Origin of the sequence: Paraburkholderia sp. EB58 (assembly GCF_050436665.1) — a bacterium.
Classification (GTDB): domain Bacteria; phylum Pseudomonadota; class Gammaproteobacteria; order Burkholderiales; family Burkholderiaceae; genus Paraburkholderia.
Genome location: NZ_JBNDMQ010000025.1, coordinates 1 through 57,671, shown reverse-complemented (window position 1 = coordinate 57,671; position 57,671 = coordinate 1). Strand labels below are relative to the sequence as shown.

Below are 57,671 nucleotides of genomic sequence, written 5' to 3'. Positions count from 1 at the left end.
CACGCGCGCCATCCGGCCGGTTGCAGAAAGGCAAGCGCCCCACTTCTGCGCTGCGAAAAGCAATATTCGCGCAAAACTCGCCAAACGTTTGCGCGCTTGATCTGAAGTTTCTGCCGCACGTACGCCACGTTCTTCGTTGGTTGTCAATCTCGCGCCCGCCATTGGCGGCATCTCACATATTGCGCGTCAACGCACTAAAGAGATCGGCGAACGAGTCGTTATCCAGTGGTAAGAGGCAGCAGCGACTGCCACCAGAGAGCGAGTCCAAAGAAGACCGCTTGAGCAGGGCCACACACTCGCAGGGGAATACATTGAATCAGCAACAATCGTCAAGGTCGCGGACCGCCGCTCCGGGCGAAGTCATCTACTCCGAGGGGTACGTTGGAACTTCAGCCATCTATGTGATCGCGGACGGCAAAGTCGAAATCTCCACGCAATGTGACGAAAAACGGGTCGTTCTCGCGACCCTCGGCAAAGGCGAAATCTTCGGTGAGTCGGCCTTGCTGCCGTCCGAGCCGCGCGGTTCCACCGCCAAGGCACTGACCTTCTGCCGCCTGACCATCATCGACACCAGCATCGTCGAACAGGAACTGGAGCGCGTCTCGCCGCTGCTTCGCCATCTAGTGCGCACTATCATTCGCCGCGCCAAGCGCAAGGACGATCTGCTCGCGACCTATACGCATGCCGACTTCCTGCCGGGCGTGCTTTCCTATGCTCACGTGCTCGCGCTGATGGCCGGCGCCGAGAACCGCGACGGCCGCGCACGCCGCTCGCCAACCGAAGAAGTGTCGGTACCCTTGTCCGAAGTCATCAAGAAGTGCCGCGCGATTGCGGGCCATTCGCGCCTGCATGTGATGGCCATGTTGAAGCGCATGGAAAAGCTCAATCTGGTGAGCTTCGACGCGGGACGGCCGGAGTTCGCCGGCAAGGGCTCCACCGGTGACGAGGGCGCAGCGGGCCGCCACATGGTCAGCTTCGACCCGGTCCGGATCACCGATCGCGCCCAGCAGGTGGCCGATCACGATCTGGATATCGCAATCACCGGCGAGCTGGAATTGATCGAACTGTCGGACCTGGAAGCGCTGATCGGCGTTGAACGTCAGTTGATTCTCAAGAAGCTTTCCCACTCGGAAATCGCCGAGGATATTTTTGCGTTCCGCAAGACCAAGGTGTTGAACTACATCGAAGAAAACGGCACCGCGTATTTCTCGAAACGGAAAATCCGCGCTGCCAGCGAGCTCGAATCGCTCGCCGACCTGGAATTCATCGACCAGCGAACCCTGTTCGACGCCGTCAGCGCCTTCGACACCTACGACCTCGCCAAGCTGCTCACCGCGATGGCCGATCATTCGATCGCCGACCGGCTGCTGTCGGTCATGACCCGGGCCCGCCAAAACGAAATCTCCTGGATCATGCGGCGCGACGTCAAGATCGATCCGCTGGAAATTCCGGAAATCGAGCAGCGCTTTATCGATCTGGTGAAAAGCGTCAAATCGCCTTCGATGAGTGCCTCGGTGCCCCTCAGTTCGACCCTCTAGGCTCTGTCGAGGTCTTTTATGGATTTCCTGACGCTGGGCGGTGCCGTTCTTGGCATCGCCGCCATTGTGCTGGGCTTTTCGCTCGAGGGCGGAAGGTTTGCCTCACTGTTCCAGCTCGAAGCCCTTGTGATCGTGCTCGGCGGGACGATCGGCGCCGTGATGGTTCAGAACACCTGGGGACGGTTTTCCGACGGCGTCAGGCAACTCAAGCTCGCCATCACGACAGCCAAACCGGTCGATCAGGACAACCTCTCCGTGCTGCTGGAATGGGGACACAAAGCGAAGCTGAACGGCATGCTCGCCTTCGAGTCGATCGACCCGGCCGGCATTCATCCGTTCGCCAAACGCGGCCTCGAGCTGATCGCCAATGGTGTTGCCACCGCCGTGATTGAAGACGCGTTGCAACGCGAACTGGACGCCTACGAACGCAATCACATGGCCGCGGCGCGCATCTGGCTGCAAGCGGGCGGTTACGCGCCAACCTTCGGGATTCTGGGTGCAGTGCTGGGTCTGATCCAGGTGACGGGCCATATTATGGAGCCGGCCCAACTCGGCCAGGGCGTCGCGGTTGCGTTCGTGACGACGCTCTACGGCCTCGCGCTCGCCAACGTGCTGTTTCTGCCGATCTACGGCAAGATCAAGGCGCAGGTGGATAGCGAATTGCGCTACCGCAAACTGTACTTCGACGGCTTGCTGGCCATCTCGCGCAGGGAATCGCCGCAAACCATCGAGACGCGTCTGACGGGCGACGTGCGCGAGCGATCCAACGCATTGCTGGCGTAGGACACCATGGCGACCGCATCTGAAAAGCGCAATCCGAAGATAGACGACGCGGAGGCCAGTCCTGAGCGCTGGCTTCTTTCGTACTCGGATCTCGTCACCACGCTCATGGTGCTGTTTCTGGCGCTGTACGCGATTCAACTGGCTAAAAACCGGGAGATGGAAATCAAGCTCCTCGAATCCAGTCACAGCGTCAAGGCAGATCAAGCGGCTGCCTCCACTGCTGCTCGCAACCCTGCAAGCGGCCCTCAGCAAGCCTCGAAGACGGAGTTGCTGTCGCTCTTGCGAGCACTGCGCGACAAAGGTCAGATCAATATCGACGAAGAGCCGGGCAGCGTGGAAATCGGCATCAACGCGAAAATCCTGTTTCACTCCGGAGATGCCCATTTACTGCCGGATTCGACCAGCGTGCTCGACCAGGTGGCCGTGGCGCTAAAGGACTATTCGACCCACAATATTCTGGTGGAGGGGCACACCGACAGCACGCCGATCTCAACGGCGAAATACGAATCCAACTGGGAACTGTCGTCCGCTCGCGCCGGCGCCGTGGTGCGATTCTTCGTGGACAAAGGCATCGAACCGCACAGGCTGGCCGCGATCGGCCGCTCCGACAATATCCCCTTGATGATCGGCGACGATGCAGTTGCGCGCGCAGCCAATCGCCGCGTGACGATACTCGTGCAGTATTGAGCGTAGCGTGGGGCCTCACCCCGGCTCTGAAGCAACGGGAACACATCACGCGCGGCCGCGCCAGCCCCACATCAAACATCAGACGATAGCCATTGCTGCTACGCTATACGCGCAGACATGAGTAGCTCGCCCGACAAGACAGGCCCCGCCACCCGAACGGAGCTCCAATGAGACATCATCGCCCGCGCCCTCCGAACTTCCCTGGCGAGCATTCCCATGCCGATCTGCGCGATCTGACCTTGACGTTCGCGCCGATCGCGATCTTCGTGGTGGTCGTCATCACGCTGGTGATCTGGCTAGTGGACCCGGCGCCGCCGCATACGATTACGATGAGCGCGGGGCCGCACGACAGCTCGTTTCTGCTCGCCGCCAATGAGTACAAAAAGATCCTCGCGCGCAACGGCATCACGCTAAAGGTGCTGGAATCGGACGGTTCGCTGCAGAACCTGCAGCGCCTGCTGGACCCCAAACAGCATGTGGATATCGCGCTGGTGCAAGGCGGCGTCGCCGATGGCCTTGCCGTGTCCACGTTGATGTCGCTCGGCAGCGTGTTTTATGACCCTGTGGTGGTGTTCTATCGCGGCACCGGCATCACACGCCTCGCGCAGCTCGAAGGCAAACGGATCGCCATTGGCCGCGAAGGCAGCGGCACACGCGAGCTGGCGCTTAAACTGCTGGAGGCGAACGGCATCGCGCCGGGCGGCGACACGCCGCTCTTGCCCGACGACGGCTTGCAAGCTGCCACGAAACTGGTCTCGGGCGAGGTCGACGCAGCCATCCTGAACGGCGATTCGGCCACGCGCGCCTTGATGCAGCGGCTCTTGCGCGTGCCCGGCATCTCGGTGATGAACTTCGAGGAAGCCAGCGCCTATACGCGTCTCTTCCCGTATCTGGATGAAATCGACCTGCCGCCCGGCGTACTCGATCTGCGGCACCGCATCCCCGCCGATACCGTCCATCTGATCAGCCCGACCGTGGAAATCGTGGCCCGTACCAACCTGCACCCCGCCATCTCCGATCTGCTGATAGAAGCCGCCCAGGAGATTCACGGCATGCCCGGCCTCCTGCAACACGCGGGAGAATTCCCCAATGCGGTTGAGCATGAATACCCGATCAGCGAAGACGCGCAGCGCTACTACAAGACCGGCAAGAGCTTTCTCTACCGTAACTTACCGTTCTGGCTCGCAAGCGTCGGCGACCGCACGCTGGTTCTTCTGCTGCCGATCGCAGTGCTGCTGTTTCCGGCCTTGCGTCTGATTCCCGCCCTGTATCGCTGGCGCGTCAGGTCGCGCATCTATCGCTATTACGGCTCGCTGATCGCGATTGAACGGGAAGCGTTGAAGGAGCCCTCACAGGAGCAACGCGACGCTCTGTTCCACGAACTCGATCAGATCGAGGAGTCGCTCAACAGCCTGCGCATGCCACTCGCCTACGCGGACACGTTTTACGTTTTGCGTGAGCACGTCGGCTTCGTGCGCTCCCGCCTCGTTCAAGGAAATTCGTAAGGTCTAACCTCACGGCTCCTGTCACATCGCCGACAGCGAGCGAACGCAGATTAAGGGCACCGCTTCAAAAAAGCGTGTATGTTGCCTAGGTGCATCGGGGGTCGCTCCGTCAACCCAGCCAGCCCTCGTCTTCGGGAGCCCGCAATGATGAACCTCAGCGCGTTGGATCTTTCGCGCCTGCAGTTTGCTTTCACGGTGTCGTTTCACATCATTTTCCCTGCGATGAGCATCGGCCTTGCCAGCTTCATCGCGGTGCTCGAAGCGGCGTGGCTGAAAACCGGCAAACTGCACTACAAGGAACTGTGCCTGTTCTGGTCGAAGGTCTTCGCGATCGGCTTCGGCATGGGGGTGGTGTCGGGCGTCGTGATGGCCTATCAGTTCGGCACGAACTGGGCCGGCTTTGCGAAGTTCGCCGGCCCCATTACGGGTCCGCTGCTCACTTACGAGGTGATGACAGCCTTCTTTCTCGAAGCGGGCTTTCTCGGCATCATGCTGTTCGGCTGGGATCGTGTGGGGCGCAGCGCGCACTTCGGCGCCACCCTGCTGGTGGCCATCGGCACGCTGATCTCGACCTTCTGGATTCTCGCCTCGAATAGCTGGATGCAGACGCCGCAGGGCTTCACGGTCGAGAACGGCCACGTGGTTCCGCTCGACTGGTTCAAGATCATCTTCAACCCCTCGTTTCCGTACCGGCTCGCGCATATGGCGATGGCCGCCTTCATCGTTGGCGCATTGCTGGTCGCCGCCGCCGGGGCATGGCATCTGCTGCGCGGGCGGCGCGACCCGGCGGTCAAGACCATGTTTTCGATGGCCCTGTGGCTGTTGCTGGTGCTGGCTCCGATCCAGGCACTGGTGGGCGACCAGCACGGCCTGAACACGCGCAAATACCAACCGGCGAAGATCGCCGCCATCGAAGGCCTGTGGGAAACGGAACATGGCGGCACGGCGCTCAATCTGATCGGCTTTCCGGACATGCAGGCCGAAGAGACCCGCTACGCGATCCAGATTCCGCATCTGGGCAGCCTCATCCTGACGCACTCTTGGGACGGCGAAATTCGTGGCCTCAAGGAGTTTCCGCCGGAAGACCGGCCGAATTCGTCGGTTATCTTCTGGACGTTTCGCATCATGGCGGGCCTCGGCATGTTGATGATCCTGCTGGCCGTGATCGGCCTCATCCTGCGACGTGGCGGCCGGATCTACGAAAACCGGCTGTTCCAGCGTTGCATGCTGGCGATGGGGCCGGCCGGCTTCATCACGCTGATCGCCGGCTGGATCACGACCGAAATGGGCCGGCAACCGTGGGTGGTGTACGGCGTGTTGCGTACGGCGCAAGCGGTGTCGCCCGTGACCCAACAGGACGTGAGCGTGTCGCTGATGATTTTCGTGATCGTCTACTTTCTGGTGTTTTGCACGGGCATCTTCTACATCTTCAAGCTGCTGCGACTCGGGCCGCCGTACGACGATGGAGCGCCGCGCCCGGTGCCAGGCACCGATGCGAACAGCAGTGGCCGCCGTCCGCTCGCCGCGGTCGAGTGACGCGTCCACAGATGCAACCAACGGCAACCAGCGACAACCGCCGGGCAGCAGCAGCCCTCACTTATCTGAAGCGGAGCACAGCATGGACGTGACGACTATCTGGGCCGCGATCATCGCCCTGGGGCTCTTCATGTATGTCGCCCTTGATGGCTTCGATCTCGGCATCGGTCTGATCTTTCCGTTCTTTCCGGACGACGGCGAGCGCGACCTGATGATCAGCACGATCGCGCCGGTCTGGGACGGTAACGAAACCTGGCTGGTGCTCGGCGGCGCCGCGCTATTCGCGGCGTTTCCCGCGGTGTATTCGATCGTGCTGTCGGCGCTGTATCTGCCCATCGTCACCATGCTGGTGTGCCTGATTTTTCGCGGCGTTTCCTTCGAGATCCGCGAGAAAGCGACCCGCACCAAGAACCTCTGGAACCTCGCGTTCATCGCTGGATCGGGCGGCGCTTCGTTCTTTCAGGGTGTCATTCTGGGCGCCTATCTGCAGGGCATTCCGGTGACAGACGGCGTGTTCGCTGGACCTTCGTTCTTCTGGCTCACACCGTTTAGTTTGCTTACCGGTTTCGGCCTGATGGCTACCTATTCGCTGCTCGGTGCGTGCTGGCTTATCATGAAAACGGAGGGTGACCTGCAGCACCGTCTGCATGAGGTGGTGCGTCCGCTCACCATCGTGCTGCTCGCGTTTATGGTGGTCGTCTCCATCTGGACGCCGCTCACCGACGCAAAAATCGCGCAGCGCTGGTTCGATTCGGGTCTGCTGTACCGCTTGCTGCCCGTGCCGTTTCTCGTCGTGATTACCGCACTATTCATGTTCCGGGCGCTACGGCGCCATCACGACAACACGCCGTTTCTGCTGGCGCTGCTGCTGATTCTGCTCGGGTATATTGGCCTGCTTGTCAGTATCCGGCCGTATGCGATACCCAACGTCCTCACGCTCCAGGATGCGGCTGCGCCACGCTCGAGCCAGCTCTTCACGCTGGTGGGCGCGGTGATCATCCTACCGGTGATCATCATCTACACGACGCTCGGATACCACGTGTTCCGCGGCAAATCCGCACCGGGTGCGAAGTACCACTAAGCTCGACGAGGTGCGTTGCAATGCGACTCTCCTGGCTCCCGACACCGCGTAATTCTGCCGCGTCGTCTACCCAACCGGAAGCGGCGAATCAGCCCCCTCATGGGCGGCTCAAGCGCGTGTTCTGGTTCGTCGCCCTGTGGTGCGTGGGTGTGGCGGGCGCGATGCTGCTTGCGCTGCCGTTCCGCTTGCTGATGCAGGCGGCAATGCACTGAGGCCTACCGCCTGTACGGAAGCAGACAGCGTGTTCAACCGCTCACGCCTCCGGGAGCGGTTGAACGCGCTCCTGCAGAAACTGCACGAAGGTGCGCACCTTGCTCGAATGACGGCGATTCGGCAGGTAAGCCGCATAGATCACCGACCGGCCGGCGTGCGGATTGACCTCAGTATTGGCAAAGAGGCGCAGGAGGCGTCCCGCGCGGATCTCCGAGGCCACCAGCCATTCCGGCAGCAAAGCAATGCCGCGGCCCGCCAGAACCGCATCGAGCAGAACGTCAGGGTTATTGGCGATCAGGTGGCCGCCTACTTCGACGCGCTGCTCCGTCTCGCCTTGAAGGAAAGTCCACACCTGACGCGCCGGCCGATGCGTTCCGCCATACCCAAAGCGCAGGCATTCATGGGCGGCAAGCGCTTGAGGTTCGGACGGCATGCCGCAGCGCTCGAAATACGCGTGACTCGCGACCACAAAGCGCGCGTTGTCGGCGAGCTTCCTGATCACCAGGTTTTCATCGCGTGACGGCAAGCCGATGCGAACTGCGACATCGATCCGCTCGGCGGCGAGATCCAAGTAGTAGTCGCCAACCACCACGTCGAGCACCACGCGCGGATAGTCGGCGAGGAAGTTCGTCAGATGGGGCGCCAGTTGCAGCCGGCTATAGGCGGTCGGCACGGAGATGCGCAACACGCCGACGGGCGACGCACCGCTATCGAAGATGCTGTCGTCGGCGACCGCCAGATCGTCCAGCACCTTGCTGATCTGCTCGACGTAGGCCGTGCCGGCGTCGGTCAGGCTAACGCGCCGCGTTGTGCGGGTCAGCAAGGCGGTGCCGAGCGAGGCTTCGAGCGCGTCCATCAGCCGGGTCACGGACGAGGTCGCGACACCAAGGCGCTGCGCCGCCTTGGAAAAGCCACCGGCCTCCGCGACTTCCAGCAGGGTATTCAAGGCAAGCAGCTTGTCCACTTGTCGACCTCCTTGATGACTACATCGGCGAGCGCTAGCGGTGATCTCAGGCCGTGCTTGCGTTGCGCTGCACGCAACGTGAATTTGCTCTTTGAGGCTATTCTACTCATTAATCGCAACCGATATCCTATGCGTAATTTGCCCCTCAGGGATTCACCATGACGTCCAACGCATCTGCCGCCGCCTCGAACGGCGGCGCCGTCCAGCTAACCCGCAGCCTGACCGCGCTGTTCGCATTCTGTTGCGGCGCGATCGTCGCCAACCTCTACTACGCGCAGCCGATTACCGAACTGATCGCGCCGGACATCCACATGACGGGCGGCACGGCCAGTCTGATCGTCTCGCTCACGCAGATCGGCTACGCCTTCGGATTGTTTTTTCTGGTGCCGCTCGGCGATCTGTTAGAAAACCGCCGGTTGATGATCACCACGGCGCTAGTCTCGATCATCAGTCTCGCGCTGGCCGCGGTGACGCGCCAGCCGAGCGCGTTTCTGGCCGTTTCGTTGCTGGTGGGCTTTAGCTCGGTTGCCGTGCAGATCCTGATTCCGCTCGCCGCGCATCTCGCGCCAGATGAATCGCGTGGCCGTGTGGTCGGCAACATCATGAGTGGCCTCTTGCTCGGCATCCTGCTGTCGCGGCCGATTTCAAGCGTGGTGGCCGGGCATTTTGGCTGGCGCGCGGTGTTCGGTTCGGCAGCGGTGCTGATGGCCATCGTCACGACCGTGCTCGCGCTGACCATTCCGCGCCGTCAACCCTCGCATCAGGCCACCTACTTCCAGTTGATCCGTTCGCTCGAGCATCTGGTCGTGACCATGCCGGTGCTGCGCCATCGCTCGCTATACCAAGGGCTGATGTTCGCCACCTTCAGTCTCTTCTGGACCGCCGTGCCAATCGAGTTGACGCGTCACTATGGGCTGTCGCAGAACGCTATCGCGCTGTTCGCGCTCGTCGGCGCGGTGGGCGCAACCTCCGCGCCGCTGTCAGGACGGCTTGCCGATGCGGGTCACTCGGTGCGCGCAACGCTCATTGCGCTGGTGATCGCAGCACTCGCTTATACGCCTGCGCTGATTCATCCGGCCTGGGGCGTGGGTGGCCTGGTCGTCACGGCCGTCGTGCTCGATTTCGCCGTGCAGATGAACATGGTGCTCGGTCAGCGTGAGATTTACGCGTTGCATGCGGCGAGCCGCAACCGTCTGAATGCGCTGTATATGACCAGCATTTTCATTGGCGGCGCGATCGGCTCGGCGTTGGCGAGCAGCCTGTATGAGCACGGTGGCTGGACCTTGATCGCCATCGTCGCGAGCGCGTTCCCTCTCATCGCGCTGCTTCATTACCTCGCGATCGGCAAACCGCTTGCAGTCGCAACGGCCTGACTGGCGGGCGCAACGATCGTCGGACCGTTCGGCTGGGCCGACGGTCCAGCGTCTGCCGTACATTTCTGTCCTGTTGACGCCTCCCGACCCCGCGGTCAGAATGCGGCCTGTTACGACTCCAGGCCAGGCATCCGCATGTCGCACACACACGAAGCAGCACACGAACTGCCCGCCACATGCCCTAACTGCGATGCCCCTGTCCACGGGCCGTTCTGTGCGCAATGCGGCCAGGAGACGGTCCACGAAATGCCCACCTTGCGCGAATTCGCGCACCAGTACCTGCATCACTACGTCGCCGCGGAAGGCAAGCTGCTGCCCACCGTCAAACTGTTGCTGCTCAAACCGGGGCAACTCACGCTCGAGTATCTGGAAGGCAGGCGGCGGCGCTACGTGATGCCGCTGCCGCTTTACGTCACGTTCAGCTTTCTGTTTTTCCTGCTGCTGAGCTGGTCCGGCGCGGTGACCCACCCTCATCTCGTGTACATCGACAATCAGCCGGTGGCGCATCCCACCCAGGCACTCAGCGCCCTCGCCGCCTCCGAGTCCGACGCGGACGACAAGCAGGTGCTGAGCTTCGCCTCCAGCGTGATGAGCGTGCTGGACCAGCCCGACAAGCTTGCCGAATTCAGCGAACACCTGCTGCATCGCTTACCCTATGCGGTGTTCGTGCTGATGCCGGTGTTTGCGGCAATGTGCGCGCTGGTCTATCGGCGCAGACGCCAGCACTACGGCATGCATCTGCTCTTCACCGTGCATCTGCATGCGTTCATTTTCGCGGTATTTCTGGTGTGTCTGATACCCGGCGTCAGCGCCTATGCGGCCTGGTCGGCGTTGGTGATCCTTGCCTACCTGATCGTCGCCCTCAAGCGCGTGTATGGCGGAAGCTGGTGGCCGCAAGTGGCGCGTGGGGTGCTGCTAGGGGCTTGCTATGCCGTGATCAGCAGTCTTGCGCTCGCGGTTGTCACCTTTCTTTCGAGCGGCGTTCATTTGCGCCTGTCCTGAGGCGGCGGTTTCGCAGGCCTGCAAAGGCATTGATGTCGCTCTGGCACCCCACCCGATCGTCCTTCCTGTTGCGAAGCACTTACGCTTATTACCATCCGTTGCGGCGGCGCGGTCTGCGCGTGCGGCAGCGCCAGGCAGCACGCGCCAGAGCGCCTGCCGGCGGTAAAAAACAAAAATTTCAACCGTCAACTTTGTTGCACTTGCGTAACTCAAGACGCGCGCCGGCGGACTACAGTGAAGCTGTCTTCTCCCCTGATTTGGAGGTCAACATGAAAAGCAAACTGTTAGTCAGCCTCGGACTCGGGGCACTCATCCTCGGGGCATCGCAAATGGCCAACGCGGGTGTTTCGGTCGGACTCAACTTCGCCGTCCCGGCGCCGGTTTACGTCGCACCTGCCCCTGTCTACGTCGCGCCTCAACCGGTCTACGCACCGCCGCCAGCCGTGGTCGCCTATCAGCCAGTGGGCATGCCGGTGATCGCACCGAGTGTTGTGATCGGCTGGCACGGCGGTAACTACTGGGACGGGCGTCGCTGGTGGTCCCGTCATGACTGGTACGCACATCGTCGTTGGTAGAGCCACGGGGCGTTAGCTCCTCAGTTCAACACCCTCTCCCTTGCGCCGGACGAGCCCACTCAAATGGGTTCGGTGCTCGCCCGGCCACCCTCTCCCCTCGCTCCAGATCGCCGCGCACTCCAGCGTGTCACGCCTTTCACATCGCGCCCCGAACCGCACCTTGCTGAAAGGAAGAATCGGTAATCCGTAGGTAACCTTGAGCGGCACCCGCGAGCCTAGACTCGCTCTCCAATGTTGTTCGGGAGCGCTCTTATGTCACAGCCGGTTGCCCTGGCGATCCATTCCCTGCATTCCTTCGAACTGACTGGCGACGGTCAGTACCTGATGCTCAAAGGCAATCAGCCTGACAGCATTGCCTTGCACTACTCGGTCATGCACGAGCTGCTGGCGGCCATCTCGAACGCCATCGGCTGGTCCGAGCGGGTGCGCCAGAAGAAGGACGACGTGAAGTTCACCATGCCGTGCGAAGCATGGGCCGTCGGCAAGGACAAAGGCGAGACCACGCACCTCGTGCTGACGTTTCGCCTGCCGGGCGGCGCAGAACTGTCGTTCCGGATGCACCGCGCCGACGCGCGCCATATGACCGAGGTGCTCTCGCTCGTGACCGGCCTTGCCAAGGTGGACGAAGCATCCGCCGCACGGTTGCAATAGCGCCGCCGTGCTCCCTGACACCTCGAAAACAAGCCGTCAAAAACCACCGTCGCACATCAGACATTGGCGAAAGATGCGTCTGCGATCCTCATATTGTGTGTCTCTCCTGTCAGCCTGTATGAACTTTGAAACACTATCGGCCCGTTGCGCGCGTGCGCTGACATTGGTCGGCCTGAGCGTCACCACGGTCTCAGCTTTCGCCACCACGCCGTTCGTGGTGCGGGACATCCGGCTCGAAGGCTTGCAACGCGTCGAACCGAACACTGTTTTCTCGTATCTGTCCATCAAGCAGGGCGACACCTTCACCGACGACAAGGCGTCCGACGCCATCCGCGCTCTCTACGCAACCGGATTCTTCAACGACGTCAAGATTTCGACCGATGGCGATGTCGTCATCGTGCAGGTGCAGGAGCGTCCGGCGATCGGTACGATCGACTTCTCGGGTCTCCACGAATTCGACAAGGACAACCTGACCAAGGCGCTGAACTCGGTCGGGCTGTCGCTAGGGCGCTATTACGACAAGTCGCTGGTGGACCGCGCCCAGCAGGAACTGAAACGTCAGTACCTGACGCACGGCTACTACGCCGCCGAAGTCACGACCACCGTCACGCCGATCGACCGCGACCGCGTCGGCCTGCTGTTCTCGGTAATCGAAGGTCCGAGCGCGAAGATCCGCCAGGTCAATTTCATCGGCAACAAGGTGTTCAGCGACGGCACGCTGCGCGATGAAATGCAGCAGTCCACGCCGAACTGGTTCTCGTGGTACACGAAGAACGACCTGTACTCGAAAGACAAGCTGACCACCGACCTCGAGAACATACGCTCGTACTATCTGGATCGCGGCTACCTCGAGTTCAACATCGATTCAACCCAGGTGTCGCTGTCGCCGGACAAGAAGGATATGTACCTGACGCTCACGCTGCACGAGGGTGAGCCGTACACGATTTCCGGCATCCATCTGGCGGGCAACCTGCTGGACCGGCAGGCGGAGCTGCAGAAGCTGGTCAAGATCAAGGCGGGCGACCGCTTCTCGGCGGCCAAACTGAAAGCCGCCACCAAGGCGATGGTCGACAAGCTCGGCGAATACGGTTATGCATTTGCCACGGTGAACGCGCAGCCGCAGATCGACCAGAAAAACCACACGGTCGACCTGACGCTGCAGGTCGACCCGAGCCGCCGGGTGTACGTGCGAACCATCAACATCGTCGGCAACACCCGCACGCGCGACGAAGTGATCCGCCGCGAAATGCGCCAGCTCGAAAGCTCGTGGTTTGACTCCAGCCGCCTTGCGCTGTCGAAAGACCGCATCAACCGTCTCGGCTATTTCACCGACGTTGATGTCACCACCGTGCCGGTCGAAGGCACCGCCGACGAAGTCGACATCAACGTCAAGGTGACAGAAAAGCCGACCGGTTCAGTGACTCTGGGTCTCGGCTACGGTTCCGGCGAAGGCCCGATCATTTCGGCGGGCGTGTCGCAGGACAACGTGTTCGGTTCGGGCACAAGCCTCGCGGTCAACGTGAACACGGCAACGACGTTCCGCACGCTGACGGTGACCCAGGTGGACCCGTATTTCACCGTGGACGGCATCAAGCGCATTACCGACGTCTACTACCGCACCAGCGAACCGCTGTACTACTCGAACGTAACCGATACCAGCTTCCGCATCATCACGCTCGGCGCGGACCTCAAGTTCGGCGTGCCGTTCTCCGAATCGGACATGGTCTACTTCGGCACGGGCATTGAACAGAACCGCCTCGACGTCGACTCGACCACACCGCAAAGCTATATCGACTATGTGAACTCGTTCGGCCGCGTCTCGAACAACGTGCCGCTGACGGTAGGCTGGTCGCGCGACAATCGCGACAGCGCCCTGGTGCCGAGCCGCGGGTACTTCACGCAGTTCAACGCCGAGTACGGTACGCCGCTCGCCCGCACCAACTACTACAAGGCCGACCTGCAGGCGCAGTATTACTACTCATTTGCCAAAGGCTTCGTGCTGGGCCTGAACTTCCAGGGCGGTTACGGTAATGGTCTCGGCGGCGAGCCCTACCCGATCTTCAAGAACTACTACGCGGGCGGTATCGGATCGGTGCGCGGCTATGAGCCGAGTTCGCTGGGTCCACGCGACGCGACGACGGGCGACCCGATCGGCGGTTCGAAGATGCTGGTGGGCAACATCGAACTGACGTTCCCATTGCCGGGCACCGGCTACGACCGCACGCTGCGCGTGTTCACCTTCGTCGACGGCGGCAACGTCTGGGGCACAGAAGGCAACAGCGTGGGCGCCAACGGCTTGCGCTACAGCTATGGCGCCGGTCTCGAATGGATTTCCCCAATTGGTCCGCTCAAGCTCGACTTCGGCTTACCGATCGTCAAGCACGCCGGCGACCAGTACCAGAAATTCCAGTTCCAGATTGGCACGTCTTTCTGACACCGCTGCCAGCTTGCTGCCACGCCGCTGCCAGCTTGGCGCAGGCCGCGTTTCTTCGATGAGCGGCCTGTCGCAATCCTGACTAAATACTTTCATCGCATTACGTTTTTAAAACTTCGCGGCGTCGTGTCTTTCAGAACGGTTGGAACCATTACAGCCGATTACACAGCGCCCTCGTAGTAACTCCTCGCAATCCTTTCAAGGCCCTCGATAGTCGGTGAGACCGCCCTGGCACATTAAACTCGCACGCATGGCTATCCAAATTCTGGTTGTCGACGACGACGCTGATCTGCGCGATCTGCTGCGCAACTATCTGGGCGGTGCGGGCTTCGAGGTTTCCGTGCTGCACGATGCCGCCTCGCTCGAGCGCCGGCTTGAACGCGAACGTCCGGATCTGATCGTGCTCGACCTCATGATGTCGGATATCGATGGCCTGACCGCGCTGCGCAAGCTGCGCGCCACCGGCGACGACCTGCCGGTTATCATCCTTACCGCCAAGGCCGACGAGGTCGACCGGATCATCGGCCTCGAACTGGGCGCGGACGACTTTCTCGCCAAGCCCTTCAATCCGCGCGAACTGCTCGCCCGTATCCAGGCGGTGCTGCGGCGCCGCACGACGCCGTCCGCCGCCGCGCCGGAACACCGCGAGCCGTTCAACTTCGGCAGCTTCATGCTCGACTTCCAGTCGCGCACGCTAAGCCAGCGCGGCCGGCCGATCATGCTGCCGGACGGCGTGTTTGCCCTGCTGCGCATCCTGGTAGACCATCCGCACCATGCCCTCAACCGCGAGCGTCTGCTCGAACTGCTGCACGGTCCGGAATACGACGGCACCGACCGCGGCATCGACGTGCAGGTGTGGCGCCTGCGCCGCATCCTCGAAGCTGATCCGTCCGCGCCGCGCTTCATCCAGACCGTGCGCGGCCGCGGCTATATGTTCGTGCCCGAGGGCAAGCCGCAGGAGGAGTCGTCATGAGGCCTCTGCAACTCCAGGTCAACGCAATGCGCATAGCACAGCCCGGGTCGAACATTTGTCAAAGAGCGGCTCAATGGTGACAACACGCAGTAAACGTGGCACTTTGCGCAGTTGCGGCAAATCCGGCCTTCCCGCCGCGGCCTGCTACCCCGAACCGGGCAGATGAACCGGTTGCGAAAGCAGTGCCAGTAGTTCTTGCCGGTCCGGCCGGGTTGTGCCGGGTCAAACCAATAATCGTCAATAGCAATAAAAGTTTTCCGGAGAAAGATATGAGCGAAGCCGTGTCCACGCAGCCGAAGCGCTCACGCCGCGGGTTAATCTTGTTCGCGGTCATAGTGCTGGTGCTGATTGCGGTCGTGGTTGTGCACGTGCTGCGCCAGAAGAAGCCGGTCCGCGCCGCGGCGGCGCAAGTGGTGACGACGGCCACCGCCACACTCGGCTCCATGCCGGAGACCCTCAGCGAACTCGGCACGGTGACACCCGTCGCGACCGTCACGGTGCTGCCGCAACTGAGCGGCTATCTGACCGCCGTCGGTTATCACGAAGGCCAGGACGTGCAGAAGGGCCAGTTCCTCGCCCAGATCGATCCGCGCCAGTATGAGATCGACAAGCAGCAGGCCGAGGCACAGCTCGCCAAGGACCGCGCCGCGCTCGCCCAGGCCCGCTCCGACCTCGCCCGCTTCACCCAGTTGAACGAGCATAAGTCGATCGCCGAACAGACCTTCGTCGACCAGCAGTTCCTCGTCCAGCAGGACGAGGCCGCGGTCAAGTCGGATCTCGCGAACATCGCGCAGTTCGACCTCGATCTGGCCTATTGCCATATCACCGCGCCGGTTTCCGGGCGCGTCGGCCTGCGCCTCGTCGACCCGGGTAACTATGTGACCGCTTCGTCCTCGCCGGGCATCGTGGTCATCACCACCATGAAGCCGACCACGGTGCAATTCACCGTGCCGCAGGACTCGCTCGCGAGCGTGCTGCAACGCATGGGCACGGGCGCGAACCTGCCGGTCACGGCCTACAGCAGCGACAACTCCAGGCAGATCGCCACCGGCATGCTGTACGCGGTGAGCAACCAGATGGCGACGGCGACGGGCACGGTGACCTTGCGGGCCACCTTTGCCAACGACGACGAGGCGCTGTTCCCGAACGAGTTCGTCAACATCAAGCTGCTGGTCGACACGCTGCAAAACGCCGTGCTGGTGCCGACCCCGGCGGTGCAGACCGGCGCGCCGGGCGACTATGTCTACCTCGTGAACGCCAACAACACGGTCTCCGTGCATAAGGTCACCCTCGGACCGAGCGACGGCAAGAACACCGTCATCGCGTCGGGGCTCTCGGCCGGCAACATCGTGGTGACGGACGGCACCGACCGCCTGAGCGACGGCGCGCCGATCAAGGCAGCCCCCGCGCGTGCGGCCTCGGGAGCGTCGGGAGCGTCGGCCGCCTCGGGCTCTGAGGCAGGATCGGAAGCCTCCGAAGCGGGTGCCGCGAGCGGCGCCCATGCCCATCACAAGCGGGCCCAGGACGGCGCCTCGGGGGCCTCCGCGACCTCCGCCGATGCAGCTTCGTAGACGCGGACCCACTCGCCGATGAATATCTCCCGTCTGTTTATTCTTAGACCCGTAGCGACGCTGCTGCTGATGGTCGCCCTCGTGCTGGTGGGCCTCGTCGCGGTACGCGTGCTGCCGGTCTCTTCGCTGCCGAACGTAGACTATCCGACCATCCAGGTGCAGACCTTCTATCCGGGCGCGAGCCCGGACGTGATGGCCACTACGGTTACCGCGCCGCTCGAGGTGCAACTGGGCGAGATCCCCGGTTTGCAGCAGATGACCTCGTATAGTTCGGACGGCGCTTCGGTCATCACGCTGCAGTTCGACCTGTCGCTGAACCTCGACGTCGCCGAGCAAAACGTCCAGCAGGCCATCAACGCGGCCAACAGCTTCCTGCCGGCCGGCCTGCCCGCGCCGCCAACCTACGCCAAGGTCAATCCGGCCGACCAGCCGATCCTGACACTCGCCGTCACCTCCAACTCGATGTCGCTCACGCAGCTCGAGGACGCCGCCAACAACCGCCTCGGCACCAAGATTTCGGAAGTCTCGGGCGTGGGTGTCGTGACCACCAGCGGCGGCAACGTGCCGGCCATCCGGGTCGAAGCCGACCCGCAAAAGCTGGCCGCCTACGGCCTGAATATCGACGATCTGCGCACCCTCCTCAGCTTCGTCAACGTCAGTCAGCCGAAGGGCAACTTCGACGGTCCGGACCTCGACTACACGATCAACGGCAACGACCAGATCTCCGATCCGAAGGACTACCTGAACACGGTGATCGCCTACCAGAACGGCGCGCCGGTGTTCATGCGCGACGTTGCCCGCGTGACCTCGGCCGCCCAGGACGTCGAACGCGGCGCCTGGTATAACGGCACGCCCGCGATCGTGCTGAACGTGCAGCGCCAGCCGGGCGCGAACGTGATCGCCACCGTCAACCAGATCATGAAGCAGTTGCCGCAGCTCGAATCGACGCTGCCGGCCGGCATGAAGGTCACGGTGGTGCAGGACAGTACCGGCGTGATCCGCTCTTCAGTGTCCGACGCTGCGCTGGAACTGGTGCTCGCCATCATCCTGGTGGTGGCGGTGATCTTCGTGTTCCTGCGCAACGTGCCGGCCACGATCATCCCGAGCGTGTCGGTGCCGGTTTCGCTGATCGGCACGCTGGCCGTGATGTACCAGTTGAACTACTCGATCGACAACCTCTCGCTGATGGCGTTGATCATTGCCACTGGCTTCGTGGTCGACGACTCGATCGTGATGATCGAGAACATCGTGCGCTATCTCGAGGAGGGTAAAACCCCACTCGAGGCCGCGCTCGAAGGCGCCGGGCAGATCGGCTTCACGATTCTGTCGCTGACCATTTCGCTGATCGCCGTGCTGATTCCGCTGCTCTTCATGGGCGGTGTGATCGGGCGTCTTTTCAGCGAATTCGCGGTGACGCTCGCGGTGACCATCGTGCTGTCGGCGGTGGTCTCGCTGACGGTGGTGCCGATGCTATGCGCGCGCCTCTTGCGTGCCCAGGCCGAACGCCATCCGAGCCGCTTCGAGCGGATCAGCGAAGGCCTCTTCGACAAGACGCTCAACGCCTACGAAAAGGGCCTGCGCTGGGTGCTCGATCACCAGGTGCTCACGCTCGTGGTGTTCGTCATCACCCTCGTGCTGACCGCCGTTCTGTACATCGTGATCCCGAAGGGCCTGTTCCCGGTGCAGGACGTCGGCGTGATCGAAGGTATCAGCGTGGCCGACAACTCGGTGTCCTATAAGGCGATGGTGACGCGCCAGCGGGCGCTCGCCGATCAGCTCCTGAAGGATCCCGATGTGGTATCGCTCACCTCCTATGTGGGGATCGACGGCACCAACTCCACGCTCAACAACGGCCGCTTCCTGATCAATCTGCGCGACCACGACAAGCGTTCGGACACTGCTCAGGAGATTGCGCGGCGTCTGCAGACGGAAGTCGCCAACGTGCCCGGCATCAAGCTCTTTATGCAGCCGGAGCAGGATCTGACGCTCGACACCACCGTCTCGCCGAACCAGTACAGCTTCGTGCTGCGCGGACCGAGCCAGCAGGCATTCCAGAAGTACGTGCCTGAACTGATTGCGCGCCTGCAGAAGATTCCGTCGCTCGCCGATGTGCAAAGCGATATGAATACCGACGGCCTGAGCGTGAACGTCGAAGTCAACCGGCAACTGGCCGCGCGCTTCGGCATCACCCCGGCGACCATCGACAACGCCCTCTACGACGCACTGGGCCAACGGATTGTCTCGACCATCTTCCAGCAGTCCGACCAGTACCGGGTGATCCTCGTTGCGAAGCCGGAATCGCTGCCTAATGTGGGCTCGCTCGGCAACCTGTACCTGCCGAGCCAGACCAGCAGCAGCGGCCAGGTGCCGTTGTCGGCGATCGCCAAGATCCAGATCGTCAAGTCGCCGCTCGTGATCAGCCATCTGGCGCAGTTCCCGTCCGTCACCATCTCGTTCAACCTCGCGAAGGATGCGTCGTTGAGCACGGCGGTGAAGCAGATCCACGAGGCCGAACAGGCGGTGAATCTGCCGCCTTCGATCACCTCGTCGCTGCAGGGTGCGGCCCAGGCGTTCCAGGACTCGCTCTCGAGCGAGGTGTACCTGCTGATCGCCGCGCTGGTGGCCGTGTATATCGTGCTGGGCGTGCTGTATGAGAGCTTCATCCATCCGGTGACGATTCTCTCTACCCTGCCCTCGGCGGGTATCGGGGCGCTGCTCGCCCTGATGATCGCCGGCAGCGATCTCGACGTAATCGGCATCATCGGGATCGTGCTGCTGATCGGTATCGTCAAGAAGAACGCCATCATGATGGTCGACTTCGCGCTCGATGCCGAGCGCACTCACCACAAGCCGGCGCGAGAGGCGATCTTCGAGGCATCGCTGCTGCGCTTCCGGCCAATCCTGATGACGACGCTCGCCGCCATGCTCGGCGCGCTGCCGATGCTGGTCGGCACCGGCACGGGTTCCGAACTGCGCCGCCCGCTGGGTCTGGCGATTATCGGCGGCCTGGCCTTGAGCCAGATCCTCACGCTCTTCACCACGCCCGTCATCTATCTGTTCTTCGACCGGATGGCCGAGCGCACGAACCGCTGGCGCAACCGCAACAAACCGCAGGATCCGTCTGAAGGCACGTCTGCAGGTACGGCGGAGGACACGCCTTGAACATCTCGGCGTTATTCATCCGGCGCCCGGTCGCGACCACCCTTCTGGCGGTCGCGATCCTGATCGCAGGGGCGCTCGCCTATTTCCGGCTACCGGTCGCGCCGCTGCCGAACATCGCCTTCCCGGTGATCGTGGTGCAGGCGCAAATGGCAGGCGCGAGCCCGGAAAACATGGCTTCTACCGTGGCCGAACCGCTCGAGCGGCGCCTGGGCACGATTGCCGACGTGGAAGAGCTGACCTCGATCAGCTATGTCGGCTCGTCGATGATCGTGGTCGAGTTTGGACTCAACCGCGACATCAACGGCGCCGCGCGCGACGTGGAGGCGGCCATCCAGGCGGCGCGTGCCGACTTGCCGACCACCTTGCGCAGCAACCCGACCTATCGCCAGTACAACCCGGCGGATTCGCCGATCATGGTGCTCGCGCTGACCTCGAACACGCTCACCAAGGCCCAGCTCTACGACTCCGCGGATTCGGTGATCCAGCAGCAGCTCTCGCAGGTCAACGGCGTGGGTCAGATCACGCTGGGCGGCGGCGCCCTGCCATCGGTGCGGGTCGAGTTGCAGCCGGGCAAGCTGAATAGCTACGGCATTGGCCTCGAAGACGTGCGCGCGGCGATTTCCGCAGCGAACGCCGATAGCGCCAAAGGCCACCTCGACCAGGGCGACCAGCGCTACGTGGTGTTGTCCAACGACCAGATCACCAAAGCGGCGCCCTACCGCGACCTTGTGGTCGCCTACCGCAATGGTTCGCCGGTGCTGCTGCGCGACGTCGCCCAGGTGAGGGACTCCAACGAAAATATCCGCAACGCCGGGCTCTACAACGGCAAGTCGGCGGTGCTGGTGATCGTCTATCCGATGCCCGGCAGCAACGTCGTGAGCACAGTCGCCCAGATCAGAAACGTCCTGCCGGCGATCGAGGCAACCCTGCCGCACAGCGTCCATGTCAACGTCGCGGTCGACCGTTCGGAGTCGGTCCGGGCCTCGGTGGCCGATACCGAGCGCACGCTGTTTATCGCCGTGCTGCTGGTGGTCGGCGTGGTGTTCATCTTTCTGCAGTCGCCACGCGCCACGCTGGTGCCGGCGGTGGCGCTGCCGCTGTCGATCGTCGGCACCTTCGGACCGATGTACCTGCTCGGCTACAGCATCGACAACCTGTCGCTGATGGCGCTCACCATCGGCACCGGCTTCGTAGTCGACGATGCGGTGGTGGTGCTGGAAAACATCACGCGCCACCTCGAAATGGGGCTGAGTCCGAAAGAAGCCGCCCTGAAAGGCAGCGGCGAAGTGGGCTTCACCGTGATCTCGATGAGCCTCTCGCTGATCGCGGTGTTCCTGCCGATCCTGCTGATGCCGGGCATCGTCGGCCTGCTGTTCCATGAGTTCGCGGTGACGCTGTCCATCGCCATCCTGATCTCGCTCGTGATCTCGCTGACGGTCACGCCGGCCATGTGTGCGTACGTGCTGAGCCGCGAACACGCCGGCCACTCACGGGCGCGCTGGGCGATGTGGATCGAGCGGCAATTCGACCGCTTCAAGGATGCCTACTCGCGTTCGCTCACTGCCGTGCTGGACCACGCGCTGCTGGTCATCCTGCTGCTGATCGGCCTGATGGTGGCCAACGTGTTCCTGCTCAAGCTGCTGCCGGGCACTTTCTTCCCGGAACAGGACACCGGCATTCTGATCGGGCAGATCATCGCCGACCAGAGCATCTCGTTCACGGCGATGGAGAAGAAGCTCGCCCAGTTGCAGGAGATCGTGCAGAAGGACCCGGCGGTCCAGTCGGTGGCCGGCTTTACCGGCGGTCGTGCTCTGAACACCGCTAACGTGTTCGTCGAACTCAAGCCGCTGGCGCAGCGCCATGCGACCGCCACGGAGGTGGTGAACCGCCTGCGGCCCAAGCTAAACGCGGTCTCGGGCGCACGGCTCTTCATGCAGGCCCAGCAGGATCTGCGGATCGGCGGACGGCAGTCGGCCGCGGAGTACCAGTACACGCTGACGAGCGAAGACTCCACCGCGCTGTTCGCCTGGACCCCCAAGCTCGTGACCGCACTCAGCAAGATGCGCGGCGAGGTGCTGGACGTGAACTCGGACCTGCAGCAAAACGGTCTGCAGACCTACATCAATTTCAACCGCCCCACGGCATCGCGTTACGGTTTTGCGCCGAACCAGATCGACAATGTGCTGTATGACGCGTTTGGCCAACGAACCGTCTCGACCATCTACAACGCGCTCAATCAGTACTTCGTGGTGATGGAGGTGGCGCCGGAGTACTGGCAATATCCGCAGACGCTCAACCAGATTTACCTGAGCACGGCAGCGGGTAATGCGACCGGCACCGCGCAAACGCAAATGCCGGGCGGCACCGTTACGGGTGTGACGCAGGCGAGCGCGATCAGCGCCGCGTCGAGCACGTCGAGCACCAACTCGCTGAACTCGAACGCGGAGGCCAATGCGACCACCAACAGCATCTCGAACAGCAAGGGCGGCAGTTCGAGCGGCAGCGCGGACAGCACCGCGGCCGAAACGATGGTGCCGCTGCCCACCATGGTGACCTTCGTCAACAACCATACGTCGACCCAGGTGAACCATCAGAGCGGGCTGGTAGCCGCGACGATCTCGTTCAACCTGCCGCCCGACGGGTCGTTGAGCACGGCGCAGAAGGCGATTGACGACGCGTCACGCGAGATCGGCATGCCGGCCAGCATTCACGGTGCGTTCGCGGGCGCGGCGCAGGCCTACGCGCAGTCGACGGGCACCATCCCGTTGCTGATCGTGGCCGCGCTCGGGGTGGTCTACATTGTGCTCGGCGTGCTGTACGAGAGCTCGATTCACCCGCTCACGATCCTCTCGACGCTGCCCTCGGCCGGCATCGGCGCCACCCTCGCCCTGCTGATTTTCGGCACACCGTTCTCGGTGATCGCGCTGATCGGCATCATTCTTCTGATCGGTATTGTGAAGAAAAACGGCATCATGATGGTGGACGTGGCGATCCAGCTGCAGCGCAACGAGGGCAAGTCCGCCAAGGAGGCGATTCATGGCGCCGCCGTCGTGCGTCTGCGGCCAATCATGATGACCACCTTCGCCGCGGTGCTCGGCGCGGTGCCGCTTGCCATCGGCATCGGCCAGGGCGCGTCGCTGCGCCAGCCGCTCGGTATCACGGTGATGGGCGGCCTGATCCTGAGCCAGGTGTTTACGCTGTACACGACGCCGGTGATTTACCTGTACCTGGACCGCTTGCGCTCCAAGCTGGTCAGGTGGTCCTCCGGACTGCCGTGGAACCGCCAGGCGGAACAGATGGGACCGCCGCGGCAATCGGGGCAAACGGATACGAAGGCATGAAGATGAAGATTGACTGCAAACCGCTGGCCAAACCCCTGGCCGCTTCGATCGCCCTGCTGCTGAGTGGCTGTATGGTCGGCCCGGACTACCACCGGCCGCAGGTCAGCGTGCCCGCGACCTACCGTGAGCTGCCGGGATGGACCCAGGCCGAGCCGGCCGCCGACGGACCCAAGGGCCAGTGGTGGACCGCCTTCAACGATCCACTGCTCAACGAGCTCGAACCGCAGGTGGAGGTCTCCAACCAGACCGTGCGCCAGGACTACGCGAACTATCAGGAGGCGCTCGCCGAGGTGAAGGTGGCGCGCTCCGGCCTGTTCCCGACGATTGGCGTGACCGGTTCGGCCACCCGCGCGCGCAGCGCCACCAACTCCACGAGTCTCGCCGCGAGCCGCGGTTTCAGCACCAACATCCAGCCGGTGAGCAACTCGGCATCGCTCGAAGGCAATGTGGACTGGGCGCCGGACCTGTGGGGCTCGGTGCGCCGCACGATCGAAGAGAATTCCGCCACCGCGCAGGCGAGCGAAGCGACGCTCGCGAATGCCACGCTCTCCGAACAGGTGACGCTTGCGACCACGGTGATCCAGCTGCGCACCAGCGACGCCAACATCGCGCTGTTGCAGGACACCGTCAAAGCGTATCAGCACTTTCTCGAGGTGGTCTCGAATCAGGACAAGTACGGCACCATCGCGCCGTCCGATGTGGTGACCGCACGCACCCAGCTAGAAACGGCGCAGTCCAACCTGATCGCGCTAGGTGTGGCGCGCGCCCAATTCGCGCACGCGATTGCCGTGCTGGTGGGCAAGAACCCGGAAGACCTGGACATTCCGTATAACCCGACGCTACCCACCTTGCCGTCCATTCCAGCTGGCGTGCCGTCGACGCTGCTGCAGCGCCGGCCCGATATCGCCACGGCCGAACGGCAGATGGCCGCGCAGAATGCGGCGATCGGCGTGGAAGTCGCCGCGTATTACCCGACGGTGTCGATCTCGGCACTGGACGGCTTCACGCAGTCGCCGTTGGGCGGCTTGCTGCATATCGCCAATTACGTCTGGTCGCTGGGCGGCAGCGCCACCGAAACGATCTTCGACGGCGGCGAGCGCAGCGGCAGAGTGGCAGCCGCCAAAGCCGCCTACGACGCGGCTGTTGCGAACTACCGCGGCACGGTGCTGACCGCGTTCGAAGATGTCGAAAACGATCTGTCCGGCTTGCGGATCCTCGCCGAGCAGGGCAATTCGCTCGATGCCGCCGTGCGCGACGCGACCCACGGCACCGAAATCGCCTTCAACGAGTACCAGGCGGGCACCGTCGACTACACCACCGTGGCGACCGCCCAGGCGACCCAGTTGACCAATCAGCAAACGGCATTGAACGTGCAGGAATCGCGTCTCCTCGATGCGGCTTCGCTGTTCGGCGACCTGGGCGGCGGCTGGTCGGACAGCGAGTTGCACGATCCGCGCAATCCGGACAAGGCGCCGGTGGCGTCAGGTGCGTCAGCGCCGGCTGCGCAGAGTAGCAGTGCAGCAAGCGGCCAGAGCGCTCGGGCTTCGGTTCAATAATCTACCCGGATCGGGGCTATGCGGCCGCGGGCGTCATCTGTTAGCGAATGACGCCCGCGCACTCGCATAACTACGCGCCGCTGCCTCCGACCGTCTTGATGCTCTTCCACTGCCCCTGCTCGACCTGGAACAGCGTGTACGGCGGCTTGATCAGGTCTCCATATGGATCAAATGTGATCTTGCCCGTCACGCCCGTGACCGTGACTTTCGACAGACTGTCGACGATCTTGGCGCGATCGAGCGAATCGGCGCTGTGAATCGCCTTGATCAGCGCGAGCGCGGCGTCATAGGCAAACGGCGCGTACAGCTCGACATCCTGGTTAAAGCGCGCCTTGTACCGCCTGCCGAAGTCCTGCGCGGCGGGCAGCTTGTCGAGGGCCGGCCCAGGTTCCAGATCCTGCGTGCCATCGCCCGCCGCGCCGGCGATCTGCAGGAACGCGTTGCTCTTCAACGCACCCGCCCCGAATAGCTGTGCGTTCATGCCCAGCGAGCGCATCTGCTTGACTAGCATCGCGCCCTGTTCATCCAGTCCGCCGAAGAAAATCAGATCGACGTTCTTGCTCTTGAGGGTGGTCAGGATAGAGCGGAAATCGACGGCCTTGTCGTTGGTGAACTCCCGATCGACCACGTTGCCATTCGCTTCCTTGACGCCTTTTTCGAAGGCGTTGGCGAGGCCTTCCCCGAACGCAGTGCGATCGTCGATGATGGCAATACGCTTCGCCTTCATCTGCTCAACCACGAAGTGGCCCGCCACCACGCCGCCGATGCCGTCGTGGCCCATCGTCCGAAATACGTTCTTGAAGCCCTGTTTGGTCAGATCCGGATTGGTCGAACCCGGCGTGATCATCGCGACGTCGGCCTGATGGTAAACCGCGGAGGCCGGGATGCTGCAGCCCGAGTTGTAGTGGCCAATCACGCCCACCACGCCGTCGTCGACCAGTTTCTGCGCGACCTGCACCGCCACGTGCGGGTCCGCCTGATCATCCTGTACGTCGAGCACGAAGGTGACCGGCTTGCCGCCGACGGTCGGATGCCTGGCGTTCTCTTCGTCGAGCGCCAGTTGCGCGCCGTACTGCAAATCTTTACCGACACGGGCCACCGGACCGGTCAACGGTCCGACAAAACCGATCTTGACGACTTCCGGATCGGCGGCCCACGACGGCGCCATTTGCGTGCCTAGCGCGCAGACGGCCAAACTCAACAGCCAATAGCGGCGATTCATGATGCGCTCCTTGCGAGATGTGACGTCGCGCGTGGTATCGGTGAATCGGTTCGATGCGCGACGCGTCGAGACCGTCCTCTGGTGCTTGCAGTAAATCGTTCTAGAAGCGCGTAGCCGCGTAGGGCGCAAGATCGAGCGGCGGCGCGCGTCGCGCGATCAGGTCGGCAACGATCCGTCCGCTGATACCCGCTAACGTGAGTCCAAGGTGCTGATGCCCGAAGGCATAGATCACGCGCTCGCTGGCACTCGAGCGGCCAAGCACCGGCACACCGTCCGGCAACGTTGGGCGAAAGCCGAGCCAGCTGCTGTCGGGCGTACCGAGCGCGGGCAACGCGCGTTTCGACGAAAACGTCAGCAAATCGAGCAGCGAACAATTGCGCTTCTCGTTGAAACCAGCCAGTTCGACGGTGCCGGCGACGCGAATGCCATCGCTCATCGGCGTCATATAAAAGCCTCGCTCGGCCCAGCCGACCGGCCGCGAAATCAGTTGCTGCGCGCCTGGATAGCGCACGTGATAGCCGCGCTCGGTATCGAGCGGCACAGCATCGTCGCATTGGCTGGCGAACTGTGCGGAGCGCGCACCGGTGGCAATCACCACGTGGCTGAAACGTCTTGCGGCGCCGTCGACCGTCAAGGCGGCGCCGTCTGCCGAGGGTTGTACGGCGCTAACGGTTGAACGTTCCAGCTTCAACCCTTGCGTTGCGAGCCGTTCATAAAGCGTCTGCAAAAAGCCCCGCGGATCGGAAAAATGCCAACTGTCCTTGAACAGCACGCCACGCTCGAAAATCGGCGCGAGCGACGGTTCCAGTGCGCGGATATCATTGGCGGCAAGCACGTCGAAGGCAACGCCGAGCTTGCCACGCAGATCGAGCGCGGAGCGCGCGGCGTCGAACGAGGACGCGTTGGAATACAGATAGAGGCATTCGCGCGGCCGAACGAAGCGCGCCAGTTCCGGCTGCGCCAACAGCGGCGCGTAACCGTCCTGCGCACGTCGGAGCAAAGCGGCAAGCGCGCCCGCGCTCGCCTCATAACGACGAGGCAGCGAACTGATCAGGAAGCGCATGAGCCATGGCGCAAGGTGCGGCAGGTATCCCCACCGCAAGCGAAACGCACTGTCGTTCGAGAGCAGAAAGCGCGGTAAATCGTGGAACACCGAAGGGTTGTTCACCGGGATGCATGCGTAAGGCGCAAAGGTCCCGGCATTACCGAACGACGCACCCTGCCCGACTCCCGACGGATCGAATAGCGTCACCCGATGACCGTCGCGCATCAGCGCCTCCGCGCTCGCGAGGCCGATGAATCCCGCTCCCACGATAGCGATCTCCGACATCACTTACGTCCTTGGTACGGCGTGGCTCCTGACTCGGAGGACGGTGAAAAGCTCATGCGAAAACTCCTGCTGACAGAATCCTGGACATCTTCCGTGGCGTCTCGATACATCCGCCACCAGACAAACCATGACGCCTAGAATCACACAATAATTTTTTGTGTGCAATTAAAACGTGCATTGTGTGGCCCTGGCATTTTCCCTGGATGGCCGAACGTGGGGCCCGAAGCGGAGCTGCTGAAACGAATGGCAGCGTGGTCTCGGGGGAAAGGTTACAACCGCGCATACGTGGTATAGAATCGCCAAAACTCCGCACAATCGCGGAAAAAGCTCGTTTTGTATGGAGACATCCGTTCTTATGGCTTCTGGCAAAGACGCAGGCCGCGCCGCCAACGGCGCGCCGGCCCAGGTGAAGCGTTCCACGTATGTCGAGGTGTCGAGTTCGATCGAGCATGAGATCCGCAGCGGCGTGTATCCGCCGGGAAGCCGCCTGCCGCCGCAGCGGCAACTCGCCACCGAGCTCGGCATCAACGTATCGACGGTATCGCGCGCGTACAAGGAATTGCAGCTGCGCGGGCTGGTGATCGGCAGCAAGCGGCGCGGCTCGCTGGTGACAGGCGGCGCGATGCCGAGCGTCGAACCCGCCCAAGCGGCAGGCAATGCGGCGATCGACCTGACCGTGAACCGGCCGGCCACGGGCGAATTTCTGAACTGCCTCGCACGCACGCTGGCGGACCTGCCGCGCGATCCGCGCTATGCGCAATTGCAGGAGTACCAGCCGCCGCAAGGGCCGGTCTGGGCGCGCGCCGCCGGCGCCCGCTGGATGGCCGCGCCCGGCTTCGAGCCCTCCATCGATCATGTGGTGGTGACAAGCGGCGCGCAGCATGGCCTGTATGCCGTGCTCAACAGCCTGATCGGCACGGACGGCGTGATCCTCGCCGATCAACTCACCTACTACGGACTGAAAGCGCTCGCGCCGGTGTTCCAGTTTGAAATCGTTGGCATTCCTAGCGACCGCGACGGCTTGCTGACCGACGAGGTCGAGCGAGCCTGCAAGCGCATGCCGGTAAAGGCCATCTTCACGGTGCCGAATCTTCAGAATCCGACCGTCACCACCATGAGTCTCGCACGCCGGATGGCGCTAGTCGACATTGCACGCCGGCATGGCGTTGCCATTATCGAAGACGATGTCTATGGGCCGCTGGTGTCGCAGCGCCTGCCGACCATCGCAAGCCTGTGTCCGGAACTGACGTTCCATATCGCGGCGACCTCGAAGATTCTCGCGCCCGGGCTCCGGCTTGGCTACCTGCTGAGTCCGCCGGACAGCTCGGCACTGTGTGCGGAGGCCGTCCGCACGACCGCGTGGATGCCGGCACCAATGTCGATGCTGATCGCTTCGATCTGGATCGAGGACGGCACCGCGCGCCATATCATGGACGCGCAGCTCGCCGAAATTCGCGCGCGGCAGGACCTGGCGCGTGAACTGTTGCCGCAGGAGTTGCTGCAGACCGACCCGGCCTGCATGTTCGTGTGGCTCAAGCTGCCGCCACCGTGGCGGGCAGACGATTTCGCCGCCAATGCGAAGGCGCGCGGCGTGGTGGTGATGCCATCGTCGGCGTTTGCCGTGGACCGCTCCGAGATCGAACACGGCGTACGGATCAACCTCGCCTGCGCGACGAGCCGCGATCAACTGGTCAGCGCGTTACGATTGCTGACGGGAACGCTCAAAGACCGTCCGAGAGCGCTATTTGGGACGATCTGATCGAAGTGCCTACGAGTCTTAACGGCTAGCGTCCTGAGGCATGGGCGGGATATACAGCCGGCTGGTCGCGAGCATCACCGCTGCCAACACCGCAATCCCGATGAGAATGCCGGATAGCCGCATGAGCGCCGGTAACGGATCGGACGACCAATGATGATCCTGGACAAACACCATGATGAACGCGATGGTGAATTGCCGGCCCACGTAGCTTGCCCCTTCCCTCCCCGTCTGCACGTGACATCCTGCCCACACGCCGATGGACAGCGCCAGCATGCACAGCACGGCTTGCCCCTGCATCAGAGGCAGTAGTACTACAGCGAGCACGCCGGCGATCATGCAGCCGGCCACGCGCTGCACCATCTTTTCCATGACCGGCTGCCGCGTTCTGTCTGCTGCCAGACCCGGCGGCACGATCAGCACGGCGATCGCCGTGACCATGGCTTGCGCGAAACCCGGCAGATGCAGAACGTAAGTCAGCGACGCAAGGATGGTGATGGACAGCGCGGCCTGCAAGCCCAGCAGCGTGCGAGTCGGGCGCACTGATTCTGGAAGCGACGTCAAAACCGCAGCGGAAGGCGCGGTGGACTCGCCCGCCGCGCGAGCGCTTGAAGCGTCCGAAGGAGTCCTGTTCTTGCGGTACCACTTCGGGCCGAAATGAAACACGCTCGCCACCAGCACGCAAGCAAATGTTCCAACGGCGACCTCGGCGACTCGCAGCGCCGCAAATAATGCGGTGGCCCGGACCGACGCGAACTTGTGCGCTTCGTACGTCACCATCAGGGCAGTCACGCCGCCCAGAATCCAGGCGTAGGCCGCTTTGGACCCGTTGGCCCGATACACCGCGATACCGCCGATCGCCCCTAACGCAGGCACAAACAGCCACGGACGGTCACCCAGCCAGGGCCCCAACATGGTTCCTAGCGCGGCACCTATCACCGTGCCCGTGATGCGGTGAACGGCACGCTGCACGGAACCGGCAAAACTCGTTTGCATGACAGCGAAGCCGCTGATTGCGGCCCACCACGTGTCTGACAGCCCCAACGCGTTTGCAAGCGCGACAGAGAGTGCGACCGAGAGCACCGCTTCGGCTGCGAATGTCACGCGTGCTCTGGAAGCCTTCCAGGCCGCCAGTTCACGCCCGAGTGCGAAGATGGCGGTCCGGCAGAGCTGGGCAAGCGTGCCGAAGGGCGTCATGTTCATCTCCCGATGAACTTGAGCGCATCCAGCATGGGCGTCTTCGACACATTGACCATGCCCTGAAATGGCGTGTCGAGATCGAGGACAACAAACACAGCCGTCGTGGCCGATAAGGCGCAGAGAAGAAATACGGCGCACATGCTCCAGTTTCTTGGGGCACTGAAACCGAATATTCCGAATATGACAACCAGCCAGCCAACCAGCACCGCAATGAGAGGCGTTGGAATCAGGCCTCTTCTGTGTTCGAGTGCGAGCCATCGTCCCGCAAAAATGTCGTCCCACAATGCCATCGCATGGTCGCGGAGTTTGTCCTGCCGAGGGTCGAGGGTCTGTAAAGCGAAAATGCGCCCCTGGATGTCGTAAGTACTCTGAAGGATCTCTCTCGATTCTGCCTCTGCGGTCTTGCCCGTTTTGTTGGAAAACAGGAAGGAGATCCATCGGGCGTAGTCGTTCTTTATGTCGACGCGCAGAACATCGGCCGATGAGTCAAACTGGGACAACGTTCGGTCCAGCTGGATCATTGCGACACTGTTATGTTGGAGTGCGGTGTTGACGAGGTCGAGCGAGGACTTTCCCGACGAAATCAGCAGGCTCAGCACCAACGCGGACAGTGTCGCCACCAGACCAACGGCAATACGCATTGCGGCAAGCGAGTCTTCCGAGAAATGGTGATCTGCCAGCTTTGCGCGCAGATACGAGCCAAGTGCCGCGCTCGAAAGAATGAGCGCAAGCACGATGGCAGAAAAGACATAATGATCCATGCAGAACCGGCCTCGTTTGATCGCGCGGGTTATGACACTAACGTCGAGTCACCTTGGCAGCCATGCTGCAGATTATATGGCTGGCGCGCAAGAAGCCGTGCGTTATTCTATTTTCCTGATTCCTGCAGGGTATGAAGCGGGCGTACCCGTAGCGCGTCTTGCCGAACAGGACGCGCCGGAAGCTGCCACGCCTCGCGCAGCAGTCGCAGGAAGTCGGCTTCGCGATCGCAGTGGTCACGGTCCGCCATGACGGCTTCGCTGCACAGATCCAGGATGTCGCGACGGAGTTGCCGGTCCTGCACATCGGCCGCGAGCCAGGCGAGCGTCGCGGGATCCACCTGACATACATCGCTCCAGCTCAGGTACCCGCAGCGCGTCAGGTCTTCGTACAGCGTTTGCACGATGGAGAGCAAACGGTGTCGATTCAACAACAGCCGCCTTTCCATGCCGCAGCGATCGAGCGCCTCGAGTTCGGTGAGGCTGAGGTGTCCATCGGACAGCAGGCATGCCGCCAGTATGCGGCCCGCTGCCTCGGGACTGTTGCATTGATAGTGACGCATTTTCTACTCCTTAATAAGTCGATAGAGACGACTCGGTGAAAATCGATTGGAGCTAGGCGTGGCTCGGCTGCAGGTCGCTTTGCAGGATCTTCTCGATTGCGGTGCGGTCTGCTTTCCCCTGTTCAGTCAGCGGCACGCGATCTGCCACGACAACACGAATCCGGTTTGCGCCGACAGAGCCAAACACGGTTTTGAGCCTGTGCACGCAGCGCGCAACGTCTGCCTGCCCAGCGACCCACGGCTCGATCAGCACGTTCCATCCGTATTTGCCGGCAGCGTTGTTTGCGGCCAGCGCCACGGCATAGCGAACGTCAGGTAAGCGGCACAGGGCATCTTCGATCTGGGTTGGGCCAATCGCCAGCCCATGGATTTCCGCGACATCGGCCGCGCGGCCGAGAACGTGCAGATTGGCGGCCTCGTCGATGAAGGCCACGTCGCCGGTCAGGCACCAACCATCCTGAAACTTGTGTGCCTCCTCGACCGGTTGATGGTAGTAACCGTCTGCCACGGCGGCCGACCTGACTTCAATGGTCCCGCACTGCCCCGCACGCGCCAGCCTTCCATCGGTGCGACGCAAACGTACCTCGACGCCAGCTCGAATGCGGCCCGCGCAAGCCAGCAGGTCCGGATTCGTCTCGTAGGCGGATGGCGGCAGAATGCTGACGAGACCGGCTTCGCTTGCACCGTACATATGGGTGAGCACAGGACCCAGACGCGTGATCGCACGTTGCCGCAGTACCGCAGGCGCCGAGCCGCCAACGTGCGCAATGGAGCGCAGCGACGACAGGTCGCGCCGGTCGACGTCCGGGTGGTCCATGGTTTCGAATAGTTGAGGCTCGACCAGAAGCACGTCGGTGATGCGTTCCGATTCGATCGTCGCGAGCGTCTCCGCGGGATCGTACCGACGCTTCAGCACGACCGTACCGCCGCCGATGAGCGTGGTGTCGACGAGCACTTGCGACAGGTAGGCGAGCGGGCCATTGATAAGCTGGCGCCGCGCCGCGTCGTTCGCTGCACTGACCATCGTCGAATACGTCGCGAAGGACCGTCGGCTGCATTTCGGCACACCCGTCGTGCCACCCGACGAGACGACTACCGCGAGGTCATCAGGCCTCATTTGTGTGCGCAGCGGCAGATCCGACTGTGCGCGCGCGAGTCTGTCGAGGCATGAAGACGCAAAACCGACGCCGACGAAGACCACGTGGCCATCCACCGCATCGGGAATGAGGTGAGCGGTTTCCGGGAAGAGTACAAGGAGCGTGGGTCGAACGCGGGCTAGCAACGCTGCGCGCTGGTCGGCATTCGCAGATGCGGGCAGGAACATCGTGGCCGCACCCAGGAGGTTTGCTGCGTAGCGAATCGCCAGCGCGTCCGGGCAATTGGGTGCCAGTTGTGCGACCAGGGCGCCCCGGCCGATGCCAAGCGCCGCAAGCGCCCGCGCATAGCGATATATTGCGCTTCGCAGGGTCCTGCCCGTTACGTCATGATCGAGATAGCGCAGTACCGCGCGCCCAGAATGTTTTTCCAGTTGATCGAGCAAGGCGTCAACATAAGGCCGAAAGGCTAGATCCCGGTCGTTTTCCATGATCGCTCCGCGTGAGTGAGGCGTGATTCGATGTGCGAATCAGGCTTTGGTGTGACGCATTTTGCGTTCACAGAATGAGCGGAGAATTAGGGGGGTGCGGGGGTGCGAACTCCTTTGTGGACTTCGTGCGGGAGAGGGTCAAGGAGCGAACAGCGCCTGGAGTTGTCCCGTGATGCCAGATCTAATATCCTTGATTATCCGTTTCCGGGCGATAGTAGCCCGCAACGAGGCAAAGACATGACGACGACCCAGTCACCCACGGGGCATGTGATCCTGGCCAGTGCCGACAGCGACAGTTACCGTTCGTTGCGCAGACGGCCCATGTCGCGCGCGGAGCGCTTCAAGCTTGGCTGGAGCCTGCGTCAGCAGGTTCCCCGCAGTTCGTTGGGTGACTGGAAGGCACCGGCGAACCGGCCGGATCCCGTTGAGCAGATCAAGCATTCTCATGAAGGCAGACTGGACTGGCTGATCCCGATTCGCGTCGGCCGTATGGTGGCTTCCCCGTACGGTTTTCTGCGCGGCACGGCCGTCGTCATGGCCGAGGATGTCGCCCGTCTCCCCGCTACCGGCATCACCCCGGTGATCTCCGGCGATGCCCACCTCGGCAATTTCGGCTTCTACGCTTCCCCAGAGCGTGATCTGGTTATCGACCTGAACGACTTCGACGAGGCTCATCCCGGAGCCTGGGAATGGGATCTACGCCGGCTGGTGGCCAGCATCTGGGTGGCTGGCCGACACACCGGCGCGAGTGAAGCCCAATGCCATGCGTCGGTGGCGTCCTGCGTCGCCGCCTACCGCGAGGAGGTGCGTTTTTTAGCCAACGAGCCGCTGCTGTCGCGCTCCTATGAGCGGATCGACGTTGACCGACTGCACGAGAAGGCGACCGGCGCCACCCTTCGTGGCGAGATCGAGCGTGCGGCTAAACGCGCGCGGTCCCGCACCAGCGATCGTGCATTGCCGCGCTTCGCCACGGAGCGTGACGGGCGGCGGTGCATCGTGGACGAGCCACCGTTGATTACCCGAGTCGCGGAAGCCGAGGCAGAGCGCATCGCCGTCGCGCTGGACGAGTATCTGGCCACGCTGGCATCGCACTGGCGTCGGGTTCTAGGCGGTTATACCCTGGTCGACATCGCCCACAAGGTGGTTGGAGTCGGCAGCGTCGGCTTGCGTGCCTATGTCGCACTGCTTGAGGGCAGTGGCGCCGATGATGTGGTGTTCCTGCAGCTCAAACAGGCACGACGTTCGGTGCTGGCCCGGTTCGTTCACGGTGATTCGGCATGGCACGCCCATCAGGGACAGCGAGTGGTGGAGTATCAGCAAGCCCTGCAAACGGTCAGCGATCCGCTGCTCGGCTGGACCACCATCGACGGCCTGCAGTACTACGTCCGGCAGTTCCGCAACATGAAGGGCACCATTGCACTGGATGCGCTGGACCCGGCGGCACTGACCGACTACGCCGGAATCGTCGGCCATCTGCTGGCGAAAGGGCATGCCCGGACCAGCGGCGCGTCCATGATCGCTGGATATGTCGGTTCTTCGGACAAGCTGGACAAGTCGCTGTGCCGGTTCGCTCAGGCGTACGCGGATCAAACGGAAGCCGACCACCAGACGCTCGTCAAGGCGGTGGCCCGCGGCGTCCTGCCGGTCGAGTATGGAGAGCAGGGAGCGGGCAAAACCGCCTTCCGGCCATAGCGTTATTGCTTGCGTCGCGAACGGGCTTCCGCCGCGACGGAGGGTATAGCTCAACAGGCCTCGACCAGATTTGTCTTGCCGAGGAGCTGCCCGTCTTTATTGCCGAACGAGAAGATAGTCCGAGCTGCGCGCGTCAGCTTTCGTACTCGGTCTTGATCGGCAGCTCATCTTCGTCGAGCATTTGTCCGAAGCCCGTCGGCACGACCACGACAGGTCGAGCGGTGGTGTCATGGCTGTCTGCCAGCGCGAAGGCTTCCAGGATGATCTTCTGCACGTCCTGGCGCATCATGGTCACCTCAAACGGCAAGTGCACAGCAAAAGGGTCCCAGTCAAAGCAACCGACAACCGTGGAGTGCCACGCCTCTCGCGGCAATCTCGACGCGAACTGAACCAATCCTTCGAACGCGGTAATCGAATTCATGAGCAAGCCTGCGGGGAGTCTGCCGAGGCTTTCGTAACGGCGGGCCAGTGCTCTCCGGGACGATACCGCGCCGTATCCGAAGCACTCCACAGCATCAACCGCGGGGCTGATCCCTCGTACCTCAAACGCGTCGCGATATCCGGAGATACGCATCTCCGTCGCATATTCATCCGCTACGCCGCCAAGAAAGAGCAACTCGCCGGGCGCATTGCCGCGCGCGATCATCTTTTCCATCAACGCGTCGGTCAGCGCACGCGCGCCGCCGCGGTTGTCCGATACGACTGACGGCGCGCCCGGACCCGGCAAGTCAACATTGATGCACGGAATGCCCGCCGCCGAGCACAGGTCGTCAAGCGGAGTCGGATTGCGCACGCCGGCAATGAACAGCAACTCCACCTGCTGCGAGATGAGCGTCTCCGTCACGCTCATTTCTACCGCCGGATCGCGTTGGGTACTGACCACGATTGGGCACAGGCCGCGGCTCCTCGCCTGCTCCTCGAAGTTCTCAGCGAGCCCCGCGAAAAAACGGTTGCGATAGTGCGGAAGAATCATGCCGGCCAGTCCGGAGCGCGACAGCCGCAGTCCGCGGGCCTTCATATTCACGTTGTAGCCAAGCTGTTCCGCGCTATCGAGGATCCGCTTGGCGGTTTCCTCCTTGATGCGGTAGCGAGCCCAGGTGCCGTTCAGCACCATGCTCACCGCCGACGTCGAAGAACCCGTCGCTTTGGCGATGTCATAAATCGTGGACTTGCGTCCTGAGCTGCTACGGGCCATCTGCCTTTCACTCCAAAAACACCAGCGTTCACGTTGTGCAGACGGTAGACCTTCTGCTACCGGGAGCCATATTAGGGTATCTACCCGATTGACCCTATAGCTGAATGGATTCAGCATTTGCTCACCGATTTGCTGAATCCATTCAGCAAACTGAGCTGAGCTTCAGTAATCGGCTAATTTCCCATTACCTATCTGGGCGTTTGGCGAAGGCTGCCGGGGTCCAACGGAGGAGACATGTCAAAGAACTTCGTGCGCACACTGTGCGCAGGCATCGCCGCGTTTGCGCTCGCAACAAGCCTGGCTTCGGCGTCGCCCGACAAGCCAGTCATCGGCATCGTCGTGAAAATTGGCGGCATCCCATGGTTCAACGCCATGGACGCCGGCATCAGGAAACGTGCGGATCAACTGGGCGTGAAGGCCTTTATGGTCGGCCCGACCAGCGCGGACCCGGCGCTGCAGGTCCGGGCGATCGAGGATCTGATTGCGCAGCACGTGGATGTGATCGGCGTAGTGCCGAACGATGCCAAGGTCCTGGAGCCGGTCTTGCAGCGGGCCCGGGCGGCCGGTATCAAGGTCATTACCCACGAGTCCCCGAACCAGGAGAATGCGGATTGGGACTTCGAGCTGGCCTCAGTCAAGGGCTTCGGAGAAGCCTACGGCAAACGCCTCGCTACCGCCATGGGCGGCAAAGGCGAGTATGCGGTCTTCGTCGGGTCGCTCACCGTTCCCTTGCATAACGCATGGGCCGACGCCGCCATTGCCTATCTGAAGGCCAATGATCCGGACATGAAGCTGGTCGGCGACCGTTATGGCGTGGCCGAGAATGTCGACGCGTCACGCCAGACCGCGCTTGACCTGATGCGGGCTCATCCTGACCTCAAGGGCATTCTCGCGTTCGGCAGCCAGGGGCCAATCGGGGCAGCTCGAGCTGTCGACGAAACGCATAAGAAAGGACAGGTCGTCGTGCTCGGACCGTTCTCGCCGGGACAAGGCAAGCGTCTCGTGCACGATGGCATCCTGACCGGCGGCTACATGTGGAACCCCGAGTTGGCCGGCGAAGTGTTCGTTACGCTGGGCACGATGGTCGCGAAGGGAGAACCGATCAAGGACGGCACGAACATCCCGGGCCTGGGCGTCGTGCATCCGCAGGGTCACGATCTGATCGTCGACCAGTTGGTCGACCTCAACGCCAGCACCGTTGACGATCTCGCGAAGTTAGGTCTCTGAAGCGACCTTGGTTGCCTGTCAGTCGCAATGGAGCATTGCCATGATTTCAGCGGCCTCAAAGGATCGCCCCGCGCCTGAGCGGGGCTACACGAGCGAAGCGAGTGTTGCCGTCGACACCACCCGCACCGCCCTGCTCAAGCTCGACAATATCTCCAAGATATTCGGCGGTGTAAAAGCGCTCCAGGCCATCAGGTTCGACGTCATGCCCGGCGAGGTGCTGTGCCTTGCCGGCGAGAACGGCTGCGGCAAGAGCACGCTGATCAAGGTCATCAGCGGTGTCTATCAGCCGGAGCCGGATGCCGTCATGCTGATGGACGGTCAGTCGATCGAGGGGCTGGATCCGGCGAAGGCACGGGAACTGGGCATCCAGGTGATCTGGCAGGATCTCGCGCTCTTTCCCGAGATGACAGTCGCGGAGAACATCGCTTTCGAACAGAACCTGGGGCCTCGTCCGCGTCTCGTCAACTACCGGCAGATGAAAGTGGCGGCTCGCCGCATCCTCGAACGGCTGGGTGTTTCGATCGATCTGGGCCGTCCGGTGCGCTCGCTGTCCATCGCTCAACGTCAGATCGTTGCCATTGCCCGAGCGCTCGTTGCCGACGCGCGCCTCGTGTTCATGGACGAACCGACGGCATCGCTCAGTCACGCCGAAACCGAGGCACTCCTTAACATCGTGCGTCGCCTCTCGGCTGACGGAATCGCAGTGGTATTCGTCAGTCACCGGCTTGCCGAAGTGCTCGACGTCTGCACTCGCGTGACGGTGTTGCGCGACGGCCAGTATGTCGGCACCTTCCCTACGGCAGGCATGACTCAAACCCGCCTCACGGAACTGATGACCGGCCGCACTTTCGACTATGCCGTGCGCACGACCGACCTTTCCGCCGCGCCCGTTGTGCTGCAGGTAGAGGACCTGACACGCCGGGGCGAATATGACGCGGTCTCGTTCGCCATCAGAAAAGGCGAGATTCTCGGCGTCACGGGTCGCCTCGGCGCGGGGCGAACGGAGCTCGCGTTGTCGTTGTTCGGAATGACGCGGCCGGAAGCAGGCTCAATCAGCCTCGACGGCAAGAAATTATCGCTTGGCTCGAACCGCGACGCGATTCGCGCGGGCATCGCCTATGTTTCCGAAGATCGTCTTCAGCTTGGCCTCGTCCAGCCGCAGTCGATTGGCGACAACACTGTGGCTGCGGTGCTCGACGAGCTGCTCGACCCCACGCGTCTGATCAGTCTCAAGAAACGTGACAGCTTGATCGACGACTGGATCCAGCAATTGGCGGTCAAGATCGGCAAGCCGGGGGACGCGGTCTCCACGCTATCTGGCGGCAACCAGCAGCGCATCGTCCTCGCCAAGTGGCTGGCCACCAACCCCAAGCTGCTGATCCTGGATTCGCCCACGGTAGGCGTGGACGTCGGCGCCCGGGCCGGCATCTTCGCCATCATCCACAAGCTTGCGGCACAGGGCATGGCCATCCTGCTGATCTCCGACGAGATCCCGGAAGTCTATTTCAACGCCGACCGTATCCTGCATATGCGCAATGGCCGCATGGTGAGGGAATACGTGCCGGGTGCCACATCCATCGACCAAATCGAGCGAGACGTCCATGCCTGATCTTCGCAAACTCGGGATCGGTTCGATCGAGGCCCTGCTGATCCTCGTCATCGCCGTCATGGTGATCGGCCTTAGCGTGACCACCTCGACCTTCCTCACCCTGCCCAATCTGTTCGACCTCCTGAACCAGAGCTCGGTCAACATCATCTTCGCCGTTGGACTGCTGGTTGTGCTCATCGCCGGCGGCATCGACATCTCTTTCGCGGTGGGCGCGTCCGTGGTGCAGTACCTGACCGCGTTGACAGTCATGCACCTCGGTGGCGGCAACTGGGCGCTAGGGTTCCTCGCCTCGGCCGCGTTCGGCTTTCTGCTTGGCGCCATCAATGCCACGTTCATCTACCGGTTCCGCATCGTCTCCATCGTGGTGACCATCGCGACCTTCAACGTGTTCTTTGGCGGCCTGATGTTTTTAACCGGAGGCGTATCCATCTACGACCTGCCGGATTGGTGGATGAACCGCGTCTCGCTCATCACAATGAAGACCCCAAGCGGCGTTGCCGACCTCGGGCTACCCGTTGCAGTCATGTTCGTCATGGTCGTGGCCACCTGGTTCCTGCTGCGGCGTACGACCACCGGCAGACAGCTCTATGCGATGGGCGATAACCCGGAAGCGGCCCGTCGCGTCGGCATCAATATTGGCGCCATGCACTACATCGCCTTTGGCTGGCTCGGGATGATGGCTGGGGTCGCCGGGCTGATGCAGGCGCACTACGTTCAGGAGGTGGTGCCCAATGCGCTGTATGGCCGCGAACTGGACGTACTCGCTGCCGTGGTGCTCGGCGGTGCCCGTCTGGGCGGCGGGCGCGGCACCATCCTCGGCGCGATCCTTGGCATTCTGCTCACCGCCATCACCGCGAACGGGCTCAACCTGCTTGGCATCTCGCCCTACGCGTTCAAGATGATCATCGGCGCTGTCATCCTGCTCGCGATTACCTTGTCGAGCGGCGGCTTCGCCAAACTCGTCGGATCGCGCTTCGCCTCGCAACGCGTAAAGGCCTTCTCATGAAAACCTCTTCGTCGCAACGTTCCGCTGCCGCGTTCGTGCCTGCCGACGTCGTCGGATTGCTCGGCTTTCTCGCGGTCGTCATCCTGGCTATGAGTCTCGCGTCCAGCCGCTTTTTTTCCGCCGACACGTTTGTCTCCGTGGCCTTTCAGCTACCCGAACTGGGGCTATTCACGCTGGCAATGCTGATGCCCCTGATCTCCGGTGGCTTCAATCTTGCCGTGACCTTTACCGCCAATATTTCCGGACTGGCCATGGCCTGGGTGCTGCACGCCCATGGCGGAGCCGATGCCAGCGTGGGCGTCATCATGCTCGGCATTGCCGCGGCGCTGGCCACGGGCGCGGCGTCCGGATGGCTGATGGGCGCCATCATCGCGCGCACCGGCGCAAGCCCGATCCTCGTCTCCCTGTCGATGATGATCTTCCTGCGTGGCCTCGGCGAATTCCTGACCCACGGTGGCGATATCTCCGGGTTCCCTCCCGCCGTCCTGGTGATGGGCAACGGTTTGCTGCTTGGCATTCCCGTGCCGTTGTGGATCTTCGCCGGTTGCGCGGCCGTCTGGCACGTTGTCATGACGCGCTCACGACTCGGCTTCGCCACGCGCATGATCGGCTCGAATCTCGAGGCGACCCGCTACTCGGGCATTGCCACCACGCGTGCGGTCACGCGGATTTACATGCTATCGGGCCTGATGTGCGGTGTCGCCGGCATCGTGATGCTGGCCAGTTTCAACTCAGTGCGCGTCGGTCACGGTGAGGCTTTCCTGCTGATTTCCGTACTCGCGTGCTTCCTCGGCCGCGTCGATCCGTTCGGCGGCTTCGGGCGCGTCGTGCCGGTGGTGATTGCGCTGGTCATCCTGCAGGTGATCGCCTCCGGCCTCAACCTGCTCGGCGCGAACCAACATCTCGCCACCGCGCTGTGGGGCGTGTTTTTGCTTGCCGTGATGCTGCTCCGTTGGGCGTGGGCAAACGGCTTTTTTCAGTCCTTGGTCCGCAGACGCGTGACCGCATCGGGAGGGGTTACACAATGAATACGTTAGGTGTTCACGCATTGGTATGGGCTGGCGATCTGACGCCGGAGTCGACCCGCAAAGTCATCAGCCAGACCAAGGCTGCGGGCTTCGACCTCGTTGAACTGTCCTTGCATGGGCCAAAGGTGATGGATCTGGCGCTCACTCGCGACCTGCTGCAGGAGCACGAGCTGCAAATCGGCTGTTCGCGCGGCCTCACCTTTGACGCGGACGTGTCCAGCGACGATCCGGCAACGGTCGCGCGTGGCGTGGCGCTGCTGGAAGAAGGCATCACCATTACCGCCGAACTGGGAGGCCACTACTTTGGTGGCATCCTGTACGGCGCGATGGCCAAGTATTCAGCGCCTATCACCGCGCAGGGACGCCGGCACGCGGTCGACTCGCTCAAGCGCATTGCGGACTTCGCCTTGAAGAAGAACGTGACCCTCGGCCTTGAAGTGGTGAATCGTTACGAGAGCAACCTGCTCAACACGGCGTCGCAAGCACTCAGGATGCTGGACGACGTCGACGCGCCCAATGTGGTTGTCCACCTCGACACCTATCACATGAACATCGAGGAATCGGACTTCATGCAACCCGTGCTGGAGTGCGGCAAGCGGCTTGGCTACGTCCATATTGGCGAAAGCAATCGGGGTTACCTCGGTTCCGGAACCATCGACTTTGCGCAGTTTTTCCATGCGCTCGCCATGATCGACTATAAGGGTGTGGTCACGTTCGAGAGTTTCTCTTCGGCGGTCGTGAACGAGCAGTTGTCCAATGCGCTGGCAATCTGGCGAAATATGTGGGACGACGGCATGGATCTCGCCACGCATGCACGGACGTTCATTGCCGGCGGCATTAATGCTGCAGCCAAAGCCAAGGCTCACCACTGAGAGATTGCGCCGTTATGTAGTCAATAAAGCAGCAAAGAGAAGCGACACAGACAATTAGGATACCGCATGGATGAGCATCATCATGCGGTGTCCCGTTGTCATATCTCGCGGCATGCGCTATTTTCGCTTGTCGACGATAGCCACCTGCCACCTGCTCGAATAACCCTGGATTGTATCGATGATCAAAGACCGCTTTCTCGCCCGGCTGGAACAACTTGTCGCCCACGGTCAACGCCGCATCCTCGGCCTGGTGGGTGCGCCCGGAGCTGGCAAATCAACGCTGGCGGAACAGATCCTCGAAGCGCTGCCTGGCCGCGCCGTGATCGTGCCGATGGATGGCTTTCACCTGGCGAATGCCGAACTCGAACGTCTCGGGCGCGCGTCCCGCAAGGGCGCTGAAGACACCTTCGACAGTGCCGGTTACGTCGCATTGCTGAACCGCCTGCGTACCCAGCGCCATGGCGAGACGGTCTACGCACCGGCGTTTCGCCGGGAGATCGAAGAGCCTGTCGCCGGGGCCATTCCTGTCAGCCCCGAGGTGCCACTCGTTATCACTGAAGGTAACTATCTGCTACTGGAGCACGGGCACTGGGGGGCTGTTCGCCCACTTCTCGACGAGGCCTGGTATGTCGACGTCGATCCGGAGTTGCGCCGGCAACGGCTTGTTGCCCGCCACGTAAGGTTTGGGCGCGATGAAGCGGCCGCTCGAAACTGGGTTCAACAAACTGACGAGCCCAACGCAGTAGTGATTGATGCGACGCGAGTTCGTGCCGATCTGGTTTTTCGGTGGTCGTGAGAGATTGGACAGCAACCATTTTGCATGGAATTGGGTAGCTAACCTGGAGCGACGGCACGATGGAATCAATGCAACGTTGGACGCTGAAGTGGGCGCACGGCGAAGCGACTGCGCAGTCGCTCGGCGGCATGCTGGCTCCTGTTCAATTCGACCTCGGAGGGGGCCGGACCGTTTCGCCGTTATACGTTGCTCCGTGGGGCGACGACGTTCGTTGGCCTGGACTCCTTCGCGCATTGCGCGGCGAATGGCCGTGCCTGCCGTTCGGCACGGTGGCGGCGCCTGCCGGATTACCTCCGGGCTTCGAGACACGCAACGCCACTGATACGTGGATTCATGGCTACGGCGCGAATCATATGTGGCGACTGGTCGAGAAGGCTGCACATAGGCTCACGCTGCGGGTCGATTACCCGCCTGAGGGAGAAATTGAAAGCCTCGAGCGCACCATTGAAGTCGCCCCTGACGCGCCGGCACTTATCGTCTCACTGACTGTCCACACGCGCAAAGACGTGGTCTTGCCATTCGCCCTCCACCCCACGTTCGCGATACCGGATGAGGGCATCGAGGTGCTCGCGTGTCCGCATCAAGCGATTCACAGCTACCCGGTCCCGCCGGAACCGGGCGTTTCGCGGGCCTTGCCGAACCAGACCTTCGCCTCTCTGAAGGAGTTGGCGACAGCAACCGGTCTCATGGATGTAACACGCTTGCCGCTCTCCGAAAACACCGAGGAACTGTTGCAAATCGCAGGATGCCGGCCACCTTTTGTGTTGCGATATTCCGCCCAGCAGGCCGACGTCCTGCTCGACTGGAATCCCGATGAGCTTCCGGACGCATTGCTCTGGATTAGCAACGGTGGACGCACCTACGCACCATGGTCCGGACGGAACTTCGCATTAGGCGTTGAGCCCGCCCAAAGTTTCTTCGATCTCGGACGCGTGGTGGTTCCTCCCGCCGACCATCCCCTCGCGGGTCGCACAGGTCTCGCGTTTCGCGCTGGCATGCCGCGCACGATCAGCTATCGACTGTCAGCGCGTCCGGTATGAAAGCGGGTACACGCAAGCGGTGTCGCCGGACTGACAATGCGTCGTCTTACGGCTGATCTCAATGCCTACGCGAACTCCCCCACTCCACTTCCAAGCTCACGCGCGATGAAGTCAACAAACGCGCGAATCCGGTTAGACATCTGGTGCCGCTGCGAATAGACCGCGAAGACATCGGCGTTCGGCGTCTCATGATCGGGCAGCACCCGCACGAGCGTTCCGTCGGCCAGATACGGCTTGATATCCCACTCGGCCCGCATGAGGATGCCGTGACCTTCGAGCGCCCATTTCACGGCGATTTCGCCGTCGTTCGTCGTCAGACTGCCGTTGATGCGCACAGCCTCCGTTTTGCGAGCCGCGCCCCGCCCCGATGTCAAACGCCAGACACCATACGCCTCGTCGCCTTGCCGGATGCCAATGCAGTTGTGGCGTATCAGGTCGTGCGCCGTGACCGGCAACCCGTGTGACGCGATATACGAAGGCGCCGCACATAGCACCCGGCGATTCGCTGCGAGACGACGTGCGACCACGCGCGTGTCCGGCGGCTCGCCGAACCGGATGCAGACGTCGAACGCATCGTCAGTCAGCGGCGGCGGCGTGACCGATAACTGCAGCTGAACCGACACCTGCGGATATTGCGCGACGAAACGCGAAATCGCCGGAGCGACGTGGCTGCGACCGAAGCCAAGCGTTGCGTTGACGCGCAGCAACCCGTTGGGGGTTTGCCTGGCGCTGCCGAGCAAACCGGCCAGTTCGTCGATCTCATCGAGAATCCGGCGCGCGTGTTCCAGATATAACTCGCCCTCGGGCGTGAGCGTCATCCGCCGCGTCGTCCGGTTGACGAGCATCACGCCGGCGCGACGCTCCATCTGCGTCAAATGCTTGCTGACAGCCGCAGCCGTCAGCCCCAGCTCGCGCGCGGCGGCACTCAGACTGCCGGACGCCGCGAGCGTCGAAAAGAAACTCAAGTCAGACGGTTGGACCGCTTCGGCCATGGCCTTCACTTGTGAATTGAAGTTAAGGATGCTTTGAGTTTAGCACCGGTTTTCGTGTCCTGAGCACGGTAAAGTTCACTCACACCAACAGCCCCTGAAGGACGGAGACATGAAGACCTATCGCATCGCAACCATTCCCGGCGACGGCATCGGCAAGGAAGTCGTACCGGCTGGCGCGGAGGTTCTGCAAGCACTCGCAAAGACCACGAAATCGTTCGCGTTCGAGTTTGAAAACTTCGATTGGGGTGGCGACTATTACCGCAAACACGGTGTCATGATGCCCGCGGACGGCCTTGACGCCCTGCGCAACAAAGACGCGATCCTGTTCGGTTCTGCAGGCGACCCCGACATCCCGGATCACATCACGCTATGGGGGCTGCGCCTCAAGATCTGCCAGGGCCTCGACCAATATGCCAACGTCCGGCCGACCCGCATCCTGCCGGGTATCGATGGGCCGCTCAAGCGCTGCAAACCGGAAGACCTGAACTGGGTCATCGTGCGCGAAAACTCCGAAGGCGAATATTCCGGCGTGGGTGGCCGCGTCCATCAGGGGCATCCGATCGAAACCGCAACGGACGTGTCGATCCTGACGCGCGCCGGCGTCGAGCGGATCATGCGTTTCGCGTTCCGCCTCGCCCAATCGCGCCCGCGCAAGTTGCTGACGGTGATCACCAAGAGCAACGCTCAACGTCACGCGATGGTGATGTGGGACGAGATTGCCCTCGAAATCTCGAAGGAATTCCCGGACGTCACATGGGACAAGGAACTGGTGGACGCAGCGACTGCACGCATGGTCAATCGTCCCGCGACGCTCGACACGATCGTCGCCACTAACCTGCACGCGGATATTCTCAGCGATCTGGCCGCCGCACTCGCCGGCAGCCTGGGCATCGCGCCGACCGGCAACATCGATCCCGAACGTCGCTTTCCGTCCATGTTCGAGCCAATCCACGGCTCCGCGTTCGACATCATGGGCAAGGGCCTCGCCAATCCGGTTGGCACCTTCTGGTCGGTCGTCATGCTGCTCGAGCATCTCGGCGAAATCGACGCCGCTGCGCGCGTCATGCAGGCCGTCGAAGCGGTCACCGCTGACCCGTCCCTGCACACGCGTGATCTCGGTGGCACGGCAACCACGGTGCAAGTGACCGCCGCTGTTTGTGCGTTCATCGAGAATGCGGGCGTGCCCCGTGCAAACGCTGCGTAAGCAGGTGAGGACGTCCGCGCACGGTTAAACCCGGCACCGCGCGCCCACCTCGCCTCATGGCAAGGCATCCCCGCGCAGCCGCCAGCGAGCGGCACAGCCATTGAACGTTCCAGATTGTCAGGGATCGAAGCGACCAATAGCTGAGGTCGTCGTGCCCTGATTTTCGTGCCCTGATTTTTTTGCCCTGATCCGCCTCCCGCGTTCCGCCCAGGTCCAGAACGTGCTCCGCCCAAGGCATTCATCAGACGCAAGCGGTCGGTGCGAAGCGAACGGCCATGTGTTGATCCAAACCGACATCGGTGTAGAGCGCAGTACACTTAACGTATTGAACGCATTGGGTCCTGACCAGATAGGCTTTGGTCCGGCAATCGGTTATTGAACGACGGAGTTATCCATGGCAAATGACAAGATGCTGGCGCAAGTGAGTAAAAAACCGGGATTTTTCGCGGCGCTCGACCAGAGCGGCGGCTCGACGCCCGGCGCCCTGAAGCTCTACGGCATCCCGGAGAGTGCCTACAACGGCGACGCCGAGATGTTCAAGCTGATCCACGAGATGCGGGTTCGCATCATCACAGCGCCCGCCTTCACCGGGGACAAGGTGATCGGAGCCATCCTGTTCGAAGCCACCATGGACGGCCAGGCCGAGGGTAAACCGGTCCCATCCTTCCTGTGGGAAGACCGCGGCGTGGTGCCGTTCCTGAAGGTCGATAAGGGGCTGGAAACCGAAGCCGACGGCGTGCAGTTGATGAAGCCGATCCCCGGGCTCGACGGCCTGCTCGAACGGGCAGCGAAACTCGGCATCTTCGGCACCAAGATGCGCTCGGTCATCAAGCTGAATTCGCAAGCAGGCATTGCTGCGATTGCCAAGCAACAATTCGAACTGGGCGCGCAGATCGAGGGGCATGGTCTCGTGCCAATCCTGGAACCCGAGGTGTCGATCAAGAGTCCGGACAAGGCAGGCGCCGAGGCCACGCTGCGCGCGGAGCTGCTCAAAGGTCTCGACGCGCTGCCGGAGAACAGCCGCGTCATGCTTAAGCTGACCATTCCTGATGTGCCGGACTTCTACGAACCGCTGATCGAACATCCGCGTGTGGTGCGGGTGGTTGCGCTTTCAGGCGGTTATACGCGGGCCGATGCCTGTGAACGGTTGTCGGCCAATCACGGGATGATCGCCAGCTTCTCGCGGGCCTTGATCAACGACCTCAAGGTTTCGATGAGCGACAGCGAGTTCAACGCGACGCTGGCGGAGGCGATCGACGAGATTTATGAGGCTTCTGTCGACAAGGCGTGAAGTCGCTTGCGTGAGGGCTGCGAGCGGCGGACTCGGAAGTGTCCGCCGCTCGCAGTCGCAGTGTTCTAGTTGCGCTCGTTGCCTTGATCCAGGACCGCAGCAAGATTGAGACCGCTGTTTCCAGCTCAGGCGGCCTTGGTCTTGCGCGTGCGGAATGGAACCTCACCCGGCATATCCAGAACGAGGCGACCGAACTCCTGCACCGCCAACGTCTTCTCTCCCTTCCCCCAAAGCAGTCTGAATTCCGCCTCCGGTAACGGCGGCAAACCGTATCGCCCGTCCATGACCACAATGCCGGATTCCAGATCGTCGTAAGTCAAAGGCGTGATGGCGAGCCCGGTCATGACAGCCGCGCGGATCCCCGACTGGCTCGAGGACGTAAAGGCAACGTGCCAGTCGACGGGCAAGCCCTCGAGCGCTTCGATGGCCACCCGCCGGTTGACGCAGGGCGCCGGGAAGAACGCGAGCGGCAGCGAGCCACCTTCGCGCAACTCGAATGACTCGGCCGCGGCCCACACGAAGCGGGTTCGCCGCAACACGACGCCCTCCTCGTCCCGATCCGTTTCGGGGCGCGCGCTGAGCACCACGGCGAGATCCAGTTCCTGCGCCTCGACCATCGTCTGCGAGTCGAGACTCATGCCGACGCTCACATCAAGCCGCACGTTCGGGTATGCACGCGAAAACTGCGTCAGCAACAAGGGCAGTCGCTCACCCATGAAAATATCCGGCGCGCCGAAACGCACGCTCCCCACAACAGGCGAGGAGCGAAAGCGCCGCGTGACCGCCTGCATCGCCTCCAGAATCTGCAGCGCATGGCGCAGGAAATCTTCACCGTCTTCGGTCAAGGTCAGACTTCGCGTGGTGCGATACAGAAGCGGCCGCCCCACCTCATCTTCGAGCCGCCGGATCTGGTGGCTGATCGCCGATTGCGTGAGATTCAGGCGGCGTGCCGCCTTGGTGAAACCGCCGGCTTCCGTAACGGCAACAAACGCGTGCAGAAGTGCAGGGTCAAGGTTCATGGCATGGACCGGAATGATTAAGTGCTGTAATGAATGATAGTAAATTAAATCATTTCCGTCATGGAGTTGAGTGGCCGAGAATGAAATCACATTCTCTCTTCCGGCCGCCGCGATGGACACCCTGCCCCGCGCTTCACATCCCCTCACTCTGACGCTGCTGCTGAGCGCCGTGATTGCCGCGACGTACGGCTTTGGCGTCTATCTGTTTCCGGTCCTCCTGCCTGAGATGAAGCGGTCAATCGGCTTTGACTACGCGCAGGCCGGTTTCATCACGGCCGCAAGGCAACTCGCCAACGTCGCCATGGCACTGCTGTCCGGATTCGCGGCAGCGCGGTTTGGACCGGCCAGAATCGTGCTGGCCGCGACGCTGCTATCGGCGGCGGGACTCGCATGCCTCGCGTTCGCCGAACGGACCTGGCTGATGGGTGGTGTGCTGATCGCGCTCAACGCCTGCGCAGCGGCGACCTGGGTGCCGATGATGGTGCTGATCGTCCCGTTGATCGACGAGCGGCACCAGGCCAAAGCGATAGGCGTCATCTCCAGCGGCACCAACTACGGCGTCTTGTTGACCGGCTTGATGGTGCCAGCCTTGCTGGCCTCGTGGGGCTGGCGCTCGGTCTGGCTCGTGAGTGCGGCGCTGACGGTGGTATTGAGCGCAATGATCGCTATCGTATTCGCGCGCCTTGGCGGCTTACGTCAACGAGTCGGTGCACGGCGCCAGACCACCCTACCCGGCCACCGTGCAACGGCTCGCCAGATTTTGGCGCGACGCTATCTACTGGTGTATGCGATCGCGCTGCTATGCGGTTTCGCCGGGGTGCCGTTCATCACGTACTTCTCCGCTTATGCACACGACGATCTGCATCTGGGCCTGGACGTTACGGCACACGCCTGGGCGCTCGTGGGTCTGGTCGGTGCGGTGAGCGGCTTGGCGCTCGGCATGGTTGGCGATATGCGCACGGTTCCTGACCGCGCCGGCCCCGCACAGCGCGATGGCCTGCGTACCGCCGTCGTCAGCGCAAGCGTGCTGTTGTTCTGCGCGTCGCTTATTGCGGCCTCGCGCCCAAACGGCTATGCACTCGGCGGCGCGGCAATCGCGTTCGGCTTTTCATTCTTTCCCATCTTTGGCCTGTTGCACGCGTATGTTGGCAAGACCAGCGCGCCAGCGCTCGCCGCCGTGGTGTGCGGGATCTGCGAAGCTTCGTTCGGCGTAGGCGGCGCGACGGGCAATGTGCTTGGCGGGCTTTGCAAAGCCGCGTCCGGTTCGTTTGCGCCGATCTACTGGCTTGCAACGGCGGCTTCGGTCGTGCTCGTCGGATTGGCGGCTTTAGTGCCGGGCGTTCGGTCTGCCTCGGCAGTTTGCCCGGGCGGGTTAGTGGACCTTCGGCGCTGAAGTTTTTGCTCTGCAGCTATTCAGAGCAACGTCAGCCGATCTGCTGAACCCATTGGCTCCGCCAAGCCGGCGCGTCAAAGGGATCCGAAAAATACTGGGTTTCGTGAACGACCTTGCCGTTGCGGAACTCCATGATGCTTACCGTGTACGCCGCCTTGCCCTGATAGTTGATGGAGTATTCCGTGATCCAGAGATTACCTTCCCCTTGAATGCGCCTTACCTCGAACCCCGATGGCTTACCTGGATGATGACCGCGCAATGCCTGCAGATTTTTTCGTCCGACGATTCGTTCACCTGATTGGGGATAGTCGCAGATGGAATCGTCAGCGTAAATATCGTGTTCCGCGTCGAGATCGCCGGCAGCGGACGCCTGCCAGTGCGCGTTCAGCGCTTCACGTAGGGTCTCTTCCTGCATGGTGTGCCTCCGGATACCGTTACTGATGTTGAGCGTGCTCACCGCCGGTGGGCCCAACCGCATACTCCTCGTCGGTCACCTTCTCCATCCACACGACGCTGACGCCGTCCAGCGCTTCCTGAATGCCGATGTGGGTCATGGCAGTATTAGCCGCCGCACCGTGCCAATGCTTGTGACCTGGCGGGCACCAGATCACGTCGCCAGCACGAATTTCGACGATGGGTTCGCCTTCACACTGAGTCCATCCGCAGCCTGCGGTGACGATGAGCGTCTGCCCGAGGGGATGGGTATGCCAGGCGCTCCGTGCACCAGGTTCGAACGTCACGCTCACCACAGAAACGCGCGAGGGTTCTGGCGGCGAGTTCAACGGGTCCATGCGAACGTTACCCGTAAAGTACGCTTCAGGGGCTTTCCTCGAGGGCTGCGAGCCTACACGCATAAGATTCATGGTTGATCCTTGTCATGAAGAAATTGCCCGGCACTTCTCACGTGAAGATTGCTGGGCGCGTCGCGTAGCAACTTGAGGCTACTCTAAAGGCGGCCTTGCCCGGCGATAAGATCAGTGAGTGGAAAATCACTTATTCATCGGGCGCATCAGTCGTGGCGGGCTGCAGGTGATCGGCGACAGAAAACTGAAAAACGGCACCTCGAGGTGCGTTCGGCTTTGCCCAGAGTTTCCCTCCGTGCGCCTCGACGATCGAGCGACATATCGACAAGCCCATTCCCAGGCCAGTGGCCTTGGTCGAATAAAACGGATTGAAGAGCCGCTCGATTCCCTCCGCAGGCAGGCCCGGACCGGAATCCGCGACCGCAACGACGATGCCCTTCGATGCGTCCGCGACCGTGTCGATCCGCAAGTCGCGCGGTCCCTCAGAGGTTGTGCTCATGGCCTCGATGGCGTTGATGATGAGGTTGAGCATGACCTGTTGCAATTGCACGCGATCCCCGCGAATGAGCGGTAAATCCTCAGCGAATAGGGCCTGTACCGAGACGCTGTGCTTTGCGGCTTCCCCGCGCGTTAGTTCAATGACTTCACCGACTGCCCGGTTGATGTCCACGCTGTCATTGCGAGGCGGCTCCTTCCTGATGAAATCACGAATCCGGTCGACGATTGCGCCTGCTCGCATCGCGTCACTCCTGATTTTCTCCAGGGCTTGCAGCGCCTCGCGCAGGTTGGGCGGCCGTGCGCCGAGCCAGCGCACGGCGCCCGAAGCGTTCCATGCAATCGCAGCAATCGGCTGCTTGACTTCATGCGCAATCGAAGCCGCAAGTTGGCCCATGGTGGACGCCCGGTTCGCATGTGCAAGTTCCGTCTGCACCTCGCGGTAACGCTGCTCGCTCTCTCTTGCCACCGCTTCTGCACGCTTGTGATCGCTTAAGTCGAACAGGAACGCGACCCCCTGGTGCTTCTTCTCTTCGAAGCTTGCCGCCCCAATCAATACCGGCACCCGGCTCCCGTCCTTCCGAAAGCATTCTTTTTCAAAGGGCTGTAGCGTACCCATGGCGAGCAGTTCGGGTAGCCGTTCCTGCCTGTCGCGCCCGAACCCTTCCCTGGGGGTGAGATTGGCCCAGTGAATCCGTCCGGCCCTCAGATCGTCGCGTTCATATCGCACAATGTGCAGAAATGCGTCGTTGGCCTCGAAAACGCGGCCTTCCAGGTCGTAAATGCAAATGCCGACGATATTCGCATCGACCAGTCGCCGGATCTTGGCCTCACGTTCAGCGAGATCCCGGTACAAACGGGCATTCTCCAGCGCGATCGCGGCCTGTGAAGCGAGCAGCTTCAGCACTGCGACGCGTGCAGGTCCAAAGACGCCCGGTGCCAGGCTGTTCTCGAGGTAAAGCGCGCCGATGAGCTTTGCCTGTGCTAACAGTGGGAGGAAGAGTATCGAGCGCGCCCGCCACCGCCGAATGTAAGGATCGGCGGCAAACGGAGATTGAGCGGCGGCGTCATCGAGCATGACGCTCTCCCGAGTCCGCATCACATAGTGAAGCACCGATTCCGGCAGCACTCCGCTAGTCAGGGGCTCGTCGCACACCTGGATGCGCATTGTTTCGCCGCTGACCGTGGCTTGTGCTTCGAGCCGCAGTTCCCCTTCGACCTGCACGATGAGGACACCTCTCTCGGCGCCGGCCTGCTCGATCGCAGTACGCATTAGTGTTTCGATCAGGTTATCCAGCACGATCTCGCTCGAGACGGCTTGTGAGACCTTGATCAAGGTCGCGAGCTCGAGGTTCTCGACCGACGTATCGATCTTGATAGTCGGACTGGGCACACGTAGCTCGTCTTTAAGCCAGGGGAATTGCTGCTCAAGCTGCTTCACCTTGGCATCGGCACCCCAGCGAAAATAACCGTGATGAGCGTCCTGCACATAGAGGCGGGCAATTTTTTCAAAGCCATGTGCCGCGTAAAAGCGCGCGGCGATTTCGTTAGCGAGCGCCTCGTTGTGGACAAAGCCGTTGGCGCGGGCTGAGCAGATTGCCTGTTCATAAAGCTGCGTGGCATCGAATTCGCGGTGTTCGAGGCGTGCAATCTCCGCAGCCACCAGTGCCGTGCGATTCGCAAAGTTTTCCGGGCATGCTTCGGACCACTCGCGAAGCTGGCGCTGATGAGCGGCTAAGGCGTCGAGATGCTGGGCACGGTCCTCCGCCGACGCCGAGTCATACAGCGCGGCGCGGGTCAGCGCGGCGTAGAAATGGTACTCGGCCACCTCGAAGAATGACGGCGCGGTCCAGAGAAGACGTTCCGCACGTGCGGCCGCCGCAACAGCAGAGGCATATTCTCCCGCGAAAAAGCCCGCTTGCAGCTTGCGGATCCAATACCAGCAACCCGCCATCGCCAGCTGCGGCTGACTCTCCAGATGCTGCTCGAAGTGACGTTCGTCAAACTCGGCATCGTTGAAGGAAGTGAAGTCCGGAGTGAGTCCACGCAGGGTTTTGATGAACCTGATCTGGGCGGTGATGCGGTCTATGAGCAGTCCAAAACGCGCCTGACGTGCGAACTCAAGTGCGGCTTCGGCCTCGCGCTGCACGTCGGCAAGAGAATCGCCGCAGGCGATAAGGTTGGTGATCAGGTTATCGCGACTATAGGTGGCAAAAGTCAGATCACCCAGCTGGTTTGCCGCATCGAAGGCACGTCGCACCAAAGGTCGACCGGTATGGATGGGCTGCGTCCACGGCATGACACGGTGGCCGAATATCAGATACACACGCGCTTCGAAGCGCCGGAGTCCGCGTTGTTCTACCAGATCCAGGCCGAGCTTCCCGAAGCGGAACGCGGTCTGGTAGTCGCTGAAATACGAGCTCAGTATCATCCCGAGCCAGGCGTAAGCGAAGCACGATCCGTCACAGTTGCCATACTCGAGGCTGAGATTCGCCATCCGGCAGACCACAAGGCAGAGCAGATTGGCATTCGTAAACAATGCGGGCGAGACGACCGCGGTGAGGACATCCATGGTTGCACACCGCTCGGGATCGGTCATGACGGGCAAATTGATGAGGTCCTGGATCGCGCGATCTGAAATCTGCTGCCACAGTTGCTCGAATTCCTGGTGGACTTCCCCGGTTGTTGGGTGTGCTGACCAGTGCACGCCAACGTGCCGGAGATAATCGAGGCAAACCCCGATGGCGCGGTCGCTCCGGCCGAGGGTCGTAAAAAGCTCTTCGCGCAGTTGGGTTACAGCGGCGACGTCGACGAGGCGCGTGGCGTGCGCAGACAGGATTGAAAGTCGCTCGTCAGCTTCCGCCAGTGCGCCAGTCAAAAACTCGCACTCGGAGCGGTGAAAGTCGAGGGCAAAAGTCAGCGTGGGGTATCGCTCCCAACAGTCCTCCGGCAGGATGGCACGACCGGCAGTGAGGTAAGTCAGCGCCGAGTTATAGGCTGTGGAGTGTTTGGCGCGCTGACCCGCAATCAGGTTGAGTTCGGCAATCTGCTCCCGCTCTTCGGGTGAGCTCACGAGAGCGGTACCGCGATTGAGCTGGTTCACGATCTCGAAGATCGCGTTCTCCCGATTCGCCGGCGGCGTGTGCGCCGCGAGCAACCTGCCGATTCTCAGATGGGTCGCGGCGCGCAAGTTTTCAGGGATGAAAGAATACGCCCCCTCCCGCACCCGATCATGCAGGAACCGATACGCGCTATCGAATTGGAGAACGAGTCCCGATCTCACCGCCTCTCGCAGGTTGTCGCGCGTTTCGTCTTCCGAATCTTCGCAGACCATGGAGAGTACCGCGACGCTCGCGCTATCGCCGAGACAGGCAAGCTGCTGCAACACAGTTTGGGTTTTACCGGGCAGACGACTGAGCTTCGCGACCATCAGATCCACGACATTGTCGGTGTAACCCTTCGCGTGAATCCTTTTGAGGTCCCATGTCCAGCGCGCTTTGCGATGATCGAAGTCGACTAGCGCCTCATCCGCAAGCGACGACAGGAATTGAATGACAAAGAATGGGTTCCCCTCAGTCTTTTCGTGCAACAGTTGTGCCAGCGAGGCTGTGAGATGTGGCTCGCACCGAAGGGAGTCGCCGGTCAACTGTTCGAGGTCCTGACGAGCCAGCGGGGCAAGTACGATTTCCTGCACTTGCGCTCCGGCCCGGCGGATGGCTTCCAGTTTGCGCATCAGCGGATGGGTGAAGTCCACCTCGTTATCCCGGTAGGCGCCGATCAACAGCAGGTGTCGCACATCCGGTTGAGTCAGAAGGTTCTCGAGCAAATCGAGTGTCGCTGCGTCGAGCCATTGCAAATCGTCGAGGAAGAGCGCAAGCGGATGCTCCGGCCGTGCGAATACGCCGATGAAGCGGCGAAATACCAGTTGGAAACGGCGCTGCGAATCTTGTGGCGGAAGGACGGGAACGGGTGGCTGCTCTCCGAGAATGAGCTTCAACTCGGGCACCAGGTCGAACATCAACCGCGCGTTCGGGCCGAGTGCCTCCTCTATGGCATCGCGCCATTCCATGAACTCACCTTCGCTCTTGCTGAGAAGCGGGTGTACCAGGCTCTGAAACGCTTGTGCCAAGGTCGTATAAGGAATATCGCGCTTGTATTGGTCGAATTTGCCCGAGGCGAAAAGACCATTCAACGGAACGAGTGCCTTATGCAGTTCGTTGACCACCGAGGATTTGCCGACGCCAGGATAACCCGAGACAAGCACCAGTTCGGGCGTGCCGTTCTCGACCACGCGATTGAACGAGGCGAGTAGCGTCTCGGTCTCGGAGGTTCGCCCGTACAGCTTTTCGGGAATCAGCAATCGGTCTGGCGTATCGCGCTCGCCAAGCAGGAATTCCTTGAAGCGACGCAGTGTCTCCCATTCAGTCAGGCAACGGCGCAGATCGCTTTCGAGGCCGACCGCCGTCTGATACCTGTCCTCGGCCGTCTTGGCGAGCAGTTTCATCACGATTGCCGAGACAGAGGCCGGCACATTCCCGGACCGCTCATGGGGCGGCACCGGCTTCCTGGCGATATGGCAGTGCACCCACTCCATGGGGTTGGCGGCGGAAAACGGCAGACTGCCCGTGAAGAGTTCGTAGAGCGTGACGCCAAGCGAGTACAGGTCACTCCTGGAATCGATCGAGCGATTCATCCGACCGGTCTGCTCGGGCGCCATATAGGGAAGCGTTCCCGCGATCGATTCAGGCGGTTCGGGTGACTGCTGCTCACGGGCGCGGCGCGACGCAATGCCAAAACCCGTCAGCCATGCCCGGCCCGTGACGTAATCCGCAAGGATGTTGCTCGGTTTAATGTCTTTATGGATGAGACTGCATTCGTGCAGCCGGGCAAGCGCAGACGCTAATGTGACAGCGAGGCGCATGAATATTTCAATTCCGAAAGGCTGGCCGATCAGGCCATCAAGCGGCTCGCCTCCGGGATCCTTCAGCACGAGCATGATCTCGCCGCGTTCACGCACGAGTTCGAGCGGCTGCGCCGCCCATGCCTCGTTCAGGTCGTCCTTCAGTTCATATTCGTGTATCAGACGATTGAGCGTGGCGAGCGTCGCGTGCTCCTCGCCGGGTACGACTTCGAGGACACTGTACGAGCCGCCATCCGCAGCACGGCGCCAACATCTGCGCAAAACGCGCTCAGTGTCTTCCCACAACACCTCGTGGCGGCTTTCGCCATGACCGCTGCGCGAAGATGATGGGTTCATCTGCCGACTCCGCGAACAGGCAGTTGCCTGTCGCCAGGGGAAACGAGTTTTGGTTCGCCTGAAAACCAGTCAGGATTGGCGGCGCAAGTTGCGAGTGAATTTAGTCTAGCAGGTATGGGGCCCGAGGACAGACGTGCTCAACTCTTGCTGGTCAGGCACGGCCGTCGTGGAGCCACGCGACTGATCGCGTGCGCAAGCCCTGCCCCATCGCGGCCACCACCCCGCCTGCTCAAAAAATCTTTGCATATCTCTGATAAGTCAGATATAGTCCGCATCAGAAACGGAGGTATCAGCTATGAGTCAGCATCACGAAGACACTTTCTTGCCGGTTCAGCGCATCAGCTTTGCACTGAGCAAAGCCCGCCATCTGCTCACGGCGGATATGGACGTCGAACTGGCGGGCACGGGTGTCAGTACTTCGCACATCGGCGCGCTGTTGCTGCTTTACGTGGACCTTGCGCGCACGTCGGCCGGGTTGTCCAGGGCGCTGGGTGTCGATGCAGGATTCGTCACACGATTGGTCGACCGTCTGGAACAGCAAGGCCTCGTGCGCAGGGATCGCAACCGTCCGGATCGGCGGGTGGTGAACCTGACGTTAACCGAAGCCGGCCGCGATCTTGCCGCGCAGATCGCAGAGATCGCGCCAACGGTGTTGAATCGGCGGCTGTGCAGCTTTACCCCGCTGGAATTCGCGACCTTATGCGGGCTCCTGCACAAGTTGCTGGATGAATGAGCCATTTTTTTAACCATATATCTGACGTATCAGATAATCAGCGACGACTCGGGAGCAGCCGGCCGTCAAGCCTCTTAAAGGACGCAACATGAACCCGCCAAATAACGCGAGCGCTCCTGCGCCATTGACTGGCTGGCAGTTTGCACTGGGCGCGTTCGCCGTGTCTCTGGCCACCTTCATGAATGTGCTGGACTCTTCGATCGCCAATGTCGCGATCCCGACGCTCTCCGGTGACCTGGGCGTGTCGGTGGATGAAGGCACGTGGGTCATCACGCTGTTCTCCGCGGCCAACGCAGTGGCGATTCCGCTGACCGGGTGGCTCACGCAGCGGGTCGGACAGGTCAAGCTCTTCGTGGCCGCGATCCTGCTGTTCGTGGTGTCGTCCGCGGCATGCGGCTTCGCGCCCAGCCTGCCTATCCTGCTCGTGGCGCGTATCGTGCAAGGCGCGGTGGCAGGGCCGCTGGTGCCGTTGTCGCAGGCACTTCTGCTCGCCACGTTTCCGAAGAATAAAAGCTCGAGCGCGCTGTCGTTGTGGGCGATGACCGCAACGGTTGGGCCGATTGCGGGGCCGGCTCTCGGCGGCTGGATCACCGACAACTACAACTGGTCGTGGATCTTCTATATCAACGTCCCCGTTGGGCTGTTCGCCGCCGCCGTAGT

At 62.0% G+C, this 57,671-nt stretch carries 44 protein-coding genes; 31 read left to right on the top strand and 13 right to left on the bottom strand.

Annotated elements, in window-relative coordinates; translation table 11 throughout:
- Window positions 1–311 precede the first annotated feature (311 nt).
- The 7 genes from P3T40_RS29900 to P3T40_RS29870 all read left to right on the top strand — a co-directional run bounded on the left by P3T40_RS29900 (window position 312) and on the right by P3T40_RS29870 (window position 7,342).
- A complete protein-coding gene (locus P3T40_RS29900) occupies window positions 312–1,538 on the top strand; it encodes a cyclic nucleotide-binding domain-containing protein (protein WP_429271315.1) in 1,227 nt (408 codons plus the stop codon).
- 18 nt (window positions 1,539–1,556) lie between these two features.
- Window positions 1,557–2,321, top strand: coding sequence for a flagellar motor protein (locus P3T40_RS29895; RefSeq protein WP_429271314.1), 765 nt, complete (start codon window positions 1,557–1,559; stop codon window positions 2,319–2,321).
- Window positions 2,322–2,327: 6 nt separating this feature from the next.
- Window positions 2,328–3,008, top strand: a complete 681-nt coding sequence (locus P3T40_RS29890) for an OmpA/MotB family protein (RefSeq protein WP_429271313.1) — start codon at window positions 2,328–2,330, stop codon at window positions 3,006–3,008.
- A gap of 167 nt (window positions 3,009–3,175) precedes the next feature.
- Window positions 3,176–4,513, top strand: a complete 1,338-nt coding sequence (locus P3T40_RS29885) for a TAXI family TRAP transporter solute-binding subunit (protein WP_429271312.1) — start codon at window positions 3,176–3,178, stop codon at window positions 4,511–4,513.
- A gap of 147 nt (window positions 4,514–4,660) precedes the next feature.
- Window positions 4,661–6,049, top strand: a complete 1,389-nt coding sequence (locus P3T40_RS29880) for a cytochrome ubiquinol oxidase subunit I (protein WP_429271386.1) — start codon at window positions 4,661–4,663, stop codon at window positions 6,047–6,049.
- A gap of 82 nt (window positions 6,050–6,131) precedes the next feature.
- The gene (cydB, locus tag P3T40_RS29875) at window positions 6,132–7,130 is read left to right on the top strand and encodes a cytochrome d ubiquinol oxidase subunit II (RefSeq protein ID WP_429271311.1); all 999 of its coding nucleotides are present in this window, start codon (window positions 6,132–6,134) and stop codon (window positions 7,128–7,130) included.
- Between the two features lie 20 nt (window positions 7,131–7,150).
- A complete protein-coding gene (locus P3T40_RS29870) occupies window positions 7,151–7,342 on the top strand; it encodes a hypothetical protein (protein WP_429271310.1) in 192 nt (63 codons plus the stop codon).
- A 41-nt stretch (window positions 7,343–7,383) separates the two neighbouring features.
- Here P3T40_RS29870 and P3T40_RS29865 read toward each other — a convergent pair whose 3' ends face one another.
- A complete protein-coding gene (locus tag P3T40_RS29865) occupies window positions 7,384–8,307 on the bottom strand; it encodes a LysR family transcriptional regulator (protein ID WP_429271309.1) in 924 nt (307 codons plus the stop codon).
- Between the two features lie 158 nt (window positions 8,308–8,465).
- Between P3T40_RS29865 and P3T40_RS29860 the strand changes: the two genes are divergently transcribed.
- The 10 genes from P3T40_RS29860 (at window position 8,466) to P3T40_RS29815 (ending at window position 24,945) form a co-directional block, all read left to right on the top strand.
- Entirely contained in the window at window positions 8,466–9,680 is a 1,215-nt protein-coding gene (locus tag P3T40_RS29860; protein ID WP_429271308.1) for an MFS transporter, read from the top strand.
- 246 nt (window positions 9,681–9,926) lie between these two features.
- Entirely contained in the window at window positions 9,927–10,682 is a 756-nt protein-coding gene (locus tag P3T40_RS29855; protein WP_429271307.1) for a DUF3667 domain-containing protein, read from the top strand.
- 269 nt (window positions 10,683–10,951) lie between these two features.
- Window positions 10,952–11,257 (top strand): hypothetical protein, encoded by a 306-nt coding sequence (locus P3T40_RS29850; RefSeq protein ID WP_429271306.1) that lies wholly within the window; start codon window positions 10,952–10,954, stop codon window positions 11,255–11,257.
- A gap of 252 nt (window positions 11,258–11,509) precedes the next feature.
- On the top strand, window positions 11,510–11,908 hold the full coding sequence (locus P3T40_RS29845) for a hypothetical protein (protein ID WP_429271305.1): 399 nt from the start codon (window positions 11,510–11,512) through the stop codon (window positions 11,906–11,908).
- A gap of 118 nt (window positions 11,909–12,026) precedes the next feature.
- The gene (gene bamA, locus P3T40_RS29840) at window positions 12,027–14,342 is read left to right on the top strand and encodes an outer membrane protein assembly factor BamA (RefSeq protein ID WP_429271304.1); all 2,316 of its coding nucleotides are present in this window, start codon (window positions 12,027–12,029) and stop codon (window positions 14,340–14,342) included.
- A gap of 250 nt (window positions 14,343–14,592) precedes the next feature.
- Entirely contained in the window at window positions 14,593–15,315 is a 723-nt protein-coding gene (locus P3T40_RS29835) for a response regulator (RefSeq protein WP_429271303.1), read from the top strand.
- A gap of 269 nt (window positions 15,316–15,584) precedes the next feature.
- Window positions 15,585–16,886, top strand: a complete 1,302-nt coding sequence (locus tag P3T40_RS29830) for an efflux RND transporter periplasmic adaptor subunit (RefSeq protein WP_429271302.1) — start codon at window positions 15,585–15,587, stop codon at window positions 16,884–16,886.
- A gap of 18 nt (window positions 16,887–16,904) precedes the next feature.
- Window positions 16,905–20,048 (top strand): efflux RND transporter permease subunit, encoded by a 3,144-nt coding sequence (locus P3T40_RS29825; protein ID WP_429271301.1) that lies wholly within the window; start codon window positions 16,905–16,907, stop codon window positions 20,046–20,048.
- Window positions 20,045–23,389 carry an efflux RND transporter permease subunit gene (locus tag P3T40_RS29820; RefSeq protein WP_429271300.1) on the top strand — a complete coding sequence of 1,115 codons (3,345 nt, stop codon included), beginning with the start codon at window positions 20,045–20,047 and terminating at the stop codon, window positions 23,387–23,389. Before P3T40_RS29825 ends, P3T40_RS29820 begins: the two co-directional genes overlap by 4 nt.
- Window positions 23,386–24,945: an efflux transporter outer membrane subunit gene (locus tag P3T40_RS29815; RefSeq protein WP_429271299.1), complete on the top strand. Its 1,560-nt coding sequence runs from the start codon at window positions 23,386–23,388 to the stop codon at window positions 24,943–24,945. The genes P3T40_RS29820 and P3T40_RS29815 overlap by 4 nt, the downstream gene beginning before the upstream one ends.
- Before the next feature lie 70 nt (window positions 24,946–25,015).
- Here P3T40_RS29815 and P3T40_RS29810 read toward each other — a convergent pair whose 3' ends face one another.
- Both P3T40_RS29810 and P3T40_RS29805 read right to left on the bottom strand, forming a co-directional pair.
- The gene (locus P3T40_RS29810; protein WP_429271298.1) at window positions 25,016–26,167 is read right to left on the bottom strand and encodes a branched-chain amino acid ABC transporter substrate-binding protein; all 1,152 of its coding nucleotides are present in this window, start codon (window positions 26,165–26,167) and stop codon (window positions 25,016–25,018) included.
- 100 nt (window positions 26,168–26,267) lie between these two features.
- A complete protein-coding gene (locus P3T40_RS29805) occupies window positions 26,268–27,497 on the bottom strand; it encodes an NAD(P)/FAD-dependent oxidoreductase (protein WP_429271297.1) in 1,230 nt (409 codons plus the stop codon).
- 355 nt (window positions 27,498–27,852) lie between these two features.
- Here P3T40_RS29805 and P3T40_RS29800 point away from each other — a divergent pair, with 355 nt between their 5' ends.
- Window positions 27,853–29,256 (top strand): PLP-dependent aminotransferase family protein, encoded by a 1,404-nt coding sequence (locus tag P3T40_RS29800; protein ID WP_429271296.1) that lies wholly within the window; start codon window positions 27,853–27,855, stop codon window positions 29,254–29,256.
- An 18-nt stretch (window positions 29,257–29,274) separates the two neighbouring features.
- Here the strand turns inward: P3T40_RS29800 and P3T40_RS29795 are convergent, their stop codons facing one another.
- The 4 genes from P3T40_RS29795 to P3T40_RS29780 form a co-directional block, all read right to left on the bottom strand.
- On the bottom strand, window positions 29,275–30,450 hold the full coding sequence (locus tag P3T40_RS29795; protein ID WP_429271295.1) for an FUSC family protein: 1,176 nt from the start codon (window positions 30,448–30,450) through the stop codon (window positions 29,275–29,277).
- A gap of 2 nt (window positions 30,451–30,452) precedes the next feature.
- Entirely contained in the window at window positions 30,453–31,214 is a 762-nt protein-coding gene (locus tag P3T40_RS29790) for a hypothetical protein (protein ID WP_429271294.1), read from the bottom strand.
- A gap of 107 nt (window positions 31,215–31,321) precedes the next feature.
- Window positions 31,322–31,774, bottom strand: coding sequence for a TerB family tellurite resistance protein (locus P3T40_RS29785; RefSeq protein WP_429271293.1), 453 nt, complete (start codon window positions 31,772–31,774; stop codon window positions 31,322–31,324).
- Window positions 31,775–31,826: 52 nt separating this feature from the next.
- Window positions 31,827–33,359: an AMP-binding protein gene (locus tag P3T40_RS29780; protein WP_429271292.1), complete on the bottom strand. Its 1,533-nt coding sequence runs from the start codon at window positions 33,357–33,359 to the stop codon at window positions 31,827–31,829.
- A gap of 237 nt (window positions 33,360–33,596) precedes the next feature.
- Between P3T40_RS29780 and P3T40_RS29775 the strand changes: the two genes are divergently transcribed.
- The gene (locus P3T40_RS29775) at window positions 33,597–35,051 is read left to right on the top strand and encodes a DUF2252 domain-containing protein (protein ID WP_429271291.1); all 1,455 of its coding nucleotides are present in this window, start codon (window positions 33,597–33,599) and stop codon (window positions 35,049–35,051) included.
- A 133-nt stretch (window positions 35,052–35,184) separates the two neighbouring features.
- Here the strand turns inward: P3T40_RS29775 and P3T40_RS29770 are convergent, their stop codons facing one another.
- A complete protein-coding gene (locus tag P3T40_RS29770; protein WP_429271290.1) occupies window positions 35,185–36,246 on the bottom strand; it encodes a LacI family DNA-binding transcriptional regulator in 1,062 nt (353 codons plus the stop codon).
- Between the two features lie 234 nt (window positions 36,247–36,480).
- Here P3T40_RS29770 and P3T40_RS29765 point away from each other — a divergent pair, with 234 nt between their 5' ends.
- From P3T40_RS29765 to P3T40_RS29735, 7 genes are all read left to right on the top strand, one after another.
- Window positions 36,481–37,473, top strand: coding sequence for a substrate-binding domain-containing protein (locus P3T40_RS29765; RefSeq protein ID WP_429271289.1), 993 nt, complete (start codon window positions 36,481–36,483; stop codon window positions 37,471–37,473).
- A gap of 40 nt (window positions 37,474–37,513) precedes the next feature.
- Window positions 37,514–39,082, top strand: coding sequence for a sugar ABC transporter ATP-binding protein (locus P3T40_RS29760; protein ID WP_429271288.1), 1,569 nt, complete (start codon window positions 37,514–37,516; stop codon window positions 39,080–39,082).
- Complete coding sequence (locus P3T40_RS29755; RefSeq protein WP_429271287.1) at window positions 39,075–40,088, top strand: ABC transporter permease; 1,014 nt, start codon at window positions 39,075–39,077, stop codon at window positions 40,086–40,088. Before P3T40_RS29760 ends, P3T40_RS29755 begins: the two co-directional genes overlap by 8 nt.
- The gene (locus P3T40_RS29750; RefSeq protein WP_429271286.1) at window positions 40,085–41,116 is read left to right on the top strand and encodes an ABC transporter permease; all 1,032 of its coding nucleotides are present in this window, start codon (window positions 40,085–40,087) and stop codon (window positions 41,114–41,116) included. Before P3T40_RS29755 ends, P3T40_RS29750 begins: the two co-directional genes overlap by 4 nt.
- Complete coding sequence (locus tag P3T40_RS29745) at window positions 41,113–41,988, top strand: sugar phosphate isomerase/epimerase family protein (RefSeq protein WP_429271285.1); 876 nt, start codon at window positions 41,113–41,115, stop codon at window positions 41,986–41,988. Before P3T40_RS29750 ends, P3T40_RS29745 begins: the two co-directional genes overlap by 4 nt.
- 178 nt (window positions 41,989–42,166) lie before the next feature.
- Window positions 42,167–42,784 (top strand): nucleoside/nucleotide kinase family protein, encoded by a 618-nt coding sequence (locus P3T40_RS29740; RefSeq protein WP_429271284.1) that lies wholly within the window; start codon window positions 42,167–42,169, stop codon window positions 42,782–42,784.
- 59 nt (window positions 42,785–42,843) lie between these two features.
- Window positions 42,844–43,824 (top strand): hypothetical protein, encoded by a 981-nt coding sequence (locus tag P3T40_RS29735; protein ID WP_429271283.1) that lies wholly within the window; start codon window positions 42,844–42,846, stop codon window positions 43,822–43,824.
- A 65-nt stretch (window positions 43,825–43,889) separates the two neighbouring features.
- Here P3T40_RS29735 and P3T40_RS29730 read toward each other — a convergent pair whose 3' ends face one another.
- Window positions 43,890–44,816, bottom strand: a complete 927-nt coding sequence (locus P3T40_RS29730; RefSeq protein WP_429271282.1) for a LysR substrate-binding domain-containing protein — start codon at window positions 44,814–44,816, stop codon at window positions 43,890–43,892.
- A 109-nt stretch (window positions 44,817–44,925) separates the two neighbouring features.
- On the opposite strand from P3T40_RS29730, the gene P3T40_RS29725 reads away from it, so the two are divergent.
- Window positions 44,926–46,020 (top strand): tartrate dehydrogenase, encoded by a 1,095-nt coding sequence (locus tag P3T40_RS29725; protein ID WP_429271281.1) that lies wholly within the window; start codon window positions 44,926–44,928, stop codon window positions 46,018–46,020.
- A gap of 394 nt (window positions 46,021–46,414) precedes the next feature.
- Window positions 46,415–47,311 (top strand): fructose bisphosphate aldolase, encoded by an 897-nt coding sequence (locus P3T40_RS29720; RefSeq protein ID WP_429271280.1) that lies wholly within the window; start codon window positions 46,415–46,417, stop codon window positions 47,309–47,311.
- A gap of 125 nt (window positions 47,312–47,436) precedes the next feature.
- On the opposite strand, the gene P3T40_RS29715 is transcribed toward P3T40_RS29720, so the two are convergent.
- Window positions 47,437–48,330 carry a LysR family transcriptional regulator gene (locus tag P3T40_RS29715; protein WP_429271279.1) on the bottom strand — a complete coding sequence of 298 codons (894 nt, stop codon included), beginning with the start codon at window positions 48,328–48,330 and terminating at the stop codon, window positions 47,437–47,439.
- Window positions 48,331–48,442: 112 nt separating this feature from the next.
- Between P3T40_RS29715 and P3T40_RS29710 the strand changes: the two genes are divergently transcribed.
- A complete protein-coding gene (locus P3T40_RS29710) occupies window positions 48,443–49,723 on the top strand; it encodes an MFS transporter (protein WP_429271278.1) in 1,281 nt (426 codons plus the stop codon).
- A 31-nt stretch (window positions 49,724–49,754) separates the two neighbouring features.
- Here P3T40_RS29710 and P3T40_RS29705 read toward each other — a convergent pair whose 3' ends face one another.
- From P3T40_RS29705 to P3T40_RS29695, 3 genes are all read right to left on the bottom strand, one after another.
- Complete coding sequence (locus tag P3T40_RS29705; RefSeq protein WP_429271277.1) at window positions 49,755–50,138, bottom strand: nuclear transport factor 2 family protein; 384 nt, start codon at window positions 50,136–50,138, stop codon at window positions 49,755–49,757.
- A 19-nt stretch (window positions 50,139–50,157) separates the two neighbouring features.
- Window positions 50,158–50,586 (bottom strand): (R)-mandelonitrile lyase, encoded by a 429-nt coding sequence (locus tag P3T40_RS29700; RefSeq protein ID WP_429271276.1) that lies wholly within the window; start codon window positions 50,584–50,586, stop codon window positions 50,158–50,160.
- Between the two features lie 130 nt (window positions 50,587–50,716).
- Window positions 50,717–56,278, bottom strand: coding sequence for a trifunctional serine/threonine-protein kinase/ATP-binding protein/sensor histidine kinase (locus P3T40_RS29695; protein WP_429271275.1), 5,562 nt, complete (start codon window positions 56,276–56,278; stop codon window positions 50,717–50,719).
- 295 nt (window positions 56,279–56,573) lie between these two features.
- On the opposite strand from P3T40_RS29695, the gene P3T40_RS29690 reads away from it, so the two are divergent.
- Both P3T40_RS29690 and P3T40_RS29685 read left to right on the top strand, forming a co-directional pair.
- Window positions 56,574–57,011: a MarR family winged helix-turn-helix transcriptional regulator gene (locus P3T40_RS29690; protein WP_429271274.1), complete on the top strand. Its 438-nt coding sequence runs from the start codon at window positions 56,574–56,576 to the stop codon at window positions 57,009–57,011.
- Window positions 57,012–57,099: 88 nt separating this feature from the next.
- Window positions 57,100–57,671, top strand: a 572-nt coding sequence (locus P3T40_RS29685) for an MFS transporter (protein ID WP_429271273.1), incomplete at its 3' end; no start/stop codon positions are given.

Bases quoted from the DNA above. Each gene is read 5' to 3' on its own strand.
- P3T40_RS29790 (WP_429271294.1), bottom strand. From the start codon at position 31,214: ATGGATCATTATGTCTTTTCTGCCATCGTGCTTGCGCTCATTCTTTCG.
- P3T40_RS29795 (WP_429271295.1), bottom strand. From the start codon at position 30,450: ATGACGCCCTTCGGCACGCTTGCCCAGCTCTGCCGGACCGCCATCTTC.
- P3T40_RS29750 (WP_429271286.1), top strand. From the start codon at position 40,085: ATGAAAACCTCTTCGTCGCAACGTTCCGCTGCCGCGTTCGTGCCTGCC.
- P3T40_RS29780 (WP_429271292.1), bottom strand. From the start codon at position 33,359: ATGGAAAACGACCGGGATCTAGCCTTTCGGCCTTATGTTGACGCCTTG.
- P3T40_RS29725 (WP_429271281.1), top strand. From the start codon at position 44,926: ATGAAGACCTATCGCATCGCAACCATTCCCGGCGACGGCATCGGCAAG.
- P3T40_RS29770 (WP_429271290.1), bottom strand. From the start codon at position 36,246: ATGGCCCGTAGCAGCTCAGGACGCAAGTCCACGATTTATGACATCGCC.
- P3T40_RS29815 (WP_429271299.1), top strand. From the start codon at position 23,386: ATGAAGATGAAGATTGACTGCAAACCGCTGGCCAAACCCCTGGCCGCT.
- P3T40_RS29810 (WP_429271298.1), bottom strand. From the start codon at position 26,167: ATGAATCGCCGCTATTGGCTGTTGAGTTTGGCCGTCTGCGCGCTAGGC.
- P3T40_RS29730 (WP_429271282.1), bottom strand. From the start codon at position 44,816: ATGGCCGAAGCGGTCCAACCGTCTGACTTGAGTTTCTTTTCGACGCTC.
- P3T40_RS29745 (WP_429271285.1), top strand. From the start codon at position 41,113: ATGAATACGTTAGGTGTTCACGCATTGGTATGGGCTGGCGATCTGACG.
- cydB (WP_429271311.1), top strand. From the start codon at position 6,132: ATGGACGTGACGACTATCTGGGCCGCGATCATCGCCCTGGGGCTCTTC.
- P3T40_RS29705 (WP_429271277.1), bottom strand. From the start codon at position 50,138: ATGCAGGAAGAGACCCTACGTGAAGCGCTGAACGCGCACTGGCAGGCG.
- P3T40_RS29700 (WP_429271276.1), bottom strand. From the start codon at position 50,586: ATGAATCTTATGCGTGTAGGCTCGCAGCCCTCGAGGAAAGCCCCTGAA.
- P3T40_RS29715 (WP_429271279.1), bottom strand. From the start codon at position 48,330: ATGAACCTTGACCCTGCACTTCTGCACGCGTTTGTTGCCGTTACGGAA.
- P3T40_RS29735 (WP_429271283.1), top strand. From the start codon at position 42,844: ATGGAATCAATGCAACGTTGGACGCTGAAGTGGGCGCACGGCGAAGCG.
- P3T40_RS29720 (WP_429271280.1), top strand. From the start codon at position 46,415: ATGGCAAATGACAAGATGCTGGCGCAAGTGAGTAAAAAACCGGGATTT.
- P3T40_RS29895 (WP_429271314.1), top strand. From the start codon at position 1,557: ATGGATTTCCTGACGCTGGGCGGTGCCGTTCTTGGCATCGCCGCCATT.
- bamA (WP_429271304.1), top strand. From the start codon at position 12,027: ATGAACTTTGAAACACTATCGGCCCGTTGCGCGCGTGCGCTGACATTG.
- P3T40_RS29830 (WP_429271302.1), top strand. From the start codon at position 15,585: ATGAGCGAAGCCGTGTCCACGCAGCCGAAGCGCTCACGCCGCGGGTTA.
- P3T40_RS29690 (WP_429271274.1), top strand. From the start codon at position 56,574: ATGAGTCAGCATCACGAAGACACTTTCTTGCCGGTTCAGCGCATCAGC.
- P3T40_RS29825 (WP_429271301.1), top strand. From the start codon at position 16,905: ATGAATATCTCCCGTCTGTTTATTCTTAGACCCGTAGCGACGCTGCTG.
- P3T40_RS29845 (WP_429271305.1), top strand. From the start codon at position 11,510: ATGTCACAGCCGGTTGCCCTGGCGATCCATTCCCTGCATTCCTTCGAA.
- P3T40_RS29885 (WP_429271312.1), top strand. From the start codon at position 3,176: ATGAGACATCATCGCCCGCGCCCTCCGAACTTCCCTGGCGAGCATTCC.
- P3T40_RS29800 (WP_429271296.1), top strand. From the start codon at position 27,853: ATGGCTTCTGGCAAAGACGCAGGCCGCGCCGCCAACGGCGCGCCGGCC.
- P3T40_RS29760 (WP_429271288.1), top strand. From the start codon at position 37,514: ATGATTTCAGCGGCCTCAAAGGATCGCCCCGCGCCTGAGCGGGGCTAC.
- P3T40_RS29855 (WP_429271307.1), top strand. From the start codon at position 9,927: ATGCCCACCTTGCGCGAATTCGCGCACCAGTACCTGCATCACTACGTC.
- P3T40_RS29835 (WP_429271303.1), top strand. From the start codon at position 14,593: ATGGCTATCCAAATTCTGGTTGTCGACGACGACGCTGATCTGCGCGAT.
- P3T40_RS29870 (WP_429271310.1), top strand. From the start codon at position 7,151: ATGCGACTCTCCTGGCTCCCGACACCGCGTAATTCTGCCGCGTCGTCT.
- P3T40_RS29695 (WP_429271275.1), bottom strand. From the start codon at position 56,278: ATGAACCCATCATCTTCGCGCAGCGGTCATGGCGAAAGCCGCCACGAG.
- P3T40_RS29740 (WP_429271284.1), top strand. From the start codon at position 42,167: ATGATCAAAGACCGCTTTCTCGCCCGGCTGGAACAACTTGTCGCCCAC.
- P3T40_RS29880 (WP_429271386.1), top strand. From the start codon at position 4,661: ATGAACCTCAGCGCGTTGGATCTTTCGCGCCTGCAGTTTGCTTTCACG.
- P3T40_RS29710 (WP_429271278.1), top strand. From the start codon at position 48,443: ATGGACACCCTGCCCCGCGCTTCACATCCCCTCACTCTGACGCTGCTG.
- P3T40_RS29775 (WP_429271291.1), top strand. From the start codon at position 33,597: ATGACGACGACCCAGTCACCCACGGGGCATGTGATCCTGGCCAGTGCC.
- P3T40_RS29890 (WP_429271313.1), top strand. From the start codon at position 2,328: ATGGCGACCGCATCTGAAAAGCGCAATCCGAAGATAGACGACGCGGAG.
- P3T40_RS29755 (WP_429271287.1), top strand. From the start codon at position 39,075: ATGCCTGATCTTCGCAAACTCGGGATCGGTTCGATCGAGGCCCTGCTG.
- P3T40_RS29805 (WP_429271297.1), bottom strand. From the start codon at position 27,497: ATGTCGGAGATCGCTATCGTGGGAGCGGGATTCATCGGCCTCGCGAGC.
- P3T40_RS29850 (WP_429271306.1), top strand. From the start codon at position 10,952: ATGAAAAGCAAACTGTTAGTCAGCCTCGGACTCGGGGCACTCATCCTC.
- P3T40_RS29765 (WP_429271289.1), top strand. From the start codon at position 36,481: ATGTCAAAGAACTTCGTGCGCACACTGTGCGCAGGCATCGCCGCGTTT.
- P3T40_RS29785 (WP_429271293.1), bottom strand. From the start codon at position 31,774: ATGCGTCACTATCAATGCAACAGTCCCGAGGCAGCGGGCCGCATACTG.
- P3T40_RS29860 (WP_429271308.1), top strand. From the start codon at position 8,466: ATGACGTCCAACGCATCTGCCGCCGCCTCGAACGGCGGCGCCGTCCAG.